The 55,948-nt window shown below is 74.5% G+C and carries 47 protein-coding genes, 1 tRNA gene and 3 pseudogenes (1 of these 51 cut by a window edge); 20 read left to right on the top strand and 31 right to left on the bottom strand.

Translation table 11 applies throughout. The annotated features are described in order from the left end of the window. The 11 genes and pseudogenes from ACFFHU_RS04950 to ACFFHU_RS05000 form a co-directional block, all read right to left on the bottom strand. Positions 1 to 498 (bottom strand): annotated as a pseudogene (locus tag ACFFHU_RS04950) (hypothetical protein); the annotation flags it as partial. A 592-nt stretch (positions 499 to 1,090) separates the two neighbouring features. Then, on the bottom strand, positions 1,091 to 1,900 hold the full coding sequence (locus ACFFHU_RS04955) for a class I SAM-dependent methyltransferase (protein WP_377336166.1): 810 nt from the start codon (positions 1,898 to 1,900) through the stop codon (positions 1,091 to 1,093). A 2-nt stretch (positions 1,901 to 1,902) separates the two neighbouring features. After that, positions 1,903 to 2,640 (bottom strand): annotated as a pseudogene (locus ACFFHU_RS04960) (ABC transporter ATP-binding protein); the annotation flags it as partial. A 77-nt stretch (positions 2,641 to 2,717) separates the two neighbouring features. Beyond that, a complete protein-coding gene (locus ACFFHU_RS04965) occupies positions 2,718 to 3,458 on the bottom strand; it encodes an ABC transporter ATP-binding protein (protein WP_377336170.1) in 741 nt (246 codons plus the stop codon). Beyond that, positions 3,455 to 4,480: a branched-chain amino acid ABC transporter permease gene (locus ACFFHU_RS04970; RefSeq protein WP_377336172.1), complete on the bottom strand. Its 1,026-nt coding sequence runs from the start codon at positions 4,478 to 4,480 to the stop codon at positions 3,455 to 3,457. Before ACFFHU_RS04970 ends, ACFFHU_RS04965 begins: the two co-directional genes overlap by 4 nt. Then, on the bottom strand, positions 4,477 to 5,367 hold the full coding sequence (locus ACFFHU_RS04975; protein WP_377336174.1) for a branched-chain amino acid ABC transporter permease: 891 nt from the start codon (positions 5,365 to 5,367) through the stop codon (positions 4,477 to 4,479). Before ACFFHU_RS04975 ends, ACFFHU_RS04970 begins: the two co-directional genes overlap by 4 nt. After that, a complete protein-coding gene (locus tag ACFFHU_RS04980; protein WP_377336176.1) occupies positions 5,367 to 6,554 on the bottom strand; it encodes an ABC transporter substrate-binding protein in 1,188 nt (395 codons plus the stop codon). The genes ACFFHU_RS04975 and ACFFHU_RS04980 overlap by 1 nt, the downstream gene beginning before the upstream one ends. Positions 6,555 to 6,638: 84 nt before the next feature. Next, positions 6,639 to 7,043: a roadblock/LC7 domain-containing protein gene (locus tag ACFFHU_RS04985; protein ID WP_377336179.1), complete on the bottom strand. Its 405-nt coding sequence runs from the start codon at positions 7,041 to 7,043 to the stop codon at positions 6,639 to 6,641. Next, positions 7,040 to 9,601: a sensor histidine kinase gene (locus ACFFHU_RS04990; protein WP_377336181.1), complete on the bottom strand. Its 2,562-nt coding sequence runs from the start codon at positions 9,599 to 9,601 to the stop codon at positions 7,040 to 7,042. Before ACFFHU_RS04990 ends, ACFFHU_RS04985 begins: the two co-directional genes overlap by 4 nt. Before the next feature lie 297 nt (positions 9,602 to 9,898). Further along, a complete protein-coding gene (locus ACFFHU_RS04995) occupies positions 9,899 to 10,606 on the bottom strand; it encodes a helix-turn-helix transcriptional regulator (RefSeq protein ID WP_377336183.1) in 708 nt (235 codons plus the stop codon). A 321-nt stretch (positions 10,607 to 10,927) separates the two neighbouring features. Then, entirely contained in the window at positions 10,928 to 12,217 is a 1,290-nt protein-coding gene (locus ACFFHU_RS05000) for a cytochrome P450 (protein WP_377336185.1), read from the bottom strand. Positions 12,218 to 12,701: 484 nt separating this feature from the next. Here ACFFHU_RS05000 and ACFFHU_RS05005 point away from each other — a divergent pair, with 484 nt between their 5' ends. Beyond that, positions 12,702 to 13,055, top strand: coding sequence for a YciI family protein (locus ACFFHU_RS05005; RefSeq protein WP_377336187.1), 354 nt, complete (start codon positions 12,702 to 12,704; stop codon positions 13,053 to 13,055). Then, positions 13,055 to 14,287, top strand: coding sequence for an RNA polymerase sigma factor (locus tag ACFFHU_RS05010; RefSeq protein WP_377336189.1), 1,233 nt, complete (start codon positions 13,055 to 13,057; stop codon positions 14,285 to 14,287). The genes ACFFHU_RS05005 and ACFFHU_RS05010 overlap by 1 nt, the downstream gene beginning before the upstream one ends. A gap of 9 nt (positions 14,288 to 14,296) precedes the next feature. On the opposite strand, the gene ACFFHU_RS05015 is transcribed toward ACFFHU_RS05010, so the two are convergent. Next, positions 14,297 to 15,304 carry a zinc-binding alcohol dehydrogenase family protein gene (locus ACFFHU_RS05015; RefSeq protein WP_377336191.1) on the bottom strand — a complete coding sequence of 336 codons (1,008 nt, stop codon included), beginning with the start codon at positions 15,302 to 15,304 and terminating at the stop codon, positions 14,297 to 14,299. Positions 15,305 to 15,363: 59 nt separating this feature from the next. On the opposite strand from ACFFHU_RS05015, the gene ACFFHU_RS05020 reads away from it, so the two are divergent. Together ACFFHU_RS05020 and ACFFHU_RS05025 are read left to right on the top strand one after the other, a co-directional pair. Continuing rightward, positions 15,364 to 15,702: a hypothetical protein gene (locus tag ACFFHU_RS05020; protein WP_377336193.1), complete on the top strand. Its 339-nt coding sequence runs from the start codon at positions 15,364 to 15,366 to the stop codon at positions 15,700 to 15,702. Continuing rightward, entirely contained in the window at positions 15,702 to 17,888 is a 2,187-nt protein-coding gene (locus ACFFHU_RS05025) for a bifunctional polysaccharide deacetylase/glycosyltransferase family 2 protein (RefSeq protein WP_377336195.1), read from the top strand. Before ACFFHU_RS05020 ends, ACFFHU_RS05025 begins: the two co-directional genes overlap by 1 nt. A 118-nt stretch (positions 17,889 to 18,006) precedes the next feature. Here the strand turns inward: ACFFHU_RS05025 and ACFFHU_RS05030 are convergent, their stop codons facing one another. Together ACFFHU_RS05030 and ACFFHU_RS05035 are read right to left on the bottom strand one after the other, a co-directional pair. Beyond that, positions 18,007 to 19,848: a proline--tRNA ligase gene (locus ACFFHU_RS05030; protein WP_377337241.1), complete on the bottom strand. Its 1,842-nt coding sequence runs from the start codon at positions 19,846 to 19,848 to the stop codon at positions 18,007 to 18,009. Between the two features lie 449 nt (positions 19,849 to 20,297). Next, positions 20,298 to 21,281, bottom strand: coding sequence for a glycoside hydrolase family 6 protein (locus ACFFHU_RS05035; protein WP_377336197.1), 984 nt, complete (start codon positions 21,279 to 21,281; stop codon positions 20,298 to 20,300). Positions 21,282 to 21,492: 211 nt separating this feature from the next. On the opposite strand from ACFFHU_RS05035, the gene ACFFHU_RS05040 reads away from it, so the two are divergent. Next, complete coding sequence (locus tag ACFFHU_RS05040) at positions 21,493 to 21,738, top strand: DUF6458 family protein (protein WP_377336199.1); 246 nt, start codon at positions 21,493 to 21,495, stop codon at positions 21,736 to 21,738. A gap of 8 nt (positions 21,739 to 21,746) precedes the next feature. On the opposite strand, the gene ACFFHU_RS05045 is transcribed toward ACFFHU_RS05040, so the two are convergent. Together ACFFHU_RS05045 and ACFFHU_RS05050 are read right to left on the bottom strand one after the other, a co-directional pair. Next, a tRNA-Gly gene (locus ACFFHU_RS05045) sits at positions 21,747 to 21,819 on the bottom strand. A 108-nt stretch (positions 21,820 to 21,927) separates the two neighbouring features. Beyond that, complete coding sequence (locus ACFFHU_RS05050; RefSeq protein WP_377337242.1) at positions 21,928 to 22,311, bottom strand: DarT ssDNA thymidine ADP-ribosyltransferase family protein; 384 nt, start codon at positions 22,309 to 22,311, stop codon at positions 21,928 to 21,930. On the opposite strand from ACFFHU_RS05050, the gene ACFFHU_RS05055 reads away from it, so the two are divergent. After that, the gene (locus tag ACFFHU_RS05055; protein ID WP_377336201.1) at positions 22,310 to 22,606 is read left to right on the top strand and encodes a PspC domain-containing protein; all 297 of its coding nucleotides are present in this window, start codon (positions 22,310 to 22,312) and stop codon (positions 22,604 to 22,606) included. The genes ACFFHU_RS05050 and ACFFHU_RS05055 overlap by 2 nt on opposite strands. A 224-nt stretch (positions 22,607 to 22,830) precedes the next feature. Continuing rightward, positions 22,831 to 23,343: an NUDIX domain-containing protein gene (locus tag ACFFHU_RS05060; protein WP_377336203.1), complete on the top strand. Its 513-nt coding sequence runs from the start codon at positions 22,831 to 22,833 to the stop codon at positions 23,341 to 23,343. Positions 23,344 to 23,515: 172 nt separating this feature from the next. Here the strand turns inward: ACFFHU_RS05060 and ACFFHU_RS05065 are convergent, their stop codons facing one another. Together ACFFHU_RS05065 and ACFFHU_RS05070 are read right to left on the bottom strand one after the other, a co-directional pair. Then, the gene (locus ACFFHU_RS05065; protein WP_377336205.1) at positions 23,516 to 24,379 is read right to left on the bottom strand and encodes a GNAT family N-acetyltransferase; all 864 of its coding nucleotides are present in this window, start codon (positions 24,377 to 24,379) and stop codon (positions 23,516 to 23,518) included. Between the two features lie 65 nt (positions 24,380 to 24,444). Further along, entirely contained in the window at positions 24,445 to 24,834 is a 390-nt protein-coding gene (locus ACFFHU_RS05070) for a nuclear transport factor 2 family protein (RefSeq protein WP_377336208.1), read from the bottom strand. 251 nt (positions 24,835 to 25,085) lie between these two features. Between ACFFHU_RS05070 and ACFFHU_RS05075 the strand changes: the two are divergent. Beyond that, positions 25,086 to 25,958 (top strand): annotated as a pseudogene (locus ACFFHU_RS05075) (AraC family transcriptional regulator); the annotation flags it as partial. A gap of 17 nt (positions 25,959 to 25,975) precedes the next feature. Here the strand turns inward: ACFFHU_RS05075 and ACFFHU_RS05080 are convergent. Together ACFFHU_RS05080 and ACFFHU_RS05085 are read right to left on the bottom strand one after the other, a co-directional pair. Then, entirely contained in the window at positions 25,976 to 27,019 is a 1,044-nt protein-coding gene (locus tag ACFFHU_RS05080; RefSeq protein ID WP_377336210.1) for an NAD(P)-dependent oxidoreductase, read from the bottom strand. 187 nt (positions 27,020 to 27,206) lie between these two features. Beyond that, the gene (locus tag ACFFHU_RS05085) at positions 27,207 to 28,163 is read right to left on the bottom strand and encodes a DNA polymerase domain-containing protein (RefSeq protein ID WP_377336212.1); all 957 of its coding nucleotides are present in this window, start codon (positions 28,161 to 28,163) and stop codon (positions 27,207 to 27,209) included. An 88-nt stretch (positions 28,164 to 28,251) separates the two neighbouring features. On the opposite strand from ACFFHU_RS05085, the gene macS reads away from it, so the two are divergent. The 6 genes from macS to ACFFHU_RS05115 all read left to right on the top strand — a co-directional run bounded on the left by macS (position 28,252) and on the right by ACFFHU_RS05115 (position 33,459). Beyond that, positions 28,252 to 29,418 (top strand): MacS family sensor histidine kinase, encoded by a 1,167-nt coding sequence (gene macS, locus ACFFHU_RS05090; RefSeq protein ID WP_377336214.1) that lies wholly within the window; start codon positions 28,252 to 28,254, stop codon positions 29,416 to 29,418. Positions 29,419 to 29,438: 20 nt separating this feature from the next. Then, positions 29,439 to 30,092, top strand: a complete 654-nt coding sequence (locus ACFFHU_RS05095) for a response regulator (RefSeq protein WP_377337243.1) — start codon at positions 29,439 to 29,441, stop codon at positions 30,090 to 30,092. A 109-nt stretch (positions 30,093 to 30,201) separates the two neighbouring features. Continuing rightward, positions 30,202 to 30,831, top strand: coding sequence for a hypothetical protein (locus ACFFHU_RS05100; RefSeq protein WP_377336216.1), 630 nt, complete (start codon positions 30,202 to 30,204; stop codon positions 30,829 to 30,831). Continuing rightward, positions 30,828 to 31,631, top strand: coding sequence for a phosphatidate cytidylyltransferase (locus ACFFHU_RS05105; RefSeq protein ID WP_377336218.1), 804 nt, complete (start codon positions 30,828 to 30,830; stop codon positions 31,629 to 31,631). Before ACFFHU_RS05100 ends, ACFFHU_RS05105 begins: the two co-directional genes overlap by 4 nt. A 152-nt stretch (positions 31,632 to 31,783) precedes the next feature. Then, complete coding sequence (locus ACFFHU_RS05110; protein ID WP_377336220.1) at positions 31,784 to 33,268, top strand: 1-acyl-sn-glycerol-3-phosphate acyltransferase; 1,485 nt, start codon at positions 31,784 to 31,786, stop codon at positions 33,266 to 33,268. 5 nt (positions 33,269 to 33,273) lie between these two features. Further along, positions 33,274 to 33,459, top strand: a complete 186-nt coding sequence (locus ACFFHU_RS05115) for a hypothetical protein (protein WP_377336222.1) — start codon at positions 33,274 to 33,276, stop codon at positions 33,457 to 33,459. A 91-nt stretch (positions 33,460 to 33,550) separates the two neighbouring features. On the opposite strand, the gene ACFFHU_RS05120 is transcribed toward ACFFHU_RS05115, so the two are convergent. From ACFFHU_RS05120 to ACFFHU_RS05135, 4 genes are all read right to left on the bottom strand, one after another. Further along, on the bottom strand, positions 33,551 to 33,784 hold the full coding sequence (locus ACFFHU_RS05120) for a zinc-ribbon domain-containing protein (RefSeq protein WP_377336224.1): 234 nt from the start codon (positions 33,782 to 33,784) through the stop codon (positions 33,551 to 33,553). 139 nt (positions 33,785 to 33,923) lie between these two features. Next, entirely contained in the window at positions 33,924 to 34,790 is an 867-nt protein-coding gene (locus ACFFHU_RS05125) for a carbohydrate ABC transporter permease (RefSeq protein WP_377336226.1), read from the bottom strand. A 44-nt stretch (positions 34,791 to 34,834) separates the two neighbouring features. Further along, positions 34,835 to 35,797 (bottom strand): carbohydrate ABC transporter permease, encoded by a 963-nt coding sequence (locus ACFFHU_RS05130; protein ID WP_377336228.1) that lies wholly within the window; start codon positions 35,795 to 35,797, stop codon positions 34,835 to 34,837. After that, positions 35,794 to 37,188 (bottom strand): ABC transporter substrate-binding protein, encoded by a 1,395-nt coding sequence (locus ACFFHU_RS05135; protein WP_377336230.1) that lies wholly within the window; start codon positions 37,186 to 37,188, stop codon positions 35,794 to 35,796. Before ACFFHU_RS05135 ends, ACFFHU_RS05130 begins: the two co-directional genes overlap by 4 nt. A gap of 111 nt (positions 37,189 to 37,299) precedes the next feature. Between ACFFHU_RS05135 and ACFFHU_RS05140 the strand changes: the two genes are divergently transcribed. From ACFFHU_RS05140 to ACFFHU_RS05150, 3 genes are read left to right on the top strand one after another with little or no spacing between them, the layout of a single operon-like run. After that, positions 37,300 to 38,340 carry a zinc-dependent alcohol dehydrogenase gene (locus ACFFHU_RS05140; protein WP_377336233.1) on the top strand — a complete coding sequence of 347 codons (1,041 nt, stop codon included), beginning with the start codon at positions 37,300 to 37,302 and terminating at the stop codon, positions 38,338 to 38,340. Then, positions 38,337 to 39,179, top strand: coding sequence for a sugar phosphate isomerase/epimerase family protein (locus tag ACFFHU_RS05145; protein ID WP_377336235.1), 843 nt, complete (start codon positions 38,337 to 38,339; stop codon positions 39,177 to 39,179). Before ACFFHU_RS05140 ends, ACFFHU_RS05145 begins: the two co-directional genes overlap by 4 nt. Positions 39,180 to 39,211: 32 nt before the next feature. Continuing rightward, positions 39,212 to 40,552, top strand: a complete 1,341-nt coding sequence (locus ACFFHU_RS05150; protein ID WP_446686802.1) for an MGH1-like glycoside hydrolase domain-containing protein — start codon at positions 39,212 to 39,214, stop codon at positions 40,550 to 40,552. Positions 40,553 to 40,663: 111 nt separating this feature from the next. On the opposite strand, the gene ACFFHU_RS05155 is transcribed toward ACFFHU_RS05150, so the two are convergent. Further along, complete coding sequence (locus ACFFHU_RS05155) at positions 40,664 to 41,977, bottom strand: vanadium-dependent haloperoxidase (RefSeq protein ID WP_377336239.1); 1,314 nt, start codon at positions 41,975 to 41,977, stop codon at positions 40,664 to 40,666. A gap of 291 nt (positions 41,978 to 42,268) precedes the next feature. Here ACFFHU_RS05155 and ACFFHU_RS05160 point away from each other — a divergent pair, with 291 nt between their 5' ends. From ACFFHU_RS05160 to ACFFHU_RS05170, 3 genes are all read left to right on the top strand, one after another. After that, positions 42,269 to 42,916 carry a Clp protease N-terminal domain-containing protein gene (locus ACFFHU_RS05160; protein WP_377336241.1) on the top strand — a complete coding sequence of 216 codons (648 nt, stop codon included), beginning with the start codon at positions 42,269 to 42,271 and terminating at the stop codon, positions 42,914 to 42,916. 28 nt (positions 42,917 to 42,944) lie between these two features. Then, a complete protein-coding gene (gene add, locus ACFFHU_RS05165; protein ID WP_377336243.1) occupies positions 42,945 to 43,913 on the top strand; it encodes an adenosine deaminase in 969 nt (322 codons plus the stop codon). A gap of 1,372 nt (positions 43,914 to 45,285) precedes the next feature. Beyond that, positions 45,286 to 46,113 carry an AfsR/SARP family transcriptional regulator gene (locus tag ACFFHU_RS05170; protein WP_377336245.1) on the top strand — a complete coding sequence of 276 codons (828 nt, stop codon included), beginning with the start codon at positions 45,286 to 45,288 and terminating at the stop codon, positions 46,111 to 46,113. A gap of 193 nt (positions 46,114 to 46,306) precedes the next feature. On the opposite strand, the gene ACFFHU_RS05175 is transcribed toward ACFFHU_RS05170, so the two are convergent. The 6 genes from ACFFHU_RS05175 to ACFFHU_RS05200 all read right to left on the bottom strand — a co-directional run. Further along, positions 46,307 to 47,287 carry an LLM class flavin-dependent oxidoreductase gene (locus ACFFHU_RS05175; RefSeq protein WP_377336247.1) on the bottom strand — a complete coding sequence of 327 codons (981 nt, stop codon included), beginning with the start codon at positions 47,285 to 47,287 and terminating at the stop codon, positions 46,307 to 46,309. After that, positions 47,288 to 47,452 carry a hypothetical protein gene (locus ACFFHU_RS05180; protein ID WP_377336249.1) on the bottom strand — a complete coding sequence of 55 codons (165 nt, stop codon included), beginning with the start codon at positions 47,450 to 47,452 and terminating at the stop codon, positions 47,288 to 47,290. Between the two features lie 39 nt (positions 47,453 to 47,491). After that, positions 47,492 to 50,356 carry a type 2 lanthipeptide synthetase LanM gene (gene lanM / locus ACFFHU_RS05185; RefSeq protein WP_377336252.1) on the bottom strand — a complete coding sequence of 955 codons (2,865 nt, stop codon included), beginning with the start codon at positions 50,354 to 50,356 and terminating at the stop codon, positions 47,492 to 47,494. Further along, positions 50,353 to 52,521: a peptidase domain-containing ABC transporter gene (locus tag ACFFHU_RS05190; RefSeq protein ID WP_377336254.1), complete on the bottom strand. Its 2,169-nt coding sequence runs from the start codon at positions 52,519 to 52,521 to the stop codon at positions 50,353 to 50,355. Before ACFFHU_RS05190 ends, lanM begins: the two co-directional genes overlap by 4 nt. Then, entirely contained in the window at positions 52,518 to 55,790 is a 3,273-nt protein-coding gene (locus tag ACFFHU_RS05195) for a type 2 lanthipeptide synthetase LanM family protein (protein ID WP_377336256.1), read from the bottom strand. Before ACFFHU_RS05195 ends, ACFFHU_RS05190 begins: the two co-directional genes overlap by 4 nt. Before the next feature lie 128 nt (positions 55,791 to 55,918). Continuing rightward, a protein-coding gene (locus ACFFHU_RS05200) for a class II lanthipeptide, LchA2/BrtA2 family (RefSeq protein ID WP_377336258.1) crosses the window boundary here: on the bottom strand, positions 55,919 to 55,948 show its final stretch. Its footprint extends 135 nt past the window's final position; only the last 30 of its 165 coding nucleotides appear in the window; its start codon lies off the right edge, out of view; its stop codon occupies positions 55,919 to 55,921.

Raw genomic sequence — 55,948 nt, forward strand, 5'->3', positions numbered from 1 at the left:
GGCCAGGCGGTCGGCGCCGGGGGTCGGGGGATCGGCGCCCGGGGCAAAGCGGTCGGCACCGGGGGTCGAGGGATCGGCGCCCGGGGCAAAGCGGTCGGCACCGGGGGTCGAGGGATCGGTGCCCGGGGCCAAGCGGCCGGCGCTCGGGCTCGGCCGGTCGGTGCCCAGGGCCAGACGGCCTCCGCTGGGGTTCGGGCGCGCGGCCCTCGGAGCCAGGCGGCTGGCACTCGGGGCCAGGCGGCCGACACTCGGAGCCAGGCCGCCGGCGCTCGCGGAGAGCCGCAACCAACGCTGCTCGGCGGCCTGCCGGGAGGAGAGCCCGCACGCCTCCGCGATGGCGGCCCAGCTCACCCCGTCCTCGCGGGCACCCTCGATGAGCGCCCGCTCCATCCGGTCGAGGTGGGCCCGCAACGCGCCGAGCAGGGAGAGCCCGGCCAGCGCCGCCGGCGCCGACGGTCCGGCCGCGACGGCCGCGAGCACCTCCCGATGCCGGCGCACCGCCTCGGCTCCGGCGAGTTCCCCGCTCCCCGGAGCCGCCGGCAACGACGCCGCGCCGGCCGCCGCCGACACAGCCGCACCGGTGGCCGGCGGCGCAGCCGCACCGGTTGGCGGCGGCACAGCCGCACCGGCGGCCGGCCGGGCGGCCGCACCGGCGGCCGGTCGCGGGGCTGCGCCCGCGGCAGTCGCCGGGGACGCGCCGGTGGTCGGCCGCGGGTCGGGGACGCCCCCGTCCGGCCCGCCCGATGCCCGAGGTGACGAAAGGTTCGGCATCCGGCCAGCATCCCGGCGGCCACCGCACTAGTCAATGAATCGTTGACAAATGCGAGAACAGACCACGTCCCCGGCAGCCCACCCAAGGGAAATGGGACATGCCTGAGAGTCATAAGAATGACCCTCAGGCATGTTGGTTGAAACGTGGCGTCGCCCTTACCAGATCGCCGCACCCGGACCATCGCCCCCAGGCCACCGCCGGCCAGGCCACCGCCACCCAGGCCACCGCCGGCCAGGCCACCGCCACCCGGGCAACCGCCGCCCGAGCCACCGCCTGCCAGGCCGAGAGGCGAGCGGCGAGCGGCGAGCGGCGAGCGGCTCAGTTTCCGCGCACGATGGCGGGCCGGCGGCCCCGGGTGGAGACGAACTGGTACGACATGGCGGCGAAGTCGGGGTTGGCGGTCAGCTCGCGGAAGGCCCGCAGCTGCCCGATCGACAGCCCCGCGGCCAGCAGCTCCGGTTCGAGCTGGCGGGAGTTGGTGGCGTGCAGGGACAGCCCGGACGAGCCACCCGGCCAACTCTGCGAGTGGGTCACCGTGTCCACGTTCACGAGCCCGGCCTGGCACATGGCGGTGTGTACGCCCTGCGCCCAGTCCATCGAGGCGCCGTGCGACTGCAGCACGCCCAGGATGGTCTCCATCACCTGGGTGAACAGCTTGGCCGAGTCGTCGTCGGGGGCCGCGAGCACCCGCAGCGGGGTGGAGCAGTCGAACTCCTCGATCACCAGCCAACCGCCCGGCGCCAGCGTGCCGACCAGCTTGCGCAGCACCCGCTCTCGTTCCGGCAGGTGCAGCAGCAGCAACCGGGCATGGATCAGCTGGAACGGCCCTCCGGGCGGCGGGTCGGTGCGGACGTCGTGCCGCCGGATCACCATGTTGGGCCGGGCCTCGAGGTGTTGCGGATCCAGGTCGGTGGCCACCACCAGGCCCTCGGGGCCGACCGCGTCGGCCAGGAACCGGGCCACCGATCCGCCGCCCGCGCCCACCTCCCAGCACGTCGCGCCGGGGCGGACCAGCGGCGGGGTGAGCCGGCGCGCGGTCACCGGGTCCAGGAAGGATTCCAGCGCGGTCATCTGCGCGCCGACCTGGGGTGAGGCGTTGTCGAAGGTGTAATCGAGGTCGATGGACATGCCTACCTCCTGGGGAAGGGTCGCGCGGGATGTTCGGCCCCCGCGCCGGCCGCCGCGGCGGGCGTCGACCCGTCGCTCAGGGAGTTCCCGCCGGCCGCCGGCCGGTCGGTGCCGAGGCTCAACATCTCCTCGACGGGGGCGAGGTCCACCCGGACCTCGTCGGCGGGGTGGTCGTACACCAGCCGGCCGTACTCCAGCACGGCCACCCGGTCGGCCACCTGCAGGGCGTGGTGCAGTTGCTGCTCCACCAGCAGCACGGTGAGGCCGGTGCCGGCCAGCTCCGCAACCAGCTCACGGATCCGGGCCGCCAGTCCGGGCGCGAGCCCCTCGCACGGCTCGTCCAGCAGCAGCACCCGCGGCTGGGTGAGCAACGCGCGGGCGATGGCCAGCATCTGCTGCTCCCCGCCGGAGAGCTGATCGCCCCGGTGCCGGGACCGCTCCCCCAGCCGGGGCAGCAGGTCCAGCACCCGCGGCACGGTCCACGCGCCGTCGCGGCGCCGGCCCCGCGCCGACGTCTCGGCCAGGGTCAGATGCTCGGCCACGGTCAGCCGGGGAAAGACCCGGCGGCCCTGCGGCACCAGCCCGATGCCGGCCCGGGCCGCCTTGTGCGGCGGCAGGCCGGCCAGCTGCGCGCCGTCCAGCTCGATCGTCCCGGCGTACGGGGTGAGCAGCCCGGCGATCGCGTGCACCAGCGTGCTCTTGCCCGCGCCGTTGCGCCCGACCAGCGCCTGCACGCTCCCGGTGGCCACCTCGAGGCTGACCTCGTGCAGCGCGATCCCGCCGTCGTACCCGGCGACCAGCCGGTCCACCCGGAGCATCAGCTGACTCCCGCCCCGAACGCCTGTTGCAGCGCCGGCGCCACCCGGATCTCGGCGGGCGGACCGGACGCCAGCACCCGGCCGTCGCGCAGCACGGTCACCACGTCGGTGAGGCTGTACACCAGGTCCAGCCGGTGCTCCACCAGCAGCACGGCCACGGTCCGGGGCAGCTCCGCGATGAGCCCGACGAGCCGCTGGGTGTCGCTGGCCGACAGGCCGGCTGCCGGCTCGTCCAGCAGCAGCAGCCGCGGACGGCCGGCCAGGGCCATGGCGATCTCCAGCTGGCGGCGCTGCCCGTGCGACAGGTGCCCGGCCGGCCGGGCCGCGTGCTCGGCCAGCCCGAGCCGATCCAACAGCTCGGCCGCCGGCCGCCGCACCCGCCGGCCGTACCGGCCCGGCCACCAGGAGCCGCGCCCGGCGTGCGGCAGCGCCGCCACGGCCACGTTGTCCAGCACGCTGAGGCTGGGCCACACCGCCGGTCGCTGGTGAATCCGGCCGATGCCGAGCCGGGCCCGCGGGGCCGGACCGGTGGCCGTCACGTCCACTCCGGCGAACCGGATCCGGCCCCCATCCGGCCGTTGCGCGCCGCCGATGAGGTCCAGCAGGGTGCTCTTGCCGGCGCCGTTGGGGCCGATGAGCGCGTGCCGCTGCCCGTCGGCGATCCGCAGGTCGACCCGGTCGACCACGGTGAGCGACCCGTACCGCCGGGACAGCCCCTCGGCGGCGAGGAGTTCGGTCATGCGCCGGCCTCCTGCCCCGCGCCGCCGCCGGCCCGGGCCGCCAGTCCGGGCCGGCCCGGCCGCCCGCGCCGCAGCCGGCCCAGGTAGCGGCGCAGCGTCGGGTTCGAGCCGCCGAATCCGTTCGGGAACAGGTACGCGGTGGCCACGAACGCCGCGCCCAGCACCAGCGGGGTGTAGCCGGGCAGCACCCCGGACAGCCAGTCCCGGGACGCGATGACCAGCGCCGCGCCGACCAGCGCGCCGGTCATCGACGCGGCCCCGCCGATCACCACACCGAGCAGCAGCAGGGCCGAGGTGTCGAAGTCGAAGTCGGCCGGTGAGACGTACTGCTGCACGGTGACCAGCAGCGAGCCGCCCACCCCGGCCACGGCGCCGGCCAGCACGTACGCCCCGGTGAGGTAGGCCGGCACCGGATGCCCGCTGGCGCGCAGCCGCCGCTCGTCGTCGCGCCCGGCCCGCAGCACCGCGCCGGCCGGGGTGCGCAGCACGGCCGCCACGAGCAGCAGCACCACGGCCACCACGGCCAGCGTGTAGAGGTAGCGGGCCCGGTCGGTCTCCAGCAGCGGCGCGCCCCAGAACGGGCGCGCCGGGGAGAGCGTGGCCAGCCCGTCGCTGCCGCCGGTGACCGACCGCCAGCGGCTGGCCGCGGTGCCCACCAGCTCACCGATGGCCAGCGTGATCATGAGCACGACCACGCCCCGGGCGTGCACCACCAGCGGGACGGTGAGCAGGCCGAACAGCGCCCCCGCCGCGGCGCCGACCGCCAGCAGCACCACCGAAACCTGCTGGCCGTGCCCGGCCAGCAGCGCGCAGCAGTACGCCCCGGCGGCGTACGGGGCGGTCTGGCCGAGCGTGGGCAGCCCGGCCACCCCGGTGAGCAGCGCCACGCTCATCCCCACCAGACCCAGCACCAGGGTCCGGGCCAGCAGGGAGGTGCTGTAGTCGTCGGCCGTCCAGGGCACCGCCAGCGCCGCCACCACCAGCACGGCCCCGACGATCCGGCGGACGAGCCGGGACCTCATCGCGCCACCCGGCGCCACACCGGTCCGCGGGACCGCAGGGCCAGCGTGCCGGCCATGGCCGCGAACAGCAGGAAGGGCGCGGCCGAGGGCAGCACGGCCACGCCGAGGGTCTGGATCTCCCCCACCGCGAGCGCCGCGAGCAGCGTGCCGCCCACCGAGCCGATCCCGCCGAGCACGACCACCACCAGCGAGAGCAGCAGCACCGTCGCGGCCGTGCCGGGTCCCGGCGCGATGATCGGCGCGCCGAGCACCCCGGCCACCCCGGCCAGCCCGCCGGCCACGGTCAGCACCCCGAGCCGGACCCGGGACGGGTTGACGCCCAGACAGGCCACCATCTCGGCGTCGTCCACCGCGGCCCGGACCAGCATGCCGGCCCGGGTCCGGGCGACGACCAGCCAGAGCAGGACCGCGAGCAGGCCGGCCACCCCGATGAACACCAGCCGGTACGCCGCATAGCGGTGCCCGGCCAGCGACACCCCGCGGTCGAGCGCCACCGGCACCGTGATGGGCAGCTCGTTCGGGCCGAACAGGCTCACCAGCAGGCTCCCGCCGGCCAGCGCGGCCCCGAAGGTGAGCAGCGCCTGGGTGAGGTGGTTGCGGTCGGCGACCGGGGCGAGCAGCCCGGCCACCACGCCGCCGGCGCCCGCCGAGGCCAGCCCGCCGACCAGGACGGCCAGCAGCAGGCCCGGCCACCCGCCGTTCATCAGTGCCGCGGCCGTGTAGGCGCCGATGGCGAACAGCGTCCCGTGGGCGAGGTTGAGGATGTCCGCCACGCCGAAGCAGAACACCAGCCCGGCGGCCGCCACGAACATCAGCAACCCGTACGCCACCCCGTCCACGGCGGGCACGACGTACGCGTCGAGCGGACCGGCGGCGAGCGCCGTCATCACTGCCCGACAGTCGCCAGGTCACCGACGACCGTGTTGGACAGCGCGCGGCCGTCCTGCCGGACCTGCCGCAGGTACCACTTCTGCACCGGCGAGTGGGTCGTCTTGGAGAACTGCCAGGTGCCGCGCGGGCTGTTGATCTGCCCCAGGCCGCCGATGGCCGCGTTGATCGTCTGCGCCGTGGGCTTGTCGCCGGCCGCGCCGATGGCCCGGTCGAGCACGGCCGCGGCGTCGTACGAGGCCATCGCGTACGTGGTGGGCGAGCCGTCGTGGTTGCCCTTCCAGCCGGCCACGAAGGTACGGTTGTCCGCGTTGTCGAGGTCGGGCGAGTAGTTGAGCACCGAGTAGATGTTGCGGGCCGCCGGGCCCTGCGCGTTGAGCACGCCGCCCTCGGTGAGGAAGCCCGCCGCGTACAACGGGATGTCCTTGGCCTCCGACTGCGCGTACTGCTTGACGAAGTCCACCGCCGCGCCGCCGGCGTAGAACGTGTACACCGCGGCCGCGCCGGACGCCTTGATCTGGGCGAAGTACGGGGTGAAGTTGGTGGTGGCCGGGAACGGCGTCCACCGGGTCTTGCCGTCGGGGTTGGCCAGCTTGCCGCCGGCCCGGGTGTACGCGTCGGTGAAGCCCTTGAGCTCGTCCCAGCCGCCCTGGTAGTCCGGGCCGATCGAATAGACGGTCCCGTTCACGCTGTCCTTGATGTGCGGGGCGATCGCGGCGCCCGGCTCCTCGGACAGGTACGACGTGTGCCAGATCCAGGTCACGTCCTTGAGCTCGGGGCGGGCGTTCGACCCGATCAGCGGCACCTTGGCCTGCTCGGCGAGCGGCGCCACGGCGGCCGCCGAGCCGCCGCCCACGATGCCGGTGAGCGCAACGACCTTGTCCTGCTTGAGCAGCTTGTTGGCGGCCGGTACGGCGGTGGGCGCGCCGTCGCCCTCGTCGGCGATCACGAGTTGCACGGGGTGGCCGCCCAGCTTGTTGCCGTGACTGGACAGGTAGAGCTGGAACCCGTCGCGGATGTCCGTGCCCACCGCCTGGTACGTCCCGGACAGCGAGGCGAGCAGGCCGATCTTCAGGGTTTCCGAGGAACCGCCCCCGGCCTTGTCGGCGCAGGCGCTGACCGTGAGGCCGAGGGCGACCAGCGCCGCGGTGAGCACCCGACGGCGCTGGCGGTGCGTTGCAGGCATGTCGTCTCCAGGAGAAATGAGGGGAAGCGGTCGTCGAACGTCATGGGCAGGGTGGGGTCCCGCCGCGCGAGGGGTGGTCGGCGGTCAGCGGCCGCGTGCCATCGCGGCCCGGGCGGCCGGGGTCAGCACGTCGCCGATCTGGTTCGCCAGCTCGGCCATCTCGTAGGAGACCTTCCCGACGTCGCAGGTCGGCGACGCCAGCACGAGCAGCGAGGCGCCGTCGTTGAAGGCCATCGAGAACATGAAGCCGCCCTCGAGCTGGGTGACGTTGGAGATCACCGCACCCGCCTCGAAGAAGTTCGCGGCGCCGCGGAGCAGGCTCACCAGCCCGCTGCCGGTGGCGGCGAGCTGGTCGGCCCGATCCGGGGGCAGGCTCCGGGTCGCGGCGACCATCAGCCCGTCGCTGGAGATGGCGACGGCGTGGCTGACCTCGGGGACCCGCTCGGCGAAGTTGTCCAGCATCCAGCCGAGATCCTGATGGTTGGTCACCTGCTGCTCCCTGTGGCGTCACTGCTTGCGGAGATGGTGGCGGCCGCCGCCGGACGGCGGGTGGTCACCCCACGGGCGTACGCGGCCATCGCGTTGGCCACCTGGGTGGGGTCCCGGCGCTCCGGCTGGCTCTGCCCGGACATGTCGATCGCGCCCGGCACGAGGTGCCGCTGCGGTTGCCGCCGCGGCAGGCCGGAGGAGGTGGTGTCGACCACCTGCGGACTGGTCGCGGCCGAGGCCACCCGCCAGCCGTCGTCGGCCGGCGAGGCCCAGCCCGTGCTCGCGAACCCGCGTACCCGGTCGGCCTGGAACCAGTTGTTGACCTGCTGGAAGATCACCAGCTCCTCCGTGGGATCGTCGGCGCGGCCGGCGGCCCGGAACACCGGGGCGACCCGCGGTGGCCGCTGTTCCGGCTGCCCGGCCCGGGGCGCGCCGGCCGGGACGCCCGGCCCGGCGTACACCGGCGGCGGTCCGGCGGGCGCCGGCGCCGGGCCGGCGGGTCCGGCCGGCGCGGTGGCGGGTCCGGCCGGACCGGGCCGGCGGCTGGACGGGCCGGTCCCGATCGCCGGTCGCCCGGGACGCTCGCCGGGACGTCCGGACCGGTCCATGACCCGGCTGGGCCGCTCGGCCACCTTGCCGGGGCGCTCGGCCAGCCGTCCGGGGGCGATCGTGTACTCCTCCGGGGGCAGCGACCGGGTCAGGGTGGCCGGCAGCGCCACCTCGGCGATGGTGCCGAGCCGCGGCCCGGGCCGGAGCTGCACGCTGACGCCCAGCCGGCGCGCCAGCTGGCCGACCACCACGAGACCCATGGCCCGCACGGCCGCCACGTCGGTGTCGGGCGGGTTGCGCAGCAGCTCGTTGAGCTGGTCGATGCGGCGGGCGGACAGCCCGACGCCCTCGTCGCTGATCTGCACGACCACCCGGTCGCCGAGGCTGCGCGCGGTGACCCAGGCCTCCGTCTCCGGCGGCGAGTACGCGGTGGCGTTGTCCATCAGCTCCGCGAGCAGGTGGACGACCTCGTCGACCTTCTCCGCCACCACCGCCACGTCACCGTCGACCACGCCCAGCCGGATCCGCGGATACAGCTCGATCTGCGAGAGCGCTGCCTGCAGCACCTTCTGCAGCGGTACGTTGTCGTGCCGCACCCGGCCCACGCCGGCGCCGCCGAGCACCAGCAGGCTGGAGTTGATCCGGCCCATCCTGGTGGCCAGGTTGTCCAGCTTGTACAGCTGCTGGAGCCGTTCCGGGTCGGTCTCGTCCCGCTCCACCAGGTCCACCTGGGCCAGGACGGCGTCCACCAGGCGCTGCTCGCGGCGGCTCAGGTGCACGAAGATGTCCGCGGTGTTGGCCCGCATCACCGCCTGCTCGGCGGCGGTCCGCACGGCGGCCCGGTGCACCGCCGTGAAGGCCTGGCCCACCTCGCCGATCTCGTCCTCGCTGGACGGGTCGATGGCCGTGGCGGACTGCTGCGCCAGCTCCTCCGGGTCGACGCCGGAGCTCTCTGTGCTGCGCAGGCTGGCCACGGTCGCGGGCAGCTGGTCGAAGGCCACGGTGTTGGCCGCGTCCCGCAAGCGGTGCAGGCGCCGGGTGATCTGCCGGGCCACCAGCCAGGTGACCAGGATGGTCAGCAGCAGGGCCAGCACCACGCCGGCCGCCTCGGCGAGCGCCCGGCGCCGCTGGGCGTCCCGGTCGGCCCGTACGTCGTCCAGCACGGCCGCGTCGACGCGCTGCTGCACCTCGAACAGCCGGGCCGACCAGTCCTGGGTGGCCGCGATCCAGGCGCCCGCGTCGAGCCGCATCCGGGCGCCGGGCTGGGCCCGGGAGACCTGGTCCTGCAGGCGTTGCAGGGCCAACGCCTCCTCGCCGCTGCCGGCCCGCTCCCACCAGGAGGCCCACTCGGGCCGGGCCAGGTCCAGGAAGGACAGGCTCGCGTCGGTGAAGCTGGCGCGGGCGGCCGTGATGTCCTGCTGCATGGCCGCGGTGAGCTGCCCGGCGGCGAGCGCCCGCAGCACGGCCACCTGCTGCTGGCCCACCGCCTCACCGGTCTCGGCGAGCGCGGCGGAGGCCCGGATGGCGTCCGCGACCCGCGCGTTCACCACGCCCTGGGCCAGGCTCTCCCGGTAGCCGAGCAGGTCGGCCACCACGATCCGGTAGCTGAAGGTCATGGCGGAGACGCTGGCGTGCGCCGCCGTGCGGACCTGGGCCCGCAGCGACGCCAGGCCGGCGAGTTCGTTGTCGATCCGGGACAGCGCGTCCCGCAGGTTGTCGGGGATGGCCGGCAGCCGGCCACGGTCGGTGCGGTACCTGGTGGCGATCCCGTCGGTGTCGCTCACGGCGCGAGCGAAGTCGTCCTGCTGGGTCGGCGAGTCGGAGCTCAGCAGGTCGGCGGCGGCGGCCCGTTCGCGCTGGAGGCGGTACGCGAGGCCACCCGCGTCGGCGCCGAGGCGAGTGAGCGCCTCGAGGTTGCCGGCCCGTACGGTCTGCCGGGCGCTGTCGGCGAGCGCCAACCCGGCGAATCCGATCACGGCCACCAGCGGGGCCGCGACGATGAGACGCATCCGGGCGGCAATCTTCCAACCCCGCCGGCGCGGCGGGTAGGGCCGGACCGCGTGGGATCTGGTGTTCGACGCCAAGATTCACCCCACGAGTTATCGGCAAATTTCCATCTGCTTGTTGCGGTCAGCAAATCCCATTGCGCCGGATGCGCGGGGCGGGAGCCAGGGTTCCGCGTGGTACAAACAGCTCGTACCAGCATCTGTACCCAAGCGATCACGCTGTGTTGCCGCCGGGCGGTCCGGACGACCCCGGTGGCCCCGTCCGGATCCCGCCGCCGTCTGCGGCGGCGGGCCCCCCGCTCACCGCCCGGCCGGGTTGGCGGCGCGCGGGCGCACCGCGCCGTCGCGGGGGCGACGGGGTGCCGGGATGGGCGACCGGCCGGTGGCGGGTCGCGGCGCCGCCGGCCTCACCTGCTCGCGCAGGATCTGGCCGACCAGCTCCCGAAGTTCGTCGATGGCCGCCGCCACCGCGCCCGGGTCGGTGCCTACCGGGCCGGCGCCGACCGGGTCGGCTGGCCCGGCCGCAACCGCGGGGGCGAGACCGGCCACCACCGCGGCGTCGAGACCAGCCGCAATCGCGGCGTCGAGACCGGCCGCGATCGCGGCGTCGGGCCCGGCCGCGCCGGGCGGCCCGCCGTCGACCCCCGGACGCGCGCCGGCCACCCTTCGGGTCGGCGCGGTCCGCGGCCGACCAACCGGTAACCGCGCCACCTCGGCGCCGCGCGGCCCGCGCCGGCCGTCCGCGGCCAGCTGCTCGACGGCCACCCGCGGCCAGAGGTCCGCCAGTTGGCCGCCGGTGTCCAGCGCCTCGTCGCAGCGTACGGCGAACTCGCAGCTGCCGTACCGGCGTCCTGATTCGACGGCGGCGACGGTCTCCCGGCTGAATCTGATCCGTTCGGCGAGGGCCCGCTGTGTCATGCCCTGCCGGATCCGCCACCGCCGCAGCTCCCAGCGGAACTGCCGGCTGGCGATCGATTCCGCCGCAGCACACGGGGACGCGCCGTCCATGCGCTCACCTCCGGGCATCAGCGCTGCCGCCGGATGGTTGATCTGGTTGAGATCGGCGGCGCGGCAGAGCATTGGCCGGGGCCAATTCTTATCCCTGGACGGCGCGGGTGTGAAGGCGTACGGGCGAAAATGTTTGATCGACTCGTGAAAATGCGCCATTTCTGGCGTCACCGCCGATCGCGGACCGAACGGCCGGCCCGCGGGTTTTACCCGGTCAACGGCCGGGACCACCCGCGGGCCGGCGTCCACGGCCCGTTTTGCCGGTACGGGCCGGGGCTGTTCGGGCCAGACCCGTTCGGGCCGGTGGCGGCCCTGCCATCGCTATGCGGCCTCCGCGCCCGACAGGAGCACGCCGCCACCCGCGCGCAGTCCGGCCGGCACCTCGATATCGATGACCGCGGGAAGTTCGCGATGCGCTCGAAATGCAAAGTTCGGTTTGTAGGAGCGAACATATCCGGGGGCCAGCCGGAGCCCGGGAATGGCGTCGGTGAGCCGGCGCAGCGCGACCACCGCCTCCAATCGGGCCAGCGCCGCTCCGATGCAGAAATGCGGACCGTAACCGAACGACAGGTGCTCCCGGCCGCGCCGCTCCGGGTCGAACGTCTCCGCGTCCCGGTAGACGGCCGGATCCCGGTTGGCCGCGCCGATCAGCAGCAGACACCGGGCGCCGGCCGGGATCGTGACGTCACCGAAGGTGACCGGCTGGAGCGTGAGCCGGAGCCAGCCGTCGATCGCCGGGGTGAGCCGGAGGGTCTCTTCGACGAAGCCGGGCGCCCGGGACGCGTCGGCGACCAGCCCGAGCCACCGATCCGGCTCCGAGAGCGCGAGATCCAGCACGTGCGCGAGCAGGCCCGCGGTGGTCTCGTGCCCGGCCACCAGGAGGTTGAACGCCATGCTGGCCACCTCGTCCTGGGTGAGCACCTCGTCGTCGCCGCCGCGGTAGGCCAGCGCCCGGCTCACGAAGTCGGCGCCGTCGTGCCCCTGCCGCACCCGCAGCGCCACCATGTCCTGGCAGTACCGCCAGAACTCCAGCAGCCCGCGCGCGAGCCGCACCTGGTCCGCCGGACCCGGCTGGCCCCAGACCAGCGCGATCTGGTCGTCGGACCACGCCTTGATCCGGCCGAAGTCCTCCTCCGGCACCCCGAGGATGTCCAGCACGACCCGCAGCGGCAGGTTGGCCGCGAACTCCCGGACCAGATCGACCTGTTCGCCCTGCCGGGCCGTCAGCCGGGCCACGAGCTCGTCGACGCGGTGCCGGACGATGTCGCCGTACTGCGCCTCGACCCGGCGGTCGGTGTTCGCGAACGTGGCCCGCAACGCCCGGCGGGTACGCGGGTGCGTCGGCGGATCGGCGGCCGCCGTGACCGGTGGCGCGTCGATGTTCGCGAACACCGCCAGCGCCTCCGGCGTCGGGTTGTACGCCGGCAGCAGCGTTAACGAGTTCGCAAAGATCGTCGGGTCGCCGAGAGCCCGGCGGACGAATTCGTATCGCGTGATCAGCCAAAGACCCAGGTCCTCGGCGAAGTAGGCGCCCGACCCCTCATCCAGAAGGCGCCGCCAGATGATCCCCGGATCGGTGAGATAAGCACCAGAGAATGGATTGAGTTGCATGGCCGGCTCCCCTTTGCCGTGAGCTGACAGGCATCGTCAACTCGAGAGCCGGACGTGAACCGGATCCGAATTGCCGCCCCGCCGCCCTTGCCGCCGCTGTTGCTACCTACGGTGCACCTTTGGTTACGCCAAGTCAATACATTCGTGCCCATCATTCAGGATGGAGTGCCCTCGAGGCAATGAACGGATGATCGAGGCAAGCAATTCTCACCATTCATTTGTGAAGTTGTACTCCGCAACTTGCCGAATCGATCTCTTAACCAACTCCCCTCCCTGCTCCGGCCCGCCGAGCTTGCACTGTTGACCCCGCAAAGGGCACAAAGGCCCCGAAAGAGGGGCTCGACGTGCAAGATCAACGAGGTGGGGCGCGGGGAGCGGCGCGAAATTACTCGGCCCGGGGTGTCCAGGGGGGCGGGGGGCGTTCGTCCCTACAGTGAGGTCCGGCGGTCCGCGCCGGGCGCCACCTGAGCAGGAGGAGCACGCGATGCCCATGTACCTCGCCCTCACCTACACCCCCGACGTCGACTGGTCGGAGCCCGGCCATGAGGATGAGATGAAGGAATACCGGGAGTTCGGCGACGCCGCGGCGGCCGTCCTGCGCGGCGGGCACGCGCTGTATCCCACCGCCACCGCCACCACCGTCCGGGTCACCGGCGGCAAGGGCGGCGACGTCGTCGCCACCGACGGCCCGTACGCCGAGACCAAGGAGGCGCTGACCGGCTACTACCTGCTGGAGTGCGCCGACCTGGACGAGGCCGTGGCGATGGCCGCGCGGATCCCGGCGGCCTGGAACGGCGCCGTCGAGGTCCGTCCGGTCATCCAGTTCGCCGAGGCGTGATGCCGGCTGCCGGTGACGCGGTGGCGCGGCTGGTCCGCACGGAGGGCGCCACGGTGCTCGCCACGCTGGTCCGCGTCACCGGCAGCGTCGACCTGGCCCAGGACGCCGTGCAGGACGCGGTCGTCCGGGCGCTGGAGACCTGGCCCCGGGACGGCGTGCCGGGCAATCCGCGCAGCTGGCTGCTGGTCGCCGCCAAGCGGCGGGCCGTCGACCTGATCCGCCGGGAGGCGCGACGCCCCGGCAAGGAGGCGGCCGCCGTGTCCCTGCTCGACCCCGAACCGCAGCCCGAGCCGCCCGAGGTGGTCCGCGACGACCTGCTGCGGCTGGTGTTCACCTGCTGCCACCCGGCCCTCGCGCTGGACGCGCAGGTGGCACTGGCCCTGCGTACCCTCGGCGGTTTGTCCACCGTGGAGGTGGCGCGGGCGCTCCTGGTGCCCGAGGCCACCATGGCGAAGCGGCTCACCCGGGCCAAGCGCAAGATCTCCCAGGCCCGGATCCCCTACCGGGTGCCCCCGGCCGAGGAACTGCCCGGCCGGTTGGCGGGGGTGGCCGGCACTATCTACCTGATCTTCAACGAGGGCTACGCGGCCACCGCCGGCGCGGACCTGCTGCGACGCGGCCTCACCAGCGAGGCCGTCCGGCTGGCCCGGCTGCTCGTGGAGCTGATGCCGGACGAGCCGACCGCGCTCGGCCTGCTGGCCCTGTTGCTGCTGACCGATGCCCGGAGCCCGGCCCGGGTCGACGCGAGCGGCCGCCCGGTGCTGCTCGCCGAGCAGGAGCGCGACCGGTGGGACGCCGCCATGATCCGGGAGGGCGTCGAGATGCTGGGGCTGGCCCTGCGCCGCACTCCGGACCGCCCCGACCCGTACGCGGTGCAGGCCGCCATCGCGGCCTGCCACGCCCTCGCGCCGACACCGGCCGACACCGACTGGGCCGCCGTCGTCTCCTGGTACGACGTCCTGCTCACCGTCCGGGACACCCCGGTGGTACGCCTGAACCGCGCCGCGGCCGTGGCGGAGCGGGACGGCCCGCTGGCCGGGCTCGCCCTGGTCGACGCCATCGACGGGCTCGCCGGATACCCGTGGTGGCACGCCAGCCGGGCCGAGCTGTTGCGCCGGCTCGGCCGGCCCGAGCCGGCCCGGGCCGCGTACCGCCGGGCCCTGGAGCTCGGGATGAACGGACCGCAGGCGGACCACCTGCGCCGCCGGCTCGCGGAGCTGCCCGGTGGTTAGGCGCCGACGTCAGGGCACCAGGACGGCCGCGCCGTTCACCCGGTCGGCGGCCAGGTCGGCCAGCGCGTCGTCGGCCGCGTCCAGCGGGTACGGCGTGGTGCTGACCCGCAGCCGGTGCCGGCCGGCGAGATCCAGCAGCTCCCGGGCGTCGGCCCGGGTGTTGGCGGTGACGCTGCGCAGGGTCCGCTCCTGGAACAGGTGCCGCTGGTAGTTGAGCGCCGGGATGTCCGACAGGTGGATCCCGGCCACCGCGAGCGTGCCGCCCCGGTCCAGCGCGGCCAGCGCCACCGGCACGAGGTCGCCGACCGGCGCGAACAGCACGGCCGCGTCCAGCGGCTCGGGCGGCGCGTCGTACGCGTCACCCGCCGACGCGGCGCCGAGGCCGAGCGCCAGCTCCCGGGCCGCGGCGGCCCGGGTGAGCACGTGCACCCGAGCGCCCTCGGCCACCGCCACCTGAGCGGTCAGGTGCGCCGAGGCGCCGAAGCCGTAGACGCCCAGCCGCCCGCCGGGCGGCAGCTCGGCCCGCCGCAGGGCGCGGTAGCCGATGATGCCGGCGCAGAGCAGCGGCGCCACCTCCGCATCGGAGTACCCGTCCGGCAGCCGATGCACGTAGTCGGCCGGTGCGGTCGTGTACCCGGCGTACCCGCCGTCGGCGTCCCAGCCCGTGTACCGCGACTGCGGGCAGAGATTCTCGGCCCCGCGCCGGCAGTACCGGCACGTTCCGCAGGTCCGGCGCAGCCAGGCCACCCCCACCCGGTCCCCCACGGCGAACCCGGTGGCGTCCGGACCGAGCGCGGCCACTCGGCCGACCACCTCGTGCCCGGGCACCACGGGTGACCGGTGCGGCGGCAGATCCCCGGTCACGACGTGCAGGTCGGTGCGGCAGACGGCGCAGGCGGCCACCTCGACGAGCAGCTCACCGGGGCCGGGCTCGGGCACCGGCCGGTCCACCTTTCGGAGCGGCCGGCCGGACAGCGGACCCGGATCCGTCACCTGCCAGGCCGTCATCGTCGCCATCCAGCCATCATCGCCCGGCCCCGACGGCCGGCTGCCCGCGCCTCGCCGCGCAACGTATCGTGCTGTTTCCCGACCTAGAGCGTTTGTTGATCTCCATTGAGGGCGAAGAGGAATTCATGTTGGATGGCAAACGCTTCGTGGCCCGGGCGCGCGTGCCCGGCCGACCACCGCGCCGCAGCACGCGCCCCGCGGCCCGGGGCGTGGCGGCCAAACCGGATGTGGAGACCCAGCTCCTGCAACCGCCCGATGTGACCTCCGCCATCTTCGTCGACCACAGCGGCCGGCGCGGCCGCCGGCTGCGCTGGCTCGTATACCTCGTGCTGGCCCTCGTGCTGCTGCTGCTCGGCGGCCTGTGGCTGACCCAGGCTGACATCCTCGGCCTCAACTGGCCCGGCTGATGGCGATCTGGCGCGGCGGGGAGCGGGTGGCAGACACCGGCGCCATCGAGCTGCCCACGGCGCCCCGCCGCCGGTCGCGGCTGAGTTGGCGCAGCGGCCGGCGCTGGGTGCTGGCCGCCGTGGCCACCGTGATCCTGCTCAACATCCTCGTGGTCGGGGCGTACGCCAACTCGCGCTTCACGCCCGACAACACCGGCTACCACGAGGGCGCCGGCAACGGCGTACCGGCCGCGGTCCGGGACGGCGGTCCGGTGGTGGACGACCGCGATGGCCGGATCGCCACGGCCCGGATGCCGGCCAAGACCATCGCGCTCACCTTCGACGACGGCCCGGATCCGGTGTGGACGCCGCGGATCCTCGAGGTCCTGGACCGGTACGACGCCCCGGCCACCTTCTTCGTGCTCGGCTCGGAGGTCAGCCGCAACCCCGATCTGGCCCGGTCGATGGTCCGGCAGGGCCATGAGCTCGGCATCCACACCTTCACCCACCCACAACTCGTCGAGGTGCCCGCCTGGCGGCGCCGGCTGGAGCTCGCGCAGACCCAGGCCGCCATCGCGTACACCACCGGGGTGCAGACCTCGCTGGTCCGGCTGCCCTACTCCAGCGGGGTCGACGCGCTGGACGACGCCGGCTGGCCGGTGGTCCGCGAGGCCGCCAGGTGGGGCTACGTGTCGGTGTTCGAGGACACCGACAGCCAGGACTGGGCGCGGCCCGGCCCGGACGCCATCATCCGGAACGCCACCCCGCAGGGCGACCGGGGCGCCGTGATCCTGCTGCACGACGCCGGCGGTGACCGGGCGCAGACGGTGGCCGCGCTGGAGCGGTTCCTGCCGGAGATGAAGCGCCGCGGCTACCGGTTCACCACGGTGTCGGCCGGGCTCGGCGGCTCGGTGCCGGCCACAACGTCCACGACGGTCGACACCGGCGAGAAGGTGCGCGGCGGGCTGCTGGTCTGGGCCATCCGGGTCGCCGACGACACCCTCCGGGCGCTCTGGGTGCTGCTCATCCTGGTGGGCGTGCTGACCCTGCTGCGTACGCTGCTGCTGTTCTTCTTCGCGCTGCGCCACTCCCGCCGGCGCCGCGCCCCCGAGTGGCGCTGGGGCGAACAGGTCACCGAGCCGGTGACGGTCATCGTGCCCGCGTACAACGAGCGGGCGACCATCGCGGCCACCATACGGACGCTGGCCGCCAGCACCCACCCGGTCGAGGTGCTGGTGGTGGACGACGAGTCCGACGACGGCACCGCGGACGAGGCGGAGGGGCTCGGCCTGCCCAACGTCCGGGTGGCCCGGGTCCCCGGCGGCGGCAAGGCCACCGCGCTGAACACCGGCGTGGCACTGGCCCAGCACGACCTGCTGGTGATGGTGGACGCCGACACGGTGGTCGAGCCGGACGCCATCCACCGGCTCGTGCAGCCGTTCGCCGACCCCGAGGTGGGCGCGGTGGCCGGCAACGTCAAGGTCGGCAACCGGCGCCGGCTGATCGGCCGGTGGCAGCACATCGAGTACGTCATCGGCTTCAACCTGGACCGCCGGCTCTACGACACGCTGAACTGCATGCCCACCATCCCCGGGGCCCTCGGCGCGTTCCGCCGGCAGGCGGTCCGGGAGGCCGGCGGGCTGAGCCGGGCCACGCTGGCCGAGGACACCGACCTCACCATGGCCGTGCACCGGGCCGGCTGGCGGGTGGTGTACGAGGAGAGCGCGGTGGCCAGGACCGAGGTGCCGGACACGGTCCGCCAGCTGTGGCGGCAGCGGTACCGCTGGAGCTACGGCACCATGCAGGCCATCTGGCGGCACCGCCGGGCCATCGTGGAGCGTGGACCCTCGGGCCGGTTCGGGCGGCGGGGACTGCCGTTCATCACCCTGTTCTCGGTGTTGCTCCCGCTGCTCGCGCCCCTGCTGGACATCCTCGCGGTGTACGGGCTGTTCTTCCTCGACCGCAAGGAGACGGTGATCGCCTGGCTCGCCGTGCTGGTGATCCAGGTGGTGACCGCGGTGCTCGCCTTCCGGCTGGACCGGGAACCGCTGCGGCCGCTCCTGGTGCTACCGCTGCAACAGCTGGTCTACCGGCAGATCATGTACCTCGTGCTGCTGCACTCGGCGGCCACGGCGCTGACCGGCGGCATGCTGAAGTGGCAGAAGCTGCGCCGTACCGGCGAGGTCGCGGTCGCCGCGTCGCCCTGACCCCGGCCGTCCCGACCCCCGGCCGCGCCGCCGACCGGCTCGCCGCCAGCCGGTGGCGGGCGGCGGGTCGGTCGGCGGGTCGACGGCCGGTGATGGGCCGGCGGCGGGCCGGTGGGAGTCAGCGCTCCGCCAGCTCGGACGGCAGCTCGACCGGAACGGCCGCCCGGTCGGCCAGCTCGGCCCGCATGGCGGCGATCCGCCGGCGCAGCTCGACGACCACGTCGCCGAGCGGCACCGCGGTGACCGCGCCGGTCGCCCGGTCCCGCACCTCCGCCACCCCGGCGGCCAGGCCCCGCGGGCCGATGGTGACCCGCAGCGGCAGGCCGATGACGTCGGCGTCGGCGAACTTGACGCCGGCCCGCTCGTTCCGGTCGTCGAGCAGCACCTCGACCCCGGCGGCCCACAGCTGCGCGTAGAGCCGCTGGGCCACCGCACCGGCCGCCGACTCCAGGTCGTCGAGCAGGGTGAGGTGGACGTCGTACGGCGCCACGGTGACCGGGAGCCGCAGCCCGTGCTCGTCCCGGTGCTCCTCGGCGAGGCAGGCCAGCAGCCGACCCACGCCGATGCCGTAGCAGCCCATCACCACCGGCCGGCGCCGGCCATCGGCCGCCAGGAAGGCGGCGTCGAGGTCGGCCGAGTACCGGCTGCCCAGCTTGAAGATCTGCCCGACCTCCACGCCCCGGGTGGTGCGCAGCGGCTGGCCGCACGCCGGGCAGCCGTCCCCGGCCCGGGCCGCGGTGATGTCCCCGACGTGGTCGACGTGGTAGTCCCGGCCCGCCGTGACGCCGCGCAGGTGGTAGCCGGCGCGATTGGCCCCGGCCACCAGGTCCGTCGAGCGGGCGACCAGGTCGTCCACCACCACCGTGGCGCCACGCACCCCGATCGGCGAGCCGTACCCGGCCACGGCGCCGATCCCGGTGATCTCGTCCGCGGTCATCGGGCGCAGCTCCGCGGCCCGGACCAGATTGCCGATCTTGGTCTCGTTCGCCTCCATGTCGCCGCGGACGACCGCCACGACGTACTCGGTCCGGATCGTGCCGTCCGCCTCCTCGCGGTCGGCGGCCAGGAAAACGGCCTTGGCGGTCCGGTCCGCCGGCACGCCGAGGTGGGCGCTGAGCGCGGCGATGGTGGTGGCGCCCGGCGTGTACACCTCCGCCGGCGCGGCGTCCGCGGCGTCCGCTGCCGGACCGGAGGTCGCGGCGTCCGCGACCGGCCCGGAGGCCGCGGCGTCGACGGCCGGCGCCGGCTTGCGGAAGGTGGCCACCTCCCGGTTCGCGGCGAAGCCGCAGCCGGCGCAGAGCAGCAGGGTGTCCTCGCCCACCGGCGTGAGGTACATGAACTCGTGGGCCATGCTGCCGCCCATCATGCCCACGTCGGACAGCACCGCCCGGACCGGCAGCCCACAGCGCCGGAAGATGGCGAAGTACGCCCGGTACTGGGCCCGGTACCGCACCGCCAGGCCGGCATCGTCCGCGTCGAAGCTGTACGCGTCCTTCATGATGAACTCGCGGACCCGGATCAGGCCGGCGCGCGGCCGCGCATCGTCCCGGAACTTGGTCTGCAGCTGGAAGACCAGCCGCGGCAGCTGCCGGTAGGACTCGATCTCCGATCCAGCGAGGAACGTGACCAGCTCCTCGTGCGTCATGGCGAGCACCATGTCGCGGCCCCGGCGATCGTGGAACCGGGCGAGCTCCGGCCCGATCCGGTGGTACCGCCCGGACCGCTTCCACAGCTCGGCCGGGTTCACCACCGGCATCGAGAGCTCCTGGCCGCCGATCCGCTCCATCTCCTCGCGCAGCACCCGCTCGATCCGGCGGATGGTGCGCCAGCCGAGCGGCAGGTAGGCGAAGATGCCCTGCCCGACCTGGCGGACCATGGCGGCCCGCTGGAGCATCCGGTGCCCCTCGGACTCCGAGTGGCCCGGCGCGGTGTGCAGGGTTGCGCCGAACATGGCCGACATCCTCATGGGAACTGCCTCACAATCTCGTCACGCTGCACCGGTGGGCGGCCCGCGGGCAGCCGGCATCGCCGTGCGGCCGGACCGGCCGGGCGGCGGGAATGTCGCGGACCGCCGGGGTACGCCGGTCGCGCGGTGGCGGGCCGAGAGAGACCCGCGAATCAACGACGGTCGCGGGCGGAGCGCCCGCGAGTCAGGAACGGTGGGTGCGCGGCGGCGCCGGTGGGCGCGGGGCCGGGCGGGGCAGCGGTGCCGGCGGGCTCACCGACGAGGACGGATGCCGTCTCTCAGCGAGGCGCCGGCAGGCTAGGTCGGGACGCCGGTCGGCGGGAGCGCCGGGCGGGCATGCCGCGCCGCGCCTTGCCGCTCATGGACGTCGCCTCCAGCATCGGCACACCATAGCGGACCCCGGCCGGCCGGCGGCACCGCTTTACCGGGCCGGGCGCGCAGCCTCACCGGGCCGGGGCGTCGGCCGTGGCGGCGGCCCTTCGGGCGGCCGCCGGCAGCCAGGACGCGTTCATGATCAGCGTACGGGCCTGGGCCGGCACGAACACGCCGTTGCTGCGGTCGTCGCCGCACGGCCCGTCGGTCTCGCCCGGGTTCTTCACCCAGAGCAGCGCGGCCACCCGGTCCAGGCCGGGGTCGGTGGTCGGCGGTCGGCCCAGCCCCTGCCGGGCCGTGTTGCACCAGTCGTCGTCAGCCGGCGGCGGCAGCCCGTTGCGGGACGTGTCGATGACGGCCTCCCGGTCGCCGACCAGCTTCGACACCTCGACCGCCCAGGAGTGGCTGGCCGCGGTGGGCTGCCGGTTGGAGACGTTCACCGCGAACCCCTCCGCCTGGTCGATTCCGGCCTTACGCAGCCGGCGGCCCGTCTCGGCGGGGTCGTTCCAGCGCGAATGCCCGGCGTCGAGGTAGACGTAGTGGTGGGCCTCCGCCAGCGTGCGCACGGTGCGGGTCAGCAGGGCGGCGCGGGCCTTGTCGAAGCAGTCCGACGCCACCGCGTCCGGCTCCAGCACGATGGCGCTGCGGGTGTCCCCCAGCGTCCGGACCACGTCGCGGATCCAGCGGTCGTACGCCCCGGCGTTCGGCGCGCCGCCGCCGGAGCAGTCCAGGTCGGGGATCCAGTACAGCGCCAGCACCGGCAACGCGTGCTGGCGGCGGGCCGCGGCCAGCATCGGCACGAGATCCGGTACGTCCTCCGGACCGGTCACCCAGCGCACCTGCGGGGTACGCACGATCGGGTCCAGCCAGCCGGCCCGATGCTGCTGCTGCCAGTCGGCGGCGAGGGTGTCGGTGTCCAGAAACAGGCGGGCACCGCGGAACGGATGGCGCAGCGGCGCGTACGACGGCTCGCCGCCCCGGTCGGCCGCGCACCCGCCGATCGTCACGGTCAACAGGGCAGCCATCACGCTTCGCAGCAGGCGGTAACCGGTCATCGAGGTCCAGATACCCAGCAGACCACCCGACTCAATCCCGCCGACCCGCCCGCCTCGGCGCGCCGTCGTGCCCGCCCGCGTCGGGGCGCGGTCCTAACTTCCGCCGGGTGCCCCGGCGCCGGCCCGGACCGCGACCAGGAGGATTGCCCACTTCGTGGCCTGGGTATTTGCCTCATGACAGCAATCCCCCCACCTCGAAAAGGAGGCTGTCATGGGTATCGGCGTCAGCATCTTCCTGCTCGCCCTGGGCGCCATCCTGGCCTTCGCCCTGAACATCGACATCGCCGGGATCGACGTCCACGTGATCGGCTGGATCCTCATGGCGGCCGGCGTGATCGGGCTGATCATGACCGCGCTCATCTGGGGTCGCCGCCGGCAGGTGGTCGCCCCGGCCGAGACGGTCGAATATCGCAGCACCGAGCCGGTGGAGTATCGGCGCGAGGCCCCGCCGCTGTAAGGACCGCGAGCGGACGACGGGATTCGAACCCGCGACCCTCACCTTGGCAAGGTGATGCGCTACCAGCTGCGCTACGTCCGCACGCCCGGCGAACCGGACTGGTGAAACTTTACCGTACGGCAAGATCGCCCAGGCGCCTGCCCCGCGACCCCGCCTCGCCCCGGCGGTGGCCGCGGGGCGGCGCCAGTTTCACACCGCCGTCATCGCGGGAAGCAGCCCGAGCGTCTCCAGGCGACCGTAAGCGGCACGAACATGCTCTGCGGTGAAGAGCCGAGCCTTACGGCCGCTCCCGGCCGAGCGCAGGTGCTTCAGGAGTTCGGCCCGCCGAGCCGGCGTCCGGACGACGTATCCGAGCACGAGTTCGAGCGGGAACTCCCTATGGACGAGCAACTCAGCGGCCCGTCGCCGCATCCGGTCCGGGTCCTCCGGCACGTTGACGCGCCGCGGGCGACCCTGAGGTTCTGCTGCCGGGCGGGATCCGGGAAGGGTCAGGGATCGGTCCCGATGCCGCTCGGGTGGTCCGGGCGGGACGCTGGAACAACCAACGTTCCGCCCGAGGGAAGCGAAGACCATGAACACCGTGTACGAATCGTTCCACCGCCAGGGTCTGGTCCGGCCGCGCGACGGTCGGGTGCTGGGCGGGGTCTGCGCCGGTCTGGGCCGGCGGTTCGGCCTCGACCCGTGGCCCGCCAGGCTGCTCTTCGTGCTCGTGCTGTTGCTGATCCCCGGCAGCCAGATCCTGATCTACCCGGTGCTGTGGATCCTGATGCCCGCCGAGACCACGGTGGCCGGCCCGGCCGCACTCAGCACGCCGGCCGGACCCGCCACGCCCACCGGCTGGACCACCCCGCCGGCCCCGACCGCCTGAGCATCGACCCCGGATCCCAGCCGCGCACGCGGCGGGTCCGGACCGGGCCGGGCAGCCCGGCCGCGCCGAGTGGTACGCCGGTGACCTCAAGGGGACCGACCCCGCTGAGGTCACTGGCGTACCACCCACTGCTCCCCGCTCGGGCGTGCCCGGGCACCGGCAGGAAGGCAACGCCCGTCGCGGCGGGGTGCCGGTGGGCGCGCGCGGCGGTATCGTCGTCCGGCGTGACCGGCGCCCCGTACTCGCACTGCTCCTACTGCGGCACCGCCTATCCGGCCGGTGCCGGCTGGCCCCGGGCCTGCGTGGCCTGCGGCCAGCTGGTCTGGCGGAACCCGCTGCCCGTGGCGGTCGCCATCCTGCCGGTACGCACCGACGACGGGCTCGGCGTGGTGGTGCAGCGCCGCGACATCGAACCGGCGCGCGGCCTCCTCTCGCTGCCCGGCGGCTTCATCGAGTACGGCGAGGACTGGCAGGACGCGCTGGTCCGGGAGCTGCGCGAGGAGACGAACCTGATCGCCGACGCGGACGCCGTACGCCTCTACTCGGTGCTCAGCGCGCCCGCCGGCGGCTCCCTGCTGATCTTCGGCGAGCTGCCCGAGGTGTCGTACGACGATCTGCCGCCGTCCCGGCCCACGGAGGAGTCGACCGAGTGGCTGGTCCTCACCGAGCCGGCCGAGTTGGCCTTCTCCACCCACTCTGACGTGCTGGCCGACTTCCTCGCCCGGCACCGCGCCTGACCGTCGGCCCGCGAGCGCACGGCGGCAGGCCGACGGCGTCGCCCCCGCGCCCGCTCGTCGGCGTCACTCGCGCACGGGCGCCAGGCCGATCCGCCGGCTCGACTCGGCCAGCACCCCGGCCAGTTCCGTCGGGATCGTCCGTGCCGGTCGGCCAGGGCCGCCGATGCCGGCGCTAGCCTTCCCGGTGCAGGTCGGGCACGTCGGGAAGCTGCTCGAACCCGGCCGACCGGTAGGCGGCGACGCCGCCGACATTGGCGCTCGGGGTGCAGACGGTCGCGCTCGACGAGCCCATCTCCCGCACAGCGGCCGCCGCGGCCAGGGTGATCGCCCGGCCGTGGCCACGGCCCCGATGGTCGCGGTGCACACCCAGCGGCTCCAGCAACCCCGGACGTCCCGGACCGGCGGACCACACCGTCGCGGCGGCCACGGCGGCGTCCCGCTCGTCGTACGCGACCAGGCAGCGGGCGTCCGCATACGCCGGACCGGCGGCCATCGTCCGCCAGCGCTCCTCGGTGAACGTCGAGTTGTCGAAGGACGCCCGCTGGACGGCGCACCGCACCGGCGCCTCCGCCGGGCCGGTCACCTCGATCCGAAGGCCGCAATCCGGCACCGGCTCGGTCAGGGCGCGCCGCAACGGTGTCCACGGTTCACCATCGGTCCATCCGACGTCGAACAACATCCTCTTGAGCAGCGCGCCGGACCGGGCCTCGACGGAGACACTTCCCGCTGGCAGGACGCCGCGCTCCGGCTGGTTCACGTCGGCCGCAAGCTGCCCTGCGAGCTCCTCGTCGTGCTCGGCTTCCGGGTCGACGGCGAGCCGTAGCACCTCGCTGTCCAGGGTCCCGAGGGCGAGAATCCGTCCGTCCCGGCTCCAGGTCCGCAACGCCACGGCCGCCGCCTCGGCGCCGAATCGCCACTGCCAGCCCAGATCCCCCGGATGCAGCTGCACCGGCGCCCCGTCGTACTGCCATTCCCGCAGCACGCGGACGACCTCGCCCAGCTCGACGACTCCCGGCTCACTCAGCATGATCGGCATCCACCGATCAAACACGGTGAGGCCACGCGAGCGGAAACGATTTCCGGGCGAGCGGAGCCGCGGCGTCAGCCCACCGGGCCGATGTGCGCGGCGAGGATCCGCCACCCCAGGTGGTCGTCCCGGACCCACGTCCGGGTGTAGCGCAGTCGCGCCGCGAACGGCTCTCCGGCGTACGTCCCGCGGACCGTGCCGAGGAAGAAGGTCACCCCGGTGGACCCGTCGACCAGCACCTCGAGGGACTCCTCGACCAGGTCCTCGATGACCGACGTCCGGTCCCGGTGCGCCCGCAGGTCGTCGGCCTTGGTGGCCCGGCTCCCGTCCGGGCCGACGGCGACAAGCCGATCGTGCAGCAGCCGGTCCAGCGCGGCCACGTCGCCGGCGCGCTGCGCGGCCTGGAGCCGCCGTTCCGCCGCGATCAGCTCGGCGTCGATGAGCTCGGACCGGTCGTCGGTCATGGCCGCTCCTCCCATCCGGATCGCCCCAGTGTCCCGCCAACCGGGGCCGCCACGCCGCCGGCACGCCCGTGCCGCCGGCACACCCGCCGCCGGCCGGCACCCCGCTCGCCCCGCCGGCTCCCCCGCTCGCCCCGCCGACACACCGACACACCGACACACCGACACACCGACACACCGACAGGGTGCGGGCGAGCCACCCGCGCCGAGGTGGACCTCGCCACTGCGGCCGCCCCGCCCGTACCCTGCCGGTGATGTCGACACCGCCATCGGCCGACCGCGAGCTGCCGGGCCGGCAGCTGCCCGCCGGTCCGCGCGCGCCCGGCTGCCGGCTGCGGTACGGCGGTGGCGCGCCGGGCGTCGAGCGGCTGGCCGCCTCGCTGCGCGGCGCGGCGTTCTCGCCGCACCGGCACGACACCTACGCGATCGGGATGACCCTGCGCGGCGTACAGACGTTCCGCTACCGCGGGGAGCGCCGGGCGTGCCTGCCGGGCGAGTGGCACGTACTGCATCCGGACGAGACCCACGACGGCGCGGCCGGCACGGACGAGGGCTTCGGCTACCGCATCCTGTACCTCGACCCGGCGCTGATCGCCGCGGCGCTCGGCGGCGGTCCGCTGCCGTTCGTGCCCGACCCGGTGATCCGGCAGGGCCGGCCGGCCGGCAGCCGGCCGGGCCGGTCAGCCAGCGGACCGGAGCGGGCCGGGCCGGAGCTCTCCGGTTGGCTGGCCGACCTCGACCGGCCGCTGGACGAGGTGGAGCGGACCGAGCTGGTGGTGCTGGTGGCCGACCTGCTCGCCCGGCACGCCGCGTTGTCGGGGCGGCACCGCGGCGCCGCTCCGGCGCGGCGGTCGGGCGCCGGTGCGCTGGCCGTGGCCGGGCTGTCCCGGGTCCACGAGCTGATCATGGCGGACCCCGCGGTCCGGCATCCGGTCGCCGCGTTGGAGGCGGTCAGCGGCTTGGACCGGTGGACCGTGGCCCGCCAGTTCCGTGCCGCCTACGGCACCAGCCCCACCCGGTTCCGCACCATGCGGCAGCTCGACCTGGCCCGGACGATGATGCGGGCCGGTACGCCGCTGCGGGACGTGGCGGCAGCGACCGGGTTCGCCGACCAGAGCCACCTCACCCGGATGTTCAAGCGGGCCTACGGCCTCACCCCGGCGTCCTGGGTGGCGGCCGTCCGCGCCGGCTCCCCGCCACCAATGTCCGACGCCCCGGACGCGGCGTTGCCGGTCGGTGGCGCCCCGGACGCGGCGTTGCCGGTCGGTGGCGCCCCGGAATCGGTCGGTGGCGCCGTCGGGCCGGCGCCGGCCGACGGGCCGGGGTCCGCGGCCTCGATGGCCCGGATCACCGCCGCCATGTCGAGCTGACCGTGGCCCAGCGCCACGGTCTCGGCGAACAGCGCGTGGCACGCGTCCAGCAGCGGCGAGGCGGCGCCGGCCGCCCGGGCCGCGGCGGCGATGAGCCGGTTGTTGTGCAGCACGTCCCGGGCCGACGCCTGCACGGCGAGGTCGCCGTGCAGCAGCTTCGCCGCCTTGCCCCGAGACACCACGCTGGCCATCGGGCCGGCGTCGAGCACGTCGACGAGGGTGCGCAGCTCCACCCCGGCCCGCTCGGCGAAGTGCACGGCCTCGGCCAGGCCGGTCACCATGGTGATCAGGAAGAGGTTGACCGCGAGCTTTGTCAGCAGCGCGCCCGGCACCGCACCGCAGACCACGGTCTCTGCGCACATCGGGGCGAGCAGCGGCCGTACCCGGGCCACGTCCGCGGGCTCCCCGGCGAGCATGGCCACCAGCCGACCGGCCTCGGCCGGACCGCGCGAGCCGGAGACCGGGGCCTCCACATAGCTCCCGCCGGCCGCCCGGACCGCCGCGCCCAGCCCGGCCGAGTACGCCGGAGCGGTCGTGCCCATGTGCACCACCGTGCGCCCGGCCACCATGGCCGCGAACCCGGGCGTGTCCCGGGCCAGCACGGCGTCGATCGCGGCCTCGTCGGCCAGCATCAGCAGCACCACCTCGGCCCGCGCGAACACCGCCGCCGGGTCGGGCTCGGCCACCGCCCCCGCGGCCACCAGCCGGTCGCGGCCGGGCGCGGACCGGTTCCACACATGCAGCCGTACGCCGGCCCGGACGAGGTTGAGCGCCATGGGCTGGCCCATCACGCCCAGCCCGAGAAAGCCGAGATCCATCGACCGCCTCCGCGACCCGAGCGCCACCGTCCCGGCCGGCGCGCTCGGCGGCCCTCGGGCGGCGCACCACCGTTGTAGCCGGGCCGGCCCGGTCGGGTCTTGAACGATCGTGCGTACCGGGACGCGGGCCGACCGGCCGACCGGGGCCAGCCGCCCGCGGGGGCCAGCCGCCCGCGGGCCCGCCGCGTCAACCGGCCTCGCGCCGCGCCCGGGCCCGGCGCTTCCCCTCGTGCATGGCCTGCACCCGGGCCACCGGGATGGCCCGGCCCTCCGCGACGAGGTCGGCCGGCAGGGCCTGCGGCCCGGGAAGCAGGTCGGCCCACGGGTCCCGGCCGGCCACCAGCTCCGGCGCGGTCCGCAGGGTGAAGTCGGCGGGCGTCACCGAATCGAGATCGTCCCAGGGGACCGGAAAAGAAACCGGGGCGCCGGGGCGGATCCGCGGGCTGTACGCGGCCACCACCGTGGCCCCGTACGCGCGGGTGGAGTCGAGGAAGACCCGGCCGCCCCGGTCGGCCACGATGTACGCGGTGGTGGCGATCTCCGGGTCCAGCCGTTCGGCGCGGGCCGCCAGGGCCCGGGTGGCGGCCGCCAGCTCCTCCGCGGTGGTCCCCTCGGCGGCCGGCACCACGATGTGCACGCCCTTCGCCCCGCTGGTCTTGACCGCGCCGGTCAGCCCGGCGTCGGCCAGGGCCCGCCGGACCAGCCCGGCCGCCGCCACCACGGCGGAGAAATCGGCGCCCTCGGGCGGGTCGAGGTCGAGCACGAGGTGGGTCGGATGGTCCGGCGAGCCGGCCCGGCTCAGCGTCGGGTGGTATTCCACGGCCCGCTGGTTGGCAAACCAGAGCAGCGTGCGGCGGTCGTCGCAGAGCGCGTACGAGATCTCCCGGCGCGACGCCTCGGCCCAGACCGGGACCCGGCGCACCCAGTCCGGCGTGTATTTCGGCAGGTTCTTCTGCATGAACGGGTCCTGCCCGCGCAGCACCCGGAGCACCGACAGCGGCCGGTCGCGCAGCTGCGGCAGGATCAGCCCGCTCATCCGGTCCAGGTAGTCGACCAGGTCCCGCTTGGTCGCCCCGGCGCCGTCGAACAGCGGCTGGTCCAGGTTGGTCAGCGAGACCCCGTCGCGCGTGTCGTCCCCGCTCATGGTCACCCACCCTGGCCGGATCGCCCCCGCCGGTCAACCCGACGCGGCGGACGCTCCCCTATAGTCGCTGCGGGTCGGGGAGGTCGGCATGGTCGGGTGGGGCTGGCAGCGCCGGGTGGATCCGCGCCCCGGCCCCGAGGCGGACGACGTGCCGCTGTGGCGGGCCATCGCCGTGTTCCGGCTCGGCGCCCTCCTGTACGTGGGGCTCACCGCCGTGGTCAACCTGCGGTCGTACCGGCATCCCTGGTTGATGTGGGCGGAGCTGGCGCTCATGGGGGTCTGGACGGCCGCGGCGATCGCCGGGTACGCGACCAGCCGGCGCCGCGGGCCGTTGCTCGGCACCGACCTGGCGGTCGTCCTCGGCTGCCTGCTGCTCACCCCGCTGGCGGCGGGCGCCGCGGCCATGGGTCCGGGCCGGCCCCCGGTGCCGCCCTCGGCCTGGATGGCCGGTCCGGTGCTGGCGTGGGCGGTGGCCGGCGGGCGACGGCCGGCGGTGGCCGCGGCGCTGCTGATCGGCGCGGCCGACGTGGCCACCCATCACCGGCTCACCCAGACCACCCTGAACGGGCCGGTCCTGCTGCTGCTGGCCGGCCTCGGGATGGGTCAGCTCACCCGGCTGATCGTGGACGCCCGGCAGCGGCTGCGGCAGGCGGTTGAGCTGGACGCGGCCACCCGGGAGCGGGAGCGGCTGGCCCGCGGCATCCACGACTCGGTGTTGCAGGTGCTGGCCCTGGTGCAGCGGCGCGGCGCCGAGATCGGCGGCCCGGCGGCCGAGCTCGGCCGGCTGGCCGGCGCCCAGGAGGCGGCGCTGCGCGAGCTCGTCGCCGGCCGGGCGCCGTCCGCGCCGGCGGGCGGCGCCGACCTGCGGGCCGAGCTCGGCCGGTACGCCGCACCCGACGTCTCGCTGTCCGCTCCGGCGGAACCGGTGACGCTGCCGGCCGGCGCGGCCACGGCGATCGCGGCCGCCACCGGCGCGGCGCTGGACAACGTGCGGCGGCACTGCGGGCCGGACGCCCGGGCCTGGGTGCTGGTCGAGGACGAGCCCGACGCGGTGACCGTGACCATCCGGGATGAGGGGCCGGGCATCCCGTCCGGCCGGTTGGCGCGGGCCGCGGCGGACGGCCGGATCGGGGTGGCGCAGTCGATCCGGGGCCGGATCCGGGACGCCGGCGGCATCGTGACGATCACCTCCACCCCGGGCCAGGGCACCGAGATCGAGCTGCGGGTGCCGCGGGCCCGGCCGCCGGTACGCTGATCCGGGTGAACATCCGGGTCATGGTCGTCGACGACCATCCGATGTGGAGAGACAGCGTGGCGCGCGACCTCTCCGACGCCGGCTTCGAGGTGGTGGCCGCGCTCGGCGAGGGTCGCCAGGCCGTCCGGCTGGCCGCCAGCACGGCGCCCGACGTGGTGGTGCTGGACCTGCAGCTGCCGGACCTGTCCGGGGTCGAGGTGGTGCGCGGCCTGCGGGAGGTCCGGCCCGCCGCGCGGGTGCTGATGCTGTCGGCCAGCGGCGAGCGGCAGGACGTGCTGGACGCCGTCAAGGCCGGCGCCACCGGATACCTGGTCAAGTCGGCGGGCCGGGAGGAGTTCCTGGACGCCGTGCGGCGCACCGCCGAGGGCGACGCGGTGTTCACCCCGGGCCTGGCCGGGCTGGTGCTCGGCGAGTATCGACGGCTCGCGGCGCAGCCGACCGTCCCGGACACCGAGGACCGGCCCCGGCTCACCGAGCGGGAGACCGAGGTGCTCCGGCTGGTGGCCAAGGGGCTGTCGCACCGGCAGATCGCGCAGCGGCTCAGCCTGTCGCCGCGCACCGTGCAGAACCACGTACAGAACACGCTGCAAAAGCTCCAGCTGCACAGCCGGGTGGAGCTGGTCCGGTACGCCATCCGCGAGGGGCTGGACGAGGAGTTGCCGCCGCCGGCCTGACCCGCTGCTCCCAGGCCGGCTGGGTGGATTCACCCAGGACGGACCGGGGCGGATGCGCGGGCGGACCGGGGTGACGCGCGGATGTGCCGACCGGCCCGGGAGCGCGAGGGTGGACGGCGTGAACGGCCTCTACGCGTTGAAACCCTGGTACACCGCCCGGCTGGACCCGGTGCTGCGGCAGCTCGTGCTCCGGCGCGTACCGCCGGCGGTGCTCACGGCCGGCGGTGTCGGCGCCGCCGGCGCGGCCGGCGCGGCGCTGGCGCTGATGCGGCCCGGGCTCCCGACCGCGCTGCTCGTCGGCGCCCTGCTCGCCGGGCGGCTGGCCTGCGCCAACCTGGACGGCGCGGTGGCCCGCCGGACGGGCCGGACCACCCGCCGGGGCGCCGTGGCCAACGAGCTGGGCGACCGGCTGGCCGACCTGCTCGCGCTGGCCGGCGCGGCCGCGCTGGCGCCGCCGGCGCTGGTCCTCGGCGCGGCGTTGGCCGCCTGCGCGCCCTCGTGGGTCTCGCTGGCCGGCGCGGCCGCCGGCGCTCCCCGGTTGCAGGGCGGCCCGGTCGGCAAGACGGAACGCTGCGCCCTGCTGGTGGCCGTCGCGGCCACCGGCTGGGCCACCCCACTGCTCGTGGTGCTCGGCGCCGGCTCGCTGGTCACCGCCGGCCTGCGGCTGGTCCGGCTGCGCGCCGCCCTGGGCGGCGAGGGGTCCGTCCGGCTCTGGACCACGCCGGGGAGCGCGTCGTGATCGGCGCGCTGGACACCGCGCCGTACGTGGCCGCGGCCCTGGGCGCGGGCGGGATCGGCACCTGGCTGTCCCGGCGGCGCGAGCTGATGCGGCGCTGGTGCACCTGGGCGGTCACCGCCCCGGTGGTGGGCGGGGCGCTCTGGCTGGGCGCGCCGGGCGCCGCGCTGCTGGCCGCGGGCATCGGGGTGGTGTGCGCGGCCGAGTACGGCCGGCTGGTCCGGCTGCCCGTGCCGGACCGGGTGGCGCTGGCCACGGCCACCGTGCTGCTGCCGATGGTCGCCTGGCTGGACCGGGCGGCCCTGCCCCGGCTGCTCGCGCTGGCGCTGCTGGGCATCGGGCTGGTGCCGGTGCTGGCCGGCGACGCCCGGCACGGCGCCCACCGGCTCGCGTACGGGGTGCTCGGCACGGTCTGGTTCGGCACGCTGACCGGTTTGGTGCTGCTCGGGCCCGCCGCCCTGCCGTTGTTCTTCGCGGTGTCGCTGGCCGACGTGGCCGCGTTCTGCGGCGGCCGGCTGCTGCGTGGGCCGGCGCTGTCCCCCCTGTCGCCGGCCAAGCGGGTCGGCGGCGCGCTGGCCGGGGCGCTCGTCGGGACCGGCCTGCTGGCCCTGCTCGGCGCGGCCACCCCGGCGCTGGTGGTGGCCGTGGCCGTCGGCGCACCGCTGGGCGACCTGCTGGAGTCGATGCTGAAGCGGGGCGCCGGCGCGAAGGACGCCGGGTCCTGGCTGCCCGGCTTCGGCGGCCTGCTCGACCGGGTCGACTCGCTGCTTGTGGCGCTGGCCGTGGCGATGGTGCTGTCATGACGGGCCCAAACCCGGTCCGGAGCGGCCGACGCGGACCTGCGGTGGCTGCGGGCCGCCGGTGGTGGGCGGCGACCGCGGTCTGCCGCCGGTTGGTTCCGGCCGCAGGGCGGTGGCCCGCGCCGCTCGCCGCCGCCCGCCGGTGGTGGGCGCCGGTGGCCGCCACTCGCCGGTGGTGGGCGCCGGTGGCCACGGCCCGCCGGCTGTTCTGGCGCACGGTGCTGGCCGGCACCGGCGGGCTGCGGGTGGCCGGCGCGCCGCCCCGCCGGCCGTGCGTGTTCGTGGCCAACCACGCGTCGCACGCCGACACCGCCGCGCTGCTCGCGGCGCTGCCGGCCCGCCGCCGCCCCGCCGTGCTGGCGGCGGCCGACTACTGGTTCGACCGGCCGGCCCGCAGCCTGGTGTGCCGGACGATCGTGAGCGCCGTCCCGGTGCGCCGGCACGGCGGCGGCAGCGCCGACCTGGCGGCCGCCCGCGACCTGCTCGCGGCCGGTCGGGACGTCATCCTCTTTCCCGAGGGCACCCGGAGCCGGGACGGCAGCGTCGGCGCCTTCCACGGCGGCGCGGCCCGGCTCGCGGTCGCCGCCGGCGCCGACCTGGTGCCGGTGGCGCTGGCCGGCACCCGCGACCTGCTGCCGCCGCACGGCCGGCTCCGCCGGGCGCCGGTGCGGGTCCGGATCGGCGCCCCGCTGCCCGACCCGGCCGACGTGCCGGCCGCGCGCGCGGCCGTGCTCCGGCTGGCGGCGGTCCCCCGGCACCGGCCCACCGGCCGTTGGGGCATGGCTATTCCGTCCTCGCCTACGCCGGCGCGGACCGAGGTCCGCGCGACGACAGTTCCCTCCTCGCGGACCCCGGCACGGGGCGGGGTCCGCGAAACGGGTCCGGACCCGGCGGCACGACCCGGGACGCAGCCCGAGCCGGCACGGCAGGCTCGGCTGGTCCCGGGTCCGGCGCCTCAGGCCGAGACGGCGCCTCAGGCCGAGACAGCGCCTCAGGCCGAGACAGCGCCTCAGGCCGAGACAGCGCCTCAGGCCGAGACGGCGCCCGCCGCGGCGCCCCGGGCCGGGGTGATGGCGGATTCGGCGCTGCGCCGCCGGGTGGCCCGCTTCGCCGGCGGCCCGCTGGGCGCCGCCGCCGTGGCCGCCTGGTCGTTCGCCGAGGCGCTGTCCTGGCCGCTGGTGCCGGAGTTCGCCCTGGCCGTGCTGGCGGTGGCCGCGCCGCGCCGGGCGACCCGGCTGGCCCTGGTGGCCGTGCTGGCCAGCCTGGCCGGCGGCGCCACCGGCTATGCGCTGGGCGACGTCGGCATCCGGCCGCCGGCGCCGCTGACCACCCCGCTGATGTGGGCCACGGCCGTCCGGCAGGTGGCCGAACATGGCGCCGCGGCGGTACGCGGGCAGCCCACCTCCGGCATCCCATACAAGGTGTACGCGGCCACCGCGGGCGCGGCGCACGCCGACCTCGGAGCGTTCCTGCTGGCCTCGCTGGCCGGGCGAGGTCTGCGGATCGCGCTGGTCGGACTCGCGCTCGGGCTGTTCGGCGCGCTCACCCGCCGGTGGCGCCGCTGGTATCCGCAGTACCTCGTGGTGTTTCCGGTCCTCTTCGCGGCCGGCCTGGCCGCGGTCGTCGTCTCCTGGAGGTGATCCGAATGCTGTTCTGGTTCTGCGCCACCGTGTACGGGCTGGTCGTGACCGGCCTCTTCGTGGCCGCCATCGCGCAGCCCCGGGCCCGCGGGCTGCTGCTGACCCTCGGCGTGCTGGGGGTGCTGGCACCCGGGGCCCTCATGGTCCTCTTCCTCTGGGCGCTCAGCCACAGCGAGATCCACTTCGGCTGACACCTCATGATCGTTGCGGAGTTTCGGCGTCGACACGCCGGGGGTTCGCACCGAAATCCCGCAACGATCATGCCCAGCCGAGCCGGACCACTCAGCCGACGGGCAGCCGCTCGGCCTCGGCCCGGGAGATCTCGTACCGGGCCCCGCAGAACGTGCACTGCCGGTCGTAGCGGGTCCGGATCGGGATCAGCGGGATGAAGAACAGCGTGAACCGGGTCGCCCGGCGGTTGATCACCTGCGCGGCGTGCTGGCCACAGTGCGGACAGGTGGCCGGCACGACGCCCAACCGACTCACCTTGGTGCTCAGCCCAAACAGAAGAAACATCCTCCCCTGATACCCACCCCCCGCAGCCGCCACTCACCACCCGACACCTGCGTCGATCATGGAGTTGTGGGCAACACAAAGGGCTTGGACGCGACCATAACGGCCACCACAATTCCATGATCGACGGCAACGGCGAGGGTCAGCCCTTCTCGGCGCCGGCGGTTAGGCCCTCGGTGAGCAGGCGTTCGCTGGCGAAGAAGAGCAGCACGATGGGGACGGTGAGGATGACCGAGCCGGCCATCAGCACGGTCTTGGGCACCTCCACGCCGTTGGTGAGCTGGGACAGGCCCAGCGAGACGGTCCACCGGTCCGGCCGGTCCAGCATGAACAGCAGCGCGAACAGGTACTCGTTCCAGGCGATCATGAAGTCGTACAGCGCCACTGCCATCACCGACGGCGCGGCCAGCGGCAGGCTGATCCGGCGGATCACGCCCAGCCGCCCGGCGCCGTCGATGGCGGCCGACTCCTCCAGGCTGACCGGGATGGTCTCGAAGTAGTTCCGCAGCATGTAGACCGAGACCGGCACGGTCTGCGAGATGTAGACCAGCACCAGCCCGACCAGCGAGCCGCGCAGCCCGGCCCGGGTGAAGACCACGAACAGCGGGATGGCGATCACGATCGACGGGAAGAGGTACACGGCCAGGAACAGGAAGTCGATCTGCCGGCGGCCGAAGAAGCGCAACCGGGAGACCGCGTACGCGCCGGGGATGGAGACCACCAGCGTGAGCGCCGCCGCCGCCAGGGCCACCAGGCCGCTGTTGCGGATGAATTCCAGGAAGCCGCGGCCGCCGTGGTCGGCCGACTTCAACACCTGGGCGTACGTCGAGAAGGTGAGCTCCTTGAGCGGAACGATCAGCCCGCCGGGGTCGAGCAGCACCCGCTCGATCGGGCGCACCGAGAGCACCAGCATGTAGTAGAACGGAAAGACGGTGACCACCAGGAAGGCGGCGATCAGCAGCCACCGCAGCCAGCGCAGGGCCACGGTCTCGATCTCGTCACGATCCATGCCTCGGCCCTCCGGGCGCCTCGTGCTTCCGCCGTCCGGCCGTCTCACGCCTCTGCCCTCCGGGTGCCGAACCAGCGCAGGTACGCCACCACCGCGACCACGAGCACCACGGCGAGCACCACCGCCTGCGCGGACGCCGCCCCGACGTCCAGCCGGGCGGTGAGGAACTGGTAGACCCGGATGCTGACCACCTCGGTGCCGGCGCCGCCGCCGGTGAGCAGGTAGATGTCGTCGAATTTGTTGAACGTCATGATGAAGCGCAGCAGGCCGAGCAGGGCGATCACCGGCATCAGCTGCGGCAGGATGATGTGCCGGAACCGCTGCGTGGGGGTGGCGCCGTCCACCCGGGCCGCCTCCTCCAGCTCGCCGGGCACGGCCTGCAGGCGGGCCAGCAGGAACAGGAACGCGAACGGGAAGTACCGCCACGACTCGAACGCGATCACCGTCCACAGGGCGGTGCTGGAGTCGGAGAGGAACGGCACCGGGCTGTCCCAGCCGAGCAGCCGGGTCCCCCAGTTGTTCACGATGCCCAGCTGCGGATCGAGCATCACCCGCCAGACGAAGGTGGCCGCCACCACCGGCGCCACGTACGGCAGCAGCATGGCGCCCCGGACGAACGTCCGGCCCCGGAACGGCTGCCGGACCACCAGGGCGGCCACCAGGCCCACCACGATCGACCCGACCGTGCTGCACACGCTGTAGACCAGGGTGGTCCACAGCGTGTCCCACAGCCCGGGGGTGTGGAACACCCGGTCGAAGTTGGCCATGGTCAGCTCGCCGAACAGGCCCTTCTTGCGCAGCGTGGCCAGGCGTACCCGCTGGAAGGCCAGCAGCACGGTCCACAGGATCGGCACGGCCACCACCGCGACCACCACGAGCACGGTGGGGGTGACCAGGGCGAGGCCGGCCCGGGACTCCCGCTTGCGCAGCGTGAGGGGCCGGCGGCGACGGCCGGCGGGCCGGTCCGTACGGACCGGCCCGCCGGTTGGCGGCGCCGTGGTGGTCACTTCACGCCTGCCTTTGCCGCCTCGACGTCCTTCTGCGCCCGCGCGGCAGCGGCGTCCGCGGTCGTCTTGCCGGCCACCACGTCGGCCAGCGCCTTGGGTACGGGGAGCTCGCCGAGGATGGCGCCGACCAGCTTGCCCTGGCCCTGCTGCAGACCCCAGCGCTGGAAGGTGTCCGGGCTGCTCTGCAGGGTCTTGAGCACGTCCGGGCCGTAGATGTCGGACAGCGGCTTCTGGGTGTCCACGCCGGCCTTGCTCGAATTCCAGGCCGTCAGGAACTTCTGCGGGTCGTCCGCGGTGCCCTTGCGGACCGGGAACTTGCCCTCCGGGGCGATGCCGAACCAGCGCGGGTAGCCCTCGTTCAGCATGTACTCGACGAACTGCTTGGCGGGCGTCTCGCTGGCGCCGTCGAGCACGGCCCACGAGCTGATCTCGCCGTACTGTGCCGGCTCGGTGCCGTTCGGTCCCTTGATGGCCGTGACGAAACCGCTGTTCTTGGCCAGGAAGGTCGGGTCCGACTTGCACTGCGGGCAGGTCGGCATGGCGTCCTTACGCAGCCCGGCCAGCTCGTCGAGGATGAACGGCGACCAGATCAGCATGGCCGCCTTGCCGGTGAAGTACGTGGCCCGGGTGGTGTCGACGTCCTGAGCGCCCTTGACCGAATACTTGTTCATGAGGTCGCCGTAGAACCGGAACGCCTCCACGCAGTTCGGCGTGGTCAGGGTGACCGCGCCGGAGTCGTCCGTCAGCTGGCAGCCGTTGGCCAGCGCCACGTGCTCGAACGTCTGCTGGGTGAAGACGTCGCCGGGCGCGGTGGCGGCGGTGATCCCGGCCATGCCGCCCTTGTTCAGCGCGGCCGCCGCGGCGGTGATCTTGTCGTACGTGTCCGGCGCGGTGAGGCCGGCCTTGTCGAACAGGTCCTTGCGGTAGAGCAGCAGCTGCCCCCAGCCGTCGCTCGGCACCGCGAGCTGCTTGCCGTCGCTGCTGGTCAGCTCGAGCGCTCGGGCCGAGAAGGTGCCCTTGCCGAGGCTGTCGACGATCTCGCCGTTGGCGCTCGGGTCCAGCAGCTCGTTGGCGGACAGGGTCTGGATCCCGGCCAGCGGCACCGAACCCACCACATCGGGCAGCTTGCCGGCGGCCGCGTTGGAGGCGATCAGCGAGGGGAACTGGTCCTCGTTGACCGGCACCAGCTCGACCTTCACCCCGGTCTTGGCGGTGAAGTCGGCGATGATCGCCTTGGTCTTCTCCACCCGGTCGGCGACGTCCTCCAGACTCCAGACGGTGATGCTCTTGGCGTCGCCGCTCTCCTTGTCGTCGCCGCAGGCCGCGAGGCCGCCGGCCGTGACGGCCAGGGCCAGTGCGGACGCGACCAGTCGTGCCGGTCGTCGGGACATGGGATCCCCTCTCGTGCGTTGTGTGCCTGATTGAAAACTGACCGGATGGTGACTGCAACCCGAGTGGCACTTTTCGTACGATAAAAGGACTCAAATCGCGGGATGTGAGTCATGGGGAACTTCGTGGTCTCGCTTGCCGGTCCCCGGGACGTGCGGCTGGAGCCGTGCCCCGTCGAACCGCTCCACTCCGGACAGATCAGGGTCCGGACCTGTTTTTCCGGCATCTCCGCCGGCACCGAGCTGACCCTCTACCGCGGCAGCAATCCGCGGTTGGGCAAGGTCTGGGACGACCGGCGACGGATGTTCGTGTCCCGGCCGGCCGGGACACCGTACCCGGTGGCCGGCTTCGGCTACGAGGAGGTCGGCGAGGTCGTGGAGGTGGCCGCGGACGTCGTCCGCCGGCAGCTCGGCGACCTGGTCTGGGGGATCTGGGGGCACCGGGCCGAGGCGGTGCTGCCGGCCGACGCGGTGACCCCGCTGGCCGCCGGGCTGGACCCGCTCGCCGGCGTCTTCGCCCGGCCCGGCGCCATCGCGCTCACCACCGTGCTCGCCGCGGACCTGCACCTGGGCGAGTGGGTGGGCGTGTTCGGGCAGGGCGTCATCGGGCTGCTCGCCACCCGGTTGGCCGCGCTGTCCGGGGCCCGGGTGGTGGCGGTGGACCGGCTGCCCGGCCGGCTGGCCGTGGCCGGCCGGTTCGGCGCCCGGGCCACCGTGGACGGCGGGGCCGCGTCGGCCGCCGAGGTGCTGCGCGACCTCTCCGACGGGCTGGGCGCGGACGTCTGCCTCGAGCTGTCCGGGGCGTACCCGGCGCTGCACGAGGCCATCCGGGCCACCGCCCCGGCCGGTCGCGTCGTGGCGGCCGGCTTCTATCAGGGCGACGGGCGCGGCCTCGCGCTCGGTGAGGAGTTCCACCACAACCGCATCCAGCTGGTGCCGGCGCAGGTATCCGGACCGGCGCCACTGCCCGGCGCGGGCGGCCGGTGGACCTCCGCGCGCGTCTCCCGCACCTTCATGGACCTGGTGGCGGAGCGGGTGGTCGACCCGCTGCCCCTGGTCACGCACGTCATCGACGCATCCGCCGTGCCCGACGCCCTGGCCCTGCTGGACCGGGGCGAGCCGGACGCCCTACAGGTCGTGTTGAGGTTCCCATGACGATCATGCTCGCCTGCCAGGAACAACTGCTGCCCGGGGAGACGCTGCAACAGCGGTTCGCGGCCGCGCTCGACGCCGGCTTCGACGCCATCGAGCTGCGCGGTCGCGGCGACCTGGCGCTCGCGGCGCGGCTGCCGGAGCTGCGCCGGGCCCGCGCCGACGGGGTGGTGATGCCCACCGTGTGCGTGGAGATGGACCACTTCATCGGCGACTTCGATCCGGACCGCGCCGCCGACGCCGTCCGCAACCTCCGCTCCCAGCTCAGCGTCGTGGCCGAGCTCGGCGGGGCCGGCGTGGCCACGCCGGCCGCCTGGGGGATGTTCTCCCGCCGGCTGCCGCCGTTCGAGCCGCCGCGCTCCCCCGCGGGCGACCGGGCGGCGCTGGTGGACGCGCTGGGCCGGCTCGGCGAGCACGCGGCCCGGGAGGGGGTGTCGGTGTTCCTCGAACCGCTCAACCGGTACGAGGACCACATGGTCAACCGGTTGGACCAGGCGGTCGACCTGTGCGTGGCGGTCGGGCTCCCGTCGGTGCGGGTGCTGGCCGACTTCTACCACATGAACATCGAGGAGGACGAGCCGTGCCGGGCGCTGCGGGCGGCGGGGCCGTGGCTCGGCCACGTGCAGGCCAGCGACTCCAACCGGTATCAGCCGGGCGCCGGCCACCTGGACTGGCCCGCGCTGCTCGGGACGCTGGGCGACGTGGGGTACGACGGGTACGTGGCGCTCGAGTGCCGGCTGCGCGGCGACCAGCGCGCCGCGCTGCGGCAGGCCGCGCGGGTGCTGCGCCGAGCCCTGCCGGCGACGACCGGAGAGCCCGTCGGACGGGAGGCCGCCGCGTGAGCGCGGGGAGCGCGCGCTCCGGGGCCAGTCGCGTGCAGACCCGGTCCGGGTACGACGATCGCGCCGCGACGGTCGACGGTGCGCTGTGGCGGCAGGCCGTCGACACCCTCGAGGCCAACTGGGAGGTCGACCACACGGTCCCGTCCCGCACCCTCTACCCGCACCAGTGGAGCTGGGACTCGGCGTTCATCGCCATCGGGCTGGCCCGGGTACGCCCCGACCGGGCCTGGCGGGAGCTGCGCTCGCTCTTCGCGGCGCAGTGGTCCGACGGGCGGGTGCCGCACATCGTGTTCAACCCGCGGTTGCGGCCGGGCGACTACTTCCCCGGCCCCGAGATGTGGGCCTCGACGGACGCGCCCGGCGCATCGGAGCTGGCCACCTCCGGCATCATCCAGCCGCCCGTGCACGCGCTGGCGGCGGAGCGGCTCTGGCGGCTCACCGGCACCTCCGAGGCGGCCGCCGAGCTGGCCCGGCTGTATCCGCGGCTGGTGGCCCAGCAGCGCTACCTGGCCCGGCGCCGCGACGTGGGCGGGGGCGGCCTGGTGTGCCTGGTGCATCCGTGGGAGTCCGGCCTGGACAACAGCCCGGCCTGGGACGCGCCGCTGGACCGGGTGCCCGCGGACGCCGCCGTGATGCGGACGTACCGCCGGCACGACACCCGGTTCGTCGCGGACTCGCACCGGCCGACGGACCTCGACTACGCCCGCTACCTGGCGCTGGTGTCGTCGTACCGGGAGCGCGGCTACGCGGACGACGACCTGGCCGGCCGGCACCCGTTCCTGGTGGAGTGCCCGCTGTTCAACGCGCTCACGGCCGCGGCCGAGCACGCCCTCGCGGCGATCGCCCCGGTCGTCGGCGCGGATCCCGGCCCGCACCGGGCGCGGGCCCGGGCGCTCACGGCGGCCATCGTGGACCGGCTGTACGAACCGGCCAGCGGCACGTTCCGGCCGCGGGACCTGCGCACCGGGACGCTGGTGGCGCCGCGGACCGTGCTGGGCCTGGGTCCGCTGATCCTGCCGGAGCTGCCCGCCGAACAGGTCCGGGCGGTGCTGGCCGAGGCGTGCTCGCCGCGGTTCGGGCTGGCCGAGCGGATGTCCCGGCCGCTGCCCAGCCACGACCGCACGGCGCCGGATTTCGAGCCGCTGCGCTACTGGCGCGGGCCGAGCTGGATCAACACCGGCTGGCTGGTCTGGCGGGGGCTCCGCGAGCACGACCGGCCGGCGCTGGCGGCCGGCCTGCGCGACTCCATGCTGGACCTGGTCGGCCGCTCCGGCTGCCACGAGTACTTCCACCCGGAGACCGGGGCAGGGCTGGGCTCACCGGCCTTCTCCTGGACCGCCGCCCTCACCCTGGACCTCCTGCAGACCCCCTGACTCCCCCACCCACCCCTCCTGACGATCTTGCACTTTCGGCCCCCACATCTCGGTCATGTGTGGCAAAAGGCGGGCCCAAAGTGCAAGATCGTCAGGGGGTGGCGGCGTGGGTCAGGGGCGGGGCTGGAAGTAGTGCGCGGCCATGTAGGCGGTGGCGCGCAGGCCGATGCCGGCGCCCTGCACGTCGGCCGAGCGGGTGTGGATGCCGCCCCAGATGCGGGCGCTGATCACCTCGTTGAGCGCGGCCGAGAAGCTCGGGAAGGAGCGCCGGGCCCCGGCGTCGGAGCTGTACGCGCTGAACGGGATGTCGTCCCGGCCAAAGAAGTAGGCGAGCGCCGACATGGTGGCCCCGGTGTCGCAGGTGTGCCCCGAGGTGTAGTCCGGGTGCGGCGGGGTGACCAGCAGCGGCGTCCAGCCCGGGTCGGGCGCGGTGGCCGGGTTGCCGTCCGTGTCGCCCAACCGGATGGCCGTGACCGGCCGCCAGCGGTTCCACGCCGCCTTCTCGTTGTAGCAGGCGATCACCGCGTCCGCCTCGGTGAGGATGGCCATCGCGAACATCCGCGCGGCCGCCAGCGCGTCCAGGTGCTGGGTGGTCACGAGCTGGCGGCGGATCTCCCAGACCACCAGCCGCCGGTCGTGCCACCAGATCGCGGCCTGCGTCTGATCCGCGGTGCGCACCGTGCTCGACACCGAACCGATGGCCTTGACCTCGTTGTAGTCGCGGGCGTACTCGGCGCTGGTCAGCGCGGGCGGCCCCGCCGTGCGGAACATGGTGGCGCTGGGCAACAGGAACGGGCGGACCTGCCCGACCCACGCGCCGTCGTTCCCGTACCCGGGCGGGGTGGGCCGCCATTGGCCGGGCGCGGTGCCGACCGGGAAGGTCTGCGGCCCGTACGCCCCGTCGTTGCGGCGAGCCGCGATCATGGCGGCCGCGGTGGCCTCGCCCACGGCGATCCCGCGTTGCTTCGCGGCGCCGTCGGGGACGGCCGCGAGCGAGTTGTCGTACTGCGCCTGGAGCGCGGAGTGCTGCGCCGGGTAGACCGAGTCGAGCACCCGGTAACCGGCCGTGGCGACCGCCGCGTCCACCGACTCCGCGCCGTCCGCCGGCGGCGCCACCAGGTAGGGCTGGTACGGCGTACCGGCGATGGCGTTGACCGCGTCGTAGATGGCGCCGTGCACCATGGCCGCCACCCGCGACTGGGCCTGGGGTTGCTCCCGGGCCACGTCCCAGATGGCGGTCTCCGCGTTGAGGTCCCAGGCCACCACCGCGTCCGCGGTTCCGGTGCCGGCGGACGTCAGGCCGGCGGGATCGGCGCCGGCGGGGTCGGCCCCGTAGGCCGGCGCGGCGCCGGCGGGCACCCCCACCATCAACAGTGCCGCGGCCGTGGTGAGGGCACGGCGCAGCGTTCCATGCGGGCTGGTCACGATTCTCCCCCGAGGTCTCGAGCCGTTCCGGCCGGAGCGGGACCGGCAGCAAATAGACCCCAGTGACTATAGGCGGGCGACGCCGGGCCGGACGTGCCTCGCGCGCCCGCGGTTGTGCGGATGGCGTCAATCCGGGCAGCGACCAGCGTGGACGCTTCCGGCACGCATGCCCCGCCGCCTCGACGCCGGCGCCGGACGTCGAGGGCCCGCGTGCCCCGCCCGCCTCCGCGCCGGCCGCCCGGTGGATCTCGCCGGACGACCACCGGACGGTCCGGGGTAGGCTGCCGCGTCATGCCCAGCTGGTTCACGTTCGTCACTGTGGAGGCCCGGACCGTGGTCCTGGCCGCGGGCGTCACCGCGCGCCAGCACGGGCGGACCGAGGTCGGGGCACAGGACATCGCGCTCGCGCTCCTCGCTCAGCGCGACGGCACCGCCGCCGACGTCTGGCGGCGGCTCCGCGTCGACCAGGGCCGGTTGATCCGGCGCCTCCGGCCACCGGACGGCCCGGAGCGCTCGGCCGCGCCGGCCGTACGGTTCGACCCGACCGGCCGGGTCCTCTGGGATCGGGCCAACCGGATCGCCCTGCTGGGCGGGGGCGACCGGCTGGCGACCCGACACCTGCTGCTCGCGCTGCTGGACGGCGGGCCGACGACCGTGGTGGTGGCCTTCGCCGAAGCCGGGATCACCAGCCGGACCGCCCGCCTGGTGCTGGCCCGGGTCCCCGAGATCGAACGGCTGCCGAAGCGGCCGAGCGTGGCGTCCCGCTGGCGCTGGCGGTGGACCCGCTGGCGGCTGCGCTGGACGGCCTTGCGGCTGCGCTGGACGACCGGGTGGACCGTCTGGCGGCGGGTGACCCGGGGCCGGCCGGTGGCGGCGATCGCGATGCTCACCCCGGCGGCCGCGCTGTTCGCGGGCCTCCTGGTGAGCTGGACGCACTGACAACCGGACCGGCGATAGCCTCGGGCGCATGCGGGACCTGCGCGCGCTGCCGAAGGCGAACCTGCACCTGCACCTGACCGGCGCCATGCGACCGGCCACGCTCGCCGAGCTGGCCGCCCGGGCCGGGCTTCCGGTCCCCCGCCCGCTCCCGCCGGACGTCGTCCACGACTGGTCGGCGTTCCAGACCAGGTACGACGCGGCGCGGGCCGTGCTGCGTACGGCCGCGGACATCGCCCGGGTGGTGGCCGAGGCGGTGGCCGACGACCTCGCCGACGGCGCGGGCTGGGTGGAACTGCAGGTGGATCCGGCCTCGTACGCCGACCGGCTGGGCAGCGCCGAGGCCGTGGTGGAGGCTGCGCTGGCCGGGGCCGCCGGCCGGGCCGGGCTGGTCCTGTCGGCGAGCTGGGCCGGTCCGCCCGAACAGGCGCTCCGGGTGGCTCGGCTGGCCGCCCGCTACGCCGACTCGGGTGTGGTCGGATTCGGGTTGAGCAACGACGAGCGTCGCGGCCGGGTGACCGACTTCGTCCCGGCCGCCCGGCTGGCCGCCGAGGCGGGGCTGCGCTGCGTGCCGCACGCCGGCTTTTACGCGGCCGCGTGGCATGTCCGGGACTGCGTGCGGCTGCTGGGCGCGGTCCGGATCGGGCACGGCCTCACGGCCGCCCGGGATCCGGCCACGCTCGACCTGCTCGCCCGGCGGCGGGTGGCGCTGGAGGTCTGCCCGACGTCCTACCCACCCCTCGGGGTCGGCACCGTGGCCGGCCTGCCGCTGCGGGCGCTGCTCGCCGCCGGGGTACCGGTGGCGCTCGGCACCGACGACCCGCTCCTGTTCGGCGCCGGGCTGGCCGACCAGTACGCGCTGGTCCGCCGGCGCCTGGCGCTCACCGACGCGGAGCTGGCGACCCTGGCCGGACACTCGATCGAGGCGTCCAGCGCGCCCCCCGAACGCCGGGCGGCACTGCGGGCCGAGGTGGTCCGCTGGCTCGGCGCCGCGTCCTGACCTCCGAGCCCTGGTCGATCGGCCGGGCCGCCCGCCGGCTCGCGGCCCCGCCGGCCCACGGCCCGCCGGCCCACGGCCCGCCGACCCACGGGCCCGCCGTGCCGGCACCCCCGACGGACTCGCGGGCCGGGTGGACAGAAATCGCCGACAAGGCGGTGAATAGTGGCGACTTTTTCCACCGGCCTCCGGAAGAGCCGAAGATCCGTCGGCGCTCCAGATCGCCGCATGCCGGGGGGATCGTTCATTCGGTCGATTGGAAAGCAACCGATCCGCCGGTGAACCGCGACCGACGTCGAGATGTGCGAGACCCGCCGGCCCGGTCCGCGGGGGTTCATTGGCCAGGGTCGGCCGGTGCGTGCGGAGCCGGGCGCGGCTGGGCCCGGGCACACCGGGTCATCCGCCGGTGACCAGCGACTTCCCGATCATGGGAGCGCTCCGCCGGGCCGATCGATGAGGCCCGGCGGAGCGGCCGACGGCGCGCAATTCCGACCCTGCGGCAACCCGGCCGCCACACGCCGAACAGCACTTTCCACGGAGGTTGACATGGGTTGACAGGCACCAGTTTCGGGAATCCCGGACCCGTCCGCACAATTTGTCGGGAGAATCGCTCTGACGATTTCTTAAGGCGATCGGAAAGCATTAATTTTAAATTAAGCAGCGACGGCCCACGGACGGCGCACGTCGGACCGGACGAATAGCGTTGTCCGATGCCGGTTGCCGGCGCCCCCGGGAGGCGCAAAAACGAGAACAATGCGTGCCGGAATGTCGTGGGCGACCACCCGCCCAGCCCGATCCGAAGCACCCGAGCGACGCCCCCGTCGGCTCGGTGCCGGCCGCCGGGCGCAACCGCGCCGACGGGGCGCGGGAATGCAGCCGGCGAGCAGGTCCCGGCCATGAGACCGCACCTCGATGCCGCCGCGTCCACCGCGGCGAAACGATCCGGCCGAGCGGGCAAAACACGGGCGATGCGGCGATTGCACCATTTGGCGAGCGAGGCCCATTACCGACGTGCTTGTCCCATCGATTGACACCGCGTTCTTATCCTGGAAAAGTCAGGGTCGTTCCTTGCGGGGGCGGGACGAGATTGCGCACTTTCTGACAACGGAAAGGGCACCATGCGGAGCAGGATTGTTGCGCCGACAACGAATGAATGGCCTCCCGATCACTGGGTGGTCGAGCCCGCACATGCCGTAGCCGAGTGCACTTTGTCGCCACCCGGGGCACACCCGCCGGCCACGTGATTATTGGCGGGACGGTTCATTAGCCCAGGTTCGCTCAACGTCGTGGCGCGCGCATACCGGACGGCGTCCGGCACACGTCACGACGACCAACCTGTGCCGGGATCGACCTGGCAAGAAACGGCAGACCCTACATGATCTTTCAAATCCTCGGCCCATTGCAGGTCGCGGAGCGGGTCCTGACGACCTCCCCGGTCCGAAGAGCCCTGCTCACCGCCTTCCTGCTCCGGACCGGGCAGTCCATCGGGATCGGCGAGCTCGCCCAACTGCTCTGGGACGACCCACCGTGCTCGGCCGCCGCCAATATCCGAAGCCATCTCACCGGTCTGCGCCGCGACCTCGACCGGGCCTCCCGCGGGCTGAGTGGCCGACTGGAGACCTATCGCGGTTCCCAGACCAGCTACAGCCTCCGGGTCGCCGCACAGGAGTGCGACCTGTCGACCTTCACCCTCACCGCCCGCCGCGGTCGGGAACTGCTGGTCGGCGGCCAACCGGAGCCCGCCATGGCCGATCTCGAGCGGGCGGTGGCCATGTGGCGCGGCCCGTTCGGGCAGGACCTGCCGGCGACGCGGTGGTTCGGCGCGCACGTGGCCGGGCTGAACGATGCCCGGATCAACGCGTACCAGGATCTGTTCACGGCCTGCGTGCTGGCCAACCGCACCGAGATGCTCTCGTACCGGATCGAGGCCGTCTTGGCCGAGGCGCCCTACCGGCAACGGCTGTGGGAGTTGCTGGCCACCGTGCACACGATCAACGGGGACGCGGCGGGGGCGCTCGCGGTGATCCGCCGGTGCCAGGATCTCTTCGCCGACGACCTGGGGCTCGACCTCCCGCCCAACCTGGAGGCCATGCGCGGGGCGGCGCTCAGCTGGAACCGGGGCCAGGCCCTCGAACTGTTGCTGGCCGCCGCCACCGGCGACGCCACGGGCGGCGGCCGAAACGGCTCCCCCGCCCTCCTCTAACCCACCGCCCCTCCCCGCCTCCTCGACGATCTTGCACTTTGGGCCGCGGATTAGCGGTTATTGCCCCGCTTTACCGGGGCCAAAAGTGCAAGATCGCGGGGCGGGGCGGGGGCGGGGGTAGGGACGGGGTAAGAGCTCAGGTCGTCGACGGCCAGCGTCGAGCCGTACCGCTTGGTCAGGTGGCGCACCTCGATCATGGCTCTCCCTTCGTGCGCGCCTCGCCGGGGATCGCGGTGAGGATCTCCAGCAGGTCCCGGGCCGCCGCCCGCGGGCCGTGCGCCAGGCCGACGCCAGTGGCGTTGAGGACCACCTCGTCCACCCCGGCGTCCCGGTACTCGTCCAGCCGCTTGTGGATCTCGTCGACCGTGCCGTACAGGAACACGCCGCCGTCCACCAGCCGCATCGCGTCCGCCCCGGTCCTCTCGCCGGAAACCTCGATCCCGGCCCGGCGCAGGGTGTCCCGGTAGTGCGGCAGCTGGGCGTGCGAGCCGCAGGCCGCGGTGGCCAGCGCGGTCACGTCGCGGTCCGGTCCGGACAGGGCCACCGGCACGATCGCGGTGACCTTCGCCGGCTCCGGCAGGTCCCGCTCGGCGCCGCGGATTGCCGGGATCAGCGTCCCGCCGACGTACTCCGCCGAGCCCATCCAGGTGATGGCCACGTCCGCGACCGCGCCGGCGAGGGCCGCCATCTTCGGCCGCAGCACACCCAGGCCGACCGACACCGGCGGCGCCGGCGTGGGAAGCAGGTTGGCCGCAAGATTGTGGTACGCCCCGGACAGCTCGACGGGCCTGCCGGTCAGCAGCCCGCGGACGGCCTGCACGTACTCCCGGCAGGCCGTCAGCTGGCTCGGGTACGGCCGGCCCAGCAACCCGGTCTGGATGGACGCCGAGCCCGGCCCGAAGCCCGCCACCACCGGATGCCCGGTGGCCAGGGCGACGGACCGGGCCTCGACGGCGGCCTGGTACGGCGACCGGAACGGCATCAGCGAGACGCCGAACCCGGCGGGCACCCGGATGCCCAGCCCGGCCAGCCAGGTCATCAGGTGGTGCGACTCGAGCACCATGCCCTGGCCCTGCCACAGCCGCTCGGCGGCGGTCCACTTCACCAGGTTGGCGAACGGGACCACCTGCTCGGGCCGGGTGGGCCCGAACGAGAGGAGGATCGAGTACCGCACTCAGCGCGCCCGACCGCGCGCCGCCCGCACGTACATCACCAGGGACAGCACCACCCCCACGACGCCCGCGAAGATGGCGCCGCCGTAGTTGTCCTGAGTCAGGCAGGCGACGGCGATCACGGCGCAGATCAGCAGCGGGACCGCGGGCCCCATGGTCTTGTTCATCGGTTTCTCCTCTTCGTCGTTCGCTTCTTCTTCGGTCGGTCAGGCGCCGGCGGCGCCGGCGCGGATGGTTCCGGCGCCGGCGGTTCCGGCGTCGATCGGTCCGGCGCCGGCGGTTCCGGCGTCGGGTCGGAGGCCGGGGTCGAGCGCCACCGGGATGGTGAGCCCGGCCGCGCCGGCGCGGGCGGCGTGCAGCAACAGGTCGGTGTGCCCCACCCCGGACCAGCCGAGCAGGTAGCCCAGCAGGGAGGTCCGGCCCGGCGAGCCGGTGTGGAAGCCGCCGGCACGGGCCGCGGCGATGACCCGTTCCTGGTGGTCCGCGGCCCGGTCCAGCAGCCTGGAATCGTCGAGGATCCGGGCCGTGGCGATCAGCGCCTGGACCACCCCGGAGCTGCCATGGCAGACCGAGAGGTCCACCGGACGCCCGGCCGGCAGCCGGGTGGCCTCGTCGACCAGCCGGGTCAGCCGGGACCCGGCCAGCAGCTCCGGCCGGCCGGCCGAGGGGAGGATCTCGGCCGCCGTGAGCAGCAGCCCGGCGCTGCCGTTGCACCAGCCCGGCACCGGCGGGCCGGGCTCGGCCAACCGGTCGACCAGCCAGTCGGCCGACGCGGCCACCAGCGCGGCGTCGTCGCCCACCCGGCCGGCCCGGGCCAGCGCCCAGCGCAGCCCGAGCTCGCCGTGCGCCACGTCGAACCAGGGCGCCGTACGGGGGACGGTCAGGTGGTCCCGGACCAGCCCGGTCAGCCAGGCCAGCCGGTCCGGTCCGAGCACCGGCGCCTCGCCGGCGGCCAGTCGGGACAGCAGCACCATGAGCGGCCCGGCCGGGCCGTTGCCCAGGTCGGTCTCGCAGCTGCCCGCGGCCACCCGCTCGGCGGTCTTGTCGAGGACCCGGTCCAGCCACTCGACGTCCACCGCCGACGGGTCGGTGAGCAGCAGCGAGGCGCCGCCGGTGAAGACGCTCTCCGGGATCTCGATCAGCACCTTGCCGTACTCGTCGAGCAGCGCGGTCAGGCCGCGCCGCGCGCCCGCGCCGGCCGCGGCCACGCCCGCGTCGTACCGGCCCGCCTGGTCGAGGAAGGTGACGATGCCGCCGAGGTCGTGGAAGGAGATGAAGTTGCCCGGGGTGAGCGTGGGCGCGTTGCGGTCCGGCCCGATCCCGCACACCCAGCCGAGCTGGGAGCCGTCCGGCCCGGCGTGCTCGACGGCCACCGCGGCGATCATCTCGGCGATGCCGCGCCACCAGGAGCGGGGACGGGCCGCCGCGAGCGCCGGGCCGAACACCCCGCGGCCGGCCAGCGCCGTCGGGTTGTCGCCGACCACCTCGGCGAGGCACTCCTCCAGCAGGAACCGGTGGAACTCGTCGGTGCGCGCGGCGCCGAGCGCGAGCCCGGCGCGGGCGAAGTCGAGCGGCGCGGTGCGGTGCACGTCCGGAACGGACGAGGTCGGGGTGGCCAGCTCGGTGGAGCCGCCGCGGGCCACGAAGTACGGCACGTCCCCGGCGTACAGGTCGGCCCGCTCGGCGGTCCCGACGTGGTCGAGCGCGGCCGGGCTCAGGTAGTCGGGGTAGGACCGGAGCAGCCCGAGCATCCGGCGCGCCTCGGCCGGATCGGCGAGGTACCGGGGGTGGGTGGCCGCGTCCAGGAACCGGGTGTAGACCATCGTGGACCGGATCAGGCAGCGGACCGGCATGTCGGGGTACTTGTCGAGCACCCGGCCCAGCTCGTCGCCGCGGATCGCGCCGAGGGCGTCCAGGTAGCCGGCCGTGATCTCGGTGAAGTGGTCGACCGGGGACAGCGCCGCCTCGCCCAGCCGGGGCACGTTGTGCCTGTGCCGGTAGGTGATGTTCTCCCAGCGCACCGAGATGCCGTCCGTCTCGCCGTCCCGGATCACCGGCCGGGTCATCCTGGACGGCTGCACGCCGTCCACGCCGATCCCGGCCATCATGAGGTCCATCCGCGAGTTCGGGTCGACCATCGGCACCAGCATGGTGGCCGCCACCGAGAGCTTGAGCTGGTTGATCAGCACGTGCGGCAGCGAGTCGTTGTGCACGCCCGCGTTGGGGCGGACGGCCGTCTCGGTGTCGATCAGGCACGGATGCTCGCCGGCCGCGAGGACGTTCTCCTCGTGCAGGTCGCTCGCGCCGATCGAGCCGAGCAGCGCGCACAGCGCCCCGAACCGGTAGAAGTACCGGGCCGGCTGGTCGGGCGCGGTCATCGGCGCCGGCGTGACGTACCGCTGCCAGCCGTGCGAGCCCACCGTCACCGAGGTGGGCAGGCAGTCCCGCAGCGGGTGCCGGAGGTGTTCCTCGGCCGCGACCAGCAGGTCCCGGACGAACTGGTCGGAGACCAGGGCCCGCGGCTTGTAGACCACCCGGGCGCCGCCGGGCAGCTCCAGCCCGACCACCTTGCGGCCGCCGTTGTGCAGGTCGCCGCCCGTGCCGAACAGGCCGGTGACCGGCTCGCTGTCCGCGCGCAGCAGCCCGGCCGCGTGCAGCACCACCCGATCCCGGGCGTACGCGTCGAACAGCTCGGCGTACGCGTCGAGCGCGTTCCGCAGCACCGTGCCGACCCGGTCGGTGAGCACCGGGTACCGCTCCAGGATGGCCGCGCAGTTGGCCGGGTCGCCCAGGTGCTCGCGGAACAGCCGCAGCGCCCGGTCGGTCCCGGTGTCCATCGGCAGCCCCCGGCGCTGCCGGAAGTCGTGGAACTCCCCGATCAGCATCCGGAAGGCGTGCCCCTCCGCGGCCCGGGTCAGGTCCGCCCACACCTGGTCGATGAGCGCGTTCACGTGCTCGGGCGCCGAGGCCGCGCCGATCAGCGGGCCCAGCCGGGCCGCGATCCGGGGCCGCGGCACGAGATGCAGGTAGCCGGGCAGGAAGGCCGGTACGGCCACGTCCGGTTCGGTCACGACAGCTCACCTCCGACGAGCAGGTTCCCGGTCGGCTCCGGGGGCTTCTCGGCGTACAGGTCGGCGTACACCGATCGGCCCGCGAGCAGCTCGGGGTGCGTGCCCTCCTCGACCACGCGGCCGTTGTCGAACACGTAGATGTGGTCGGCCGACCGGATGGTGGCCAGCCGGTGCGCGATGATCACCTGGGTGGCGCCGATGTCCCGGATGATCTCCGTGACCCGCCGCTCGTTCACGGTGTCCAGCGACGCCGTGGCCTCGTCCATCACCAGGATCCGGGGCCGCTGCAGCAGCGCCCGAACGATGGCCAGCCGCTGCCGCTGGCCGCCGGAGAAGTTCGCCCCCATCTCCGACACCAGGGTCTTGAGCCCCATCGGCAGGTCGTCGAGGAAGTCGAGGATGCCCACGCTCTCGCAGTAGTCCCGCACCCGCTGCACGGAGATGTCCTGGCCGAGCGTGAGGTTCTCCAGGATGGTGCGGTTGTGCAGGTGCACCTCCTGCGGGATGTACCCGATGGTGCGCCGCAGCGCGTTCCGGTCGTACTCGGCCACCGGGTGGCCGCCGAACAGCACCGTCCCGTCGGTCGGGGAGTACAGGCCGCAGATGATCCGGCCCAGCGTGCTCTTGCCGGAGCCGGACGCGCCCACCAGGGCCACCTTCGACCCGGCCGCGATGCTCATCGACACGCCCCGGACCACCAGGTCGCTGTGCCGGGTGTACCGGAAGCTGACGTTGTCGAGCCGGATCGAGGTGTCCGGCAGGGTCCGCCGGGCGCCGCCGGAGCTTTCCGGCTGGGCGCTGGTGATGTCGCTCAGCCGCGCCACGTATCGGGACGCCTCGCTGAACTCGGTGTACATCGAGAACACCGAGGTGGCCAGCGCGAAGTAGGTGGCCGAGACGGCCTGCACGGCCACGGCCGCGCCCAGCGAAATGACGCCGTGGCTGACGAGGTAGAGGCTGGCCAGCAGCAGGATGATCGGGCCGAACAGCTGGGTGGTGCTGGTGACCCCGGCGATGCGGCCCTGCTGCAGCCGCATCCGGGCCCGGGTGGCGTCCAGCGCCTTGGCGTACGTCTCGCCCCAGCCGGCCACGAACTCGTCGGCGTAACCGCCCATCTTGATGGTGGGGATGGAGACGATCGCGTCGAGCTGGGTGGACTGGCTCTTGGACAGGTGCGCGATCTCGGCGTCCACCGTCTCCAGCACCCGCCGGCGGGTCCGGCCCAGATAGGCGGCGTTGAACAGGAACAGCACCGCGGCGATCGCCCCGAGCCGCCATTCGGTCAGGAACAGGTACGCCGTGACGCAGACCAGGGTGCCGATGTCGAGCACGCCCTGCGCCACCCGGGAGGAGATCAGGTCGCGGATGGTGTTCACGCTGTTCAGCCGGAACAGCAGCTCGCCGGGTTGTCGGGTGGTGAAGAACCGGTACGGCAGGGCCAGCAGCCGGGTGAAGGTGTGCGTCATGAGGTGCCGGCCGAGCAGCCGGACCACCGAGGAGAGCACCAGCACCCGGATCAGGTGAATCGCGAAGTAGCCGACCGCCACCGCCAGGATCAGCGCGATGATCTGGCCGAGGTCGACCAGGCCGTGCCAGTCGGCGAACCGGTCCACCGCCCACTTGGTGAGCATCGGGATCCCGAGCACCGCGGCGTACCCGCTCAGTGACAGCCACGCGACCAGCGCGATCCGCGGGCGTGCCCCGGCCGCGAACAGCGGCACGTCGCGCCACTCGGCGAACGGCCTGGCCCGGGTCCGCTCGAAGTCCGGCCCCGGCTCCGCGGAGATCGCGATGTCACTGAACCCCGCCGCCAGCTCGGCCCGGCTGATCCGCCGCCGGCCCACCGCCGGGTCCATCACCACGGCGGTACGCCCGTCGAAGCGCTCCAGGACGACGAAGTGGTAGTCCTCCCAGTAGAGGATCACCGGGGTGGTGAACCGGGCCAGCGCCTCGACGTCCCGGATCCGGTACGCCTTCACCCGCATCCCGCGCGCGGTGAGGTACTGGGCCAGCTGGTGCGCCGACAGCCCGTCCCGGCCGGCGTCCATGGCGTCCCGGGCGCTGGCCAGGTCCTCGGCGCGGCCGTGGTAGCGCAGCAGCGCCACGCAGGCGCAGAGGCCGCACTCGGTCTGGCTCACCTGGGTGACCGTGGGTACGTGCCTCATGCCCGCGCCCCCGTCACGGTCAGCGTGACCGGGGAGACCCGGACCGCCGGGCCGGCCCGGTTCACCAGGTGCAGCACGATCCCGGAGGTCCCCACCAGCAGGCTGCTGGTGTGCGCGTACCGGCTACGGGCGTCGGCGAGCTTGCGGCGGAACACGTCCGGCCGCAGCCAGCGGGCCTCGACGGCGGCGATCTCGGCGCGCAGCAGCCCGCCGCCCGGATCGCCGGCCGGCGACTCACCGGCGCCCCCGCCCGCCAGCCCGCCGGGCTCGCCGGCCGGCGCGTGGAGCACGCCCGGCTCACCAGCCAGCGCGCGGAGCACGTCGTGGTTGCCCAGGTCGCCGTGGCACCAGGTGAGGTTGCGACCGAAGCCGTGCCGCAGGGTGTTGGCCACCGCGCGGTCCCGCAGCCGGGCCACCGACGGATCCTGGCTGACCCGGGAGTACGTCGACAGCGCCAGCGCGATGCCGGTCGCGCCGTGGCACCAGCCGGTGGCGAAGGCGCCCGGCCGGGCCACGTGCGAGGACCAGTTCCGCTCGCCCGGGTCATGGAACCCGGCCAGCCGGTCGGCCAGCCCGGACAGCGCCGACGCCACCCGCGGCCGCCGCTGCACGGGCAACCGGGGGTACGCCACGCTGAGCGCGTGCAGCGGGCCGGCCACCCCGTGCGCGAACCCGGACTGCACGAGCACCGACCGCGGGCCGGGGGCCTCCGGGTCGTCGAGCGCGGTGACCAGCAGCTCGGCCAGCCTCGAAACGCCCCGGTCGGCGTGCGGACCGCCGATGGCGGCGAGGCAGCCGAGCGCCCCGGCGAGGCCGGTGATCACGTCCGGCGGCAGCTCGCCCGGCGACCGGCCGTCGATCTGGTCCAGCACCAGCGGCACGGCGTCGCCGGCGGCCCGTACCCAGGACGGCTCGGCGAGGATGCGGCCGGCCGCCGACAGCGCGAACAGCACGCCGGCCAGCCCGGTGTAGCCACCCCAGCCGGCCTGCTGGAGGCTGCGGGTCTCGTACCGGTGGCCGGCCAGGATCTCGGCGGTGGTGCCGAAGATCTGCCCGGCCAGCTCGGCGTACCGCTCGTCGCCCAGCCGCTGCGCGGCGGCCGCGAGCGCCAGGGCCGGGCCGCTGCGACCGGTGTAGAGGTCGTAGCCGAGGATGCCCGGCGGCCAGGGCCGGTCCGCCTCGGCGGAGGCCAGCGGGCCGATCCAGGTGCGCGGCAGGTGCGCGAACCGGTCCGGCCGCGCGGTGGCGACGAGCTGGTCGCACAGCTCGGCCGCCAGCGTCAGCGGGTCGTCGCCGTCCGCCCGACCGGCGGTGGCCCCGGCGGCGGACCGGTGGGCGGTCGCGGGCCGGTTGGCCGGCGCAGGCCGGTTGGCCGGCGCGGGCCCGGCGGCGGTGGGCTCGTTGGCCGGCGCGGGCCCGGCGGCGGTGGGGCCGGCCGGTTGGCTCGGGGTCAGGTGGTTGTCCGGGAAGCGGGAGGCGAACGCCGAGTAGATCAGCCGGAGCTGCTCGCCCAGCTCGAACTCGGTCAACCCGCCGAACTTGTCCAGCGCCAGGTCCAGCGGGGAGCGCGAGAAGGCCGCGCCGATCTCCCGGCCGTCGGCGTCGGTGAGCGCCGTGCCGGTGCTGTCGATGGTGAAGTACGGGACGTCCCGCTCGGCCAGCTGCCGCAGCTCGGCGCGGACGATCTGCCGGTCCGAGGTGCGGCTGGCGATCGCGATCCGCTTCAGCAGGGCCAGGTACGGCGCCGTGCCGTCCAGTGCGCTGGGACCGGCGGTCATCCGCAGGATCTGCGAGTACAACGCGGTGGGGTTGTGGATGTACCGCACGCGGATGCCGCTGGCCGCCTTGCGCAACAGCGCCGACCAGCCGTCCCGGTCGGCCATGGCGGCCCGGATCACCCGGGCGAAGCCGTCGGCCATCCGCCGGCCGAGTTCCAGCGTCTCGGCCTCGGTGGGGCTGCTCACCACGGTGCTGCGACGGGCCGCCGGCACCGGCCGGAGCGCCAGGCTGACGTGGTCGGTGAACTCCTCGACGTACCGGATGGCCCGGAACGGTGAGTCGCCCCGACCCTGATCGCCCAGGAAGCCCAGGTCCACGTGCCCGGCATCGCCGCCCTTCCCGGCCATCACCAGCGGCAGGATGCCGATGCCGTAGATGGACTGCGCGATCGTGGTGTGGGCGTTGCCGGGCGCCTCCGGGGTGGGTCCGGCGTGGAGCCGTTCCGGGTGCAGGATCGTCTCCAGGTCGATCGGCACCGGGCCGCGGCGGGTCGGCAGGATGTTCTCGAAGTGCATGTCGCGGGCGTTGAGCAGATAGAGCACCGCGGCCAGCTCACCGCTGGCGGCCATGAAGTCCGCGGCCACCTCGGCCACGTCCTCGGCCTGCACGTACTCGACGTACCCGTACCGGTCGCGCTCCAGGACCGCCGGGGCGGCCAGGTTGGTGCCCCAGCGGCTGTTCAGCTCCCGGGCGATGGTCCCGTACGCGGCCTCGCAGGAGACGTCCCGCGGCTTGTACACCAGCCGAGCGCCGGAGGCGAAGGTGAGCACGCAGACGGCCCGGCCGTGGTGATGGGTGTCGCCCTCGGTGAGCCCGATCGAGACGACCCCGTCGGTGGGCTGGATCCCGAACAGGTCGCGGATCGCCGCGCGCTCGGCCGCCAACCGGGAGCACAGCTCCCGGAACGCGTCCACCTCGTTCCGCAGGATCAGCCCGGTCAGGTCGGCCAGCACCGGAAAGGACAGCCCGCTCACCTCGACCAGGGAGCTGCGGCTGACCCGGTCGACGAAGTCGTCGTACCGGTCCCGGGCGGTGGCGCCGGACAGCCGGCCGGCGGCGCGGGCGGCGTTGACGGCGGCCACCAGCGGCCGGCTGTACACCTCCCGGATCCGCGCCTCGGCCCGGCCCAGCAGCTCGGTGAGCACCCGCGCCGGATCGGCGAACTGGTCGGCGTGCTCGGCCAGCACACCCGCGTCGGCCACGGCCGCGGCCACGGTCCGGATCACCCGCTGGAAGGGATGGTCCTCGGCGGCGCCCACCCACCGGTCCACCGGCCCGGCCACGGCGGGGTCCCGCACCGTCGCGGCCGGGCCGGCGTCCTGCGCCGGCGTTGCCGGGCCGGCAAGATTCCGCGGCGTCGCGGCCCGGCCGGCGGGCGGCGACCCGCGCAGGACCGCGACGATTTCCTCGTCGTATCGCGCCAGGGGCACGATGGTCTCCTCGACCTCCGCGCCGTCGAACTCGGGGTAATAGTTGGCTGCCGGTGTCACGTATTTCTCCCCCATCCACGGTGCGATTCGACGAGCCGCCGGAACAAGGCGGCGGAATGGTGCCCGGCGACCCGGCCACCATTCCGCCGCTTCGCGTCACCCGTTCACCGGCAACCGGTGAACGCCGTTCAGCACTGGCTGGTGCACTTGGTCGTCGG

The sequence above is a fragment of the Plantactinospora siamensis genome (assembly GCF_042434095.1).
In the GTDB taxonomy this organism is placed as follows: Bacteria; Actinomycetota; Actinomycetes; order Mycobacteriales; family Micromonosporaceae; genus KBS50.

What these genes read in the sequence shown, in the direction of transcription:
- ACFFHU_RS04955 (WP_377336166.1), bottom strand. Translation starts at nt 1,900, where the DNA reads ATGTCCATCGACCTCGATTACACCTTCGACAACGCCTCACCCCAGGTC.
- ACFFHU_RS04965 (WP_377336170.1), bottom strand. Translation starts at nt 3,458, where the DNA reads ATGACCGAACTCCTCGCCGCCGAGGGGCTGTCCCGGCGGTACGGGTCG.
- ACFFHU_RS04970 (WP_377336172.1), bottom strand. Translation starts at nt 4,480, where the DNA reads ATGAGGTCCCGGCTCGTCCGCCGGATCGTCGGGGCCGTGCTGGTGGTG.
- ACFFHU_RS04975 (WP_377336174.1), bottom strand. Translation starts at nt 5,367, where the DNA reads ATGACGGCGCTCGCCGCCGGTCCGCTCGACGCGTACGTCGTGCCCGCC.
- ACFFHU_RS04980 (WP_377336176.1), bottom strand. Translation starts at nt 6,554, where the DNA reads ATGCCTGCAACGCACCGCCAGCGCCGTCGGGTGCTCACCGCGGCGCTG.
- ACFFHU_RS04990 (WP_377336181.1), bottom strand. Translation starts at nt 9,601, where the DNA reads ATGCGTCTCATCGTCGCGGCCCCGCTGGTGGCCGTGATCGGATTCGCC.
- ACFFHU_RS04995 (WP_377336183.1), bottom strand. Translation starts at nt 10,606, where the DNA reads ATGGACGGCGCGTCCCCGTGTGCTGCGGCGGAATCGATCGCCAGCCGG.
- ACFFHU_RS05000 (WP_377336185.1), bottom strand. Translation starts at nt 12,217, where the DNA reads ATGCAACTCAATCCATTCTCTGGTGCTTATCTCACCGATCCGGGGATC.
- ACFFHU_RS05005 (WP_377336187.1), top strand. Translation starts at nt 12,702, where the DNA reads ATGCCCATGTACCTCGCCCTCACCTACACCCCCGACGTCGACTGGTCG.
- ACFFHU_RS05010 (WP_377336189.1), top strand. Translation starts at nt 13,055, where the DNA reads ATGCCGGCTGCCGGTGACGCGGTGGCGCGGCTGGTCCGCACGGAGGGC.
- ACFFHU_RS05015 (WP_377336191.1), bottom strand. Translation starts at nt 15,304, where the DNA reads ATGGCGACGATGACGGCCTGGCAGGTGACGGATCCGGGTCCGCTGTCC.
- ACFFHU_RS05025 (WP_377336195.1), top strand. Translation starts at nt 15,702, where the DNA reads ATGGCGATCTGGCGCGGCGGGGAGCGGGTGGCAGACACCGGCGCCATC.
- ACFFHU_RS05030 (WP_377337241.1), bottom strand. Translation starts at nt 19,848, where the DNA reads ATGTCGGCCATGTTCGGCGCAACCCTGCACACCGCGCCGGGCCACTCG.
- ACFFHU_RS05035 (WP_377336197.1), bottom strand. Translation starts at nt 21,281, where the DNA reads ATGACCGGTTACCGCCTGCTGCGAAGCGTGATGGCTGCCCTGTTGACC.
- ACFFHU_RS05040 (WP_377336199.1), top strand. Translation starts at nt 21,493, where the DNA reads ATGGGTATCGGCGTCAGCATCTTCCTGCTCGCCCTGGGCGCCATCCTG.
- ACFFHU_RS05055 (WP_377336201.1), top strand. Translation starts at nt 22,310, where the DNA reads ATGAACACCGTGTACGAATCGTTCCACCGCCAGGGTCTGGTCCGGCCG.
- ACFFHU_RS05050 (WP_377337242.1), bottom strand. Translation starts at nt 22,311, where the DNA reads ATGGTCTTCGCTTCCCTCGGGCGGAACGTTGGTTGTTCCAGCGTCCCG.
- ACFFHU_RS05065 (WP_377336205.1), bottom strand. Translation starts at nt 24,379, where the DNA reads ATGCCGATCATGCTGAGTGAGCCGGGAGTCGTCGAGCTGGGCGAGGTC.
- ACFFHU_RS05070 (WP_377336208.1), bottom strand. Translation starts at nt 24,834, where the DNA reads ATGACCGACGACCGGTCCGAGCTCATCGACGCCGAGCTGATCGCGGCG.
- ACFFHU_RS05080 (WP_377336210.1), bottom strand. Translation starts at nt 27,019, where the DNA reads ATGGATCTCGGCTTTCTCGGGCTGGGCGTGATGGGCCAGCCCATGGCG.
- ACFFHU_RS05085 (WP_377336212.1), bottom strand. Translation starts at nt 28,163, where the DNA reads ATGAGCGGGGACGACACGCGCGACGGGGTCTCGCTGACCAACCTGGAC.
- macS (WP_377336214.1), top strand. Translation starts at nt 28,252, where the DNA reads ATGGTCGGGTGGGGCTGGCAGCGCCGGGTGGATCCGCGCCCCGGCCCC.
- ACFFHU_RS05095 (WP_377337243.1), top strand. Translation starts at nt 29,439, where the DNA reads ATGGTCGTCGACGACCATCCGATGTGGAGAGACAGCGTGGCGCGCGAC.
- ACFFHU_RS05115 (WP_377336222.1), top strand. Translation starts at nt 33,274, where the DNA reads ATGCTGTTCTGGTTCTGCGCCACCGTGTACGGGCTGGTCGTGACCGGC.
- ACFFHU_RS05120 (WP_377336224.1), bottom strand. Translation starts at nt 33,784, where the DNA reads ATGTTTCTTCTGTTTGGGCTGAGCACCAAGGTGAGTCGGTTGGGCGTC.
- ACFFHU_RS05125 (WP_377336226.1), bottom strand. Translation starts at nt 34,790, where the DNA reads ATGGATCGTGACGAGATCGAGACCGTGGCCCTGCGCTGGCTGCGGTGG.
- ACFFHU_RS05135 (WP_377336230.1), bottom strand. Translation starts at nt 37,188, where the DNA reads ATGTCCCGACGACCGGCACGACTGGTCGCGTCCGCACTGGCCCTGGCC.
- ACFFHU_RS05140 (WP_377336233.1), top strand. Translation starts at nt 37,300, where the DNA reads ATGGGGAACTTCGTGGTCTCGCTTGCCGGTCCCCGGGACGTGCGGCTG.
- ACFFHU_RS05145 (WP_377336235.1), top strand. Translation starts at nt 38,337, where the DNA reads ATGACGATCATGCTCGCCTGCCAGGAACAACTGCTGCCCGGGGAGACG.
- ACFFHU_RS05160 (WP_377336241.1), top strand. Translation starts at nt 42,269, where the DNA reads ATGCCCAGCTGGTTCACGTTCGTCACTGTGGAGGCCCGGACCGTGGTC.
- add (WP_377336243.1), top strand. Translation starts at nt 42,945, where the DNA reads ATGCGGGACCTGCGCGCGCTGCCGAAGGCGAACCTGCACCTGCACCTG.
- ACFFHU_RS05170 (WP_377336245.1), top strand. Translation starts at nt 45,286, where the DNA reads ATGATCTTTCAAATCCTCGGCCCATTGCAGGTCGCGGAGCGGGTCCTG.
- ACFFHU_RS05180 (WP_377336249.1), bottom strand. Translation starts at nt 47,452, where the DNA reads ATGAACAAGACCATGGGGCCCGCGGTCCCGCTGCTGATCTGCGCCGTG.
- ACFFHU_RS05190 (WP_377336254.1), bottom strand. Translation starts at nt 52,521, where the DNA reads ATGAGGCACGTACCCACGGTCACCCAGGTGAGCCAGACCGAGTGCGGC.